At 53.1% G+C, this 57,279-nt stretch carries 56 protein-coding genes and 1 pseudogene (2 of these 57 cut by a window edge); 19 read left to right on the top strand and 38 right to left on the bottom strand.

What is annotated here, in order from left to right; genetic code table 11:
- From cysK to JL719_RS06970, 4 genes are all read left to right on the top strand, one after another.
- A protein-coding gene (cysK, locus tag JL719_RS06955; protein ID WP_033157887.1) for a cysteine synthase A crosses the window boundary here: on the top strand, positions 1 to 446 show its final stretch. Its footprint begins 505 nt before the window's first position; the window shows 446 of its 951 coding nt (coding positions 506-951); its start codon lies off the left edge, out of view; its stop codon occupies positions 444 to 446.
- A 140-nt stretch (positions 447 to 586) separates the two neighbouring features.
- On the top strand, positions 587 to 1,003 hold the full coding sequence (locus tag JL719_RS06960; RefSeq protein WP_033157886.1) for a YeeE/YedE family protein: 417 nt from the start codon (positions 587 to 589) through the stop codon (positions 1,001 to 1,003).
- A 14-nt stretch (positions 1,004 to 1,017) separates the two neighbouring features.
- Positions 1,018 to 1,434, top strand: coding sequence for a DUF6691 family protein (locus tag JL719_RS06965; protein ID WP_033157885.1), 417 nt, complete (start codon positions 1,018 to 1,020; stop codon positions 1,432 to 1,434).
- A 113-nt stretch (positions 1,435 to 1,547) separates the two neighbouring features.
- On the top strand, positions 1,548 to 1,883 hold the full coding sequence (locus JL719_RS06970) for a hypothetical protein (RefSeq protein ID WP_129871364.1): 336 nt from the start codon (positions 1,548 to 1,550) through the stop codon (positions 1,881 to 1,883).
- Between the two features lie 34 nt (positions 1,884 to 1,917).
- Here the strand turns inward: JL719_RS06970 and JL719_RS06975 are convergent, their stop codons facing one another.
- From JL719_RS06975 to JL719_RS07005, 7 genes are all read right to left on the bottom strand, one after another.
- Positions 1,918 to 3,276 (bottom strand): DASH family cryptochrome, encoded by a 1,359-nt coding sequence (locus tag JL719_RS06975; RefSeq protein ID WP_051670191.1) that lies wholly within the window; start codon positions 3,274 to 3,276, stop codon positions 1,918 to 1,920.
- Positions 3,277 to 3,337: 61 nt separating this feature from the next.
- On the bottom strand, positions 3,338 to 3,880 hold the full coding sequence (locus tag JL719_RS06980) for a glutathione peroxidase (RefSeq protein WP_033157883.1): 543 nt from the start codon (positions 3,878 to 3,880) through the stop codon (positions 3,338 to 3,340).
- A 74-nt stretch (positions 3,881 to 3,954) separates the two neighbouring features.
- Positions 3,955 to 4,572 (bottom strand): urease accessory protein UreG, encoded by a 618-nt coding sequence (gene ureG, locus JL719_RS06985; protein ID WP_033157882.1) that lies wholly within the window; start codon positions 4,570 to 4,572, stop codon positions 3,955 to 3,957.
- 238 nt (positions 4,573 to 4,810) lie between these two features.
- Positions 4,811 to 5,848, bottom strand: coding sequence for an IS110 family RNA-guided transposase (locus JL719_RS06990; RefSeq protein WP_129871317.1), 1,038 nt, complete (start codon positions 5,846 to 5,848; stop codon positions 4,811 to 4,813).
- Positions 5,849 to 6,138: 290 nt separating this feature from the next.
- The gene (locus JL719_RS06995) at positions 6,139 to 6,813 is read right to left on the bottom strand and encodes an urease accessory protein UreF (RefSeq protein ID WP_033158904.1); all 675 of its coding nucleotides are present in this window, start codon (positions 6,811 to 6,813) and stop codon (positions 6,139 to 6,141) included.
- On the bottom strand, positions 6,803 to 7,234 hold the full coding sequence (gene ureE / locus JL719_RS07000; RefSeq protein ID WP_033158905.1) for an urease accessory protein UreE: 432 nt from the start codon (positions 7,232 to 7,234) through the stop codon (positions 6,803 to 6,805). Before ureE ends, JL719_RS06995 begins: the two co-directional genes overlap by 11 nt.
- Before the next feature lie 408 nt (positions 7,235 to 7,642).
- Positions 7,643 to 9,310 (bottom strand): hypothetical protein, encoded by a 1,668-nt coding sequence (locus JL719_RS07005; RefSeq protein WP_033158907.1) that lies wholly within the window; start codon positions 9,308 to 9,310, stop codon positions 7,643 to 7,645.
- A gap of 575 nt (positions 9,311 to 9,885) precedes the next feature.
- On the opposite strand from JL719_RS07005, the gene JL719_RS07010 reads away from it, so the two are divergent.
- Complete coding sequence (locus JL719_RS07010) at positions 9,886 to 10,242, top strand: hypothetical protein (protein WP_129871365.1); 357 nt, start codon at positions 9,886 to 9,888, stop codon at positions 10,240 to 10,242.
- Between the two features lie 85 nt (positions 10,243 to 10,327).
- The gene (locus JL719_RS07015) at positions 10,328 to 10,897 is read left to right on the top strand and encodes a hypothetical protein (protein ID WP_033158909.1); all 570 of its coding nucleotides are present in this window, start codon (positions 10,328 to 10,330) and stop codon (positions 10,895 to 10,897) included.
- A 94-nt stretch (positions 10,898 to 10,991) separates the two neighbouring features.
- Here the strand turns inward: JL719_RS07015 and ureC are convergent, their stop codons facing one another.
- The 4 genes from ureC to JL719_RS07035 all read right to left on the bottom strand — a co-directional run bounded on the left by ureC (position 10,992) and on the right by JL719_RS07035 (position 14,264).
- Entirely contained in the window at positions 10,992 to 12,695 is a 1,704-nt protein-coding gene (ureC, locus tag JL719_RS07020) for an urease subunit alpha (protein WP_033158910.1), read from the bottom strand.
- Entirely contained in the window at positions 12,692 to 13,009 is a 318-nt protein-coding gene (locus JL719_RS07025) for an urease subunit beta (RefSeq protein ID WP_033158911.1), read from the bottom strand. Before JL719_RS07025 ends, ureC begins: the two co-directional genes overlap by 4 nt.
- Before the next feature lie 9 nt (positions 13,010 to 13,018).
- Complete coding sequence (gene ureA, locus JL719_RS07030) at positions 13,019 to 13,321, bottom strand: urease subunit gamma (protein ID WP_033158912.1); 303 nt, start codon at positions 13,319 to 13,321, stop codon at positions 13,019 to 13,021.
- Positions 13,322 to 13,613: 292 nt separating this feature from the next.
- A complete protein-coding gene (locus JL719_RS07035; RefSeq protein ID WP_129871366.1) occupies positions 13,614 to 14,264 on the bottom strand; it encodes a hypothetical protein in 651 nt (216 codons plus the stop codon).
- Between the two features lie 102 nt (positions 14,265 to 14,366).
- Between JL719_RS07035 and JL719_RS07040 the strand changes: the two genes are divergently transcribed.
- On the top strand, positions 14,367 to 14,648 hold the full coding sequence (locus JL719_RS07040; protein ID WP_165385933.1) for a hypothetical protein: 282 nt from the start codon (positions 14,367 to 14,369) through the stop codon (positions 14,646 to 14,648).
- Between the two features lie 89 nt (positions 14,649 to 14,737).
- Here the strand turns inward: JL719_RS07040 and JL719_RS07045 are convergent, their stop codons facing one another.
- The 8 genes from JL719_RS07045 to JL719_RS07080 form a co-directional block, all read right to left on the bottom strand.
- Entirely contained in the window at positions 14,738 to 15,589 is an 852-nt protein-coding gene (locus JL719_RS07045; protein ID WP_033158914.1) for an urease accessory protein UreD, read from the bottom strand.
- Between the two features lie 12 nt (positions 15,590 to 15,601).
- The gene (locus JL719_RS07050; protein ID WP_033158915.1) at positions 15,602 to 15,907 is read right to left on the bottom strand and encodes a hypothetical protein; all 306 of its coding nucleotides are present in this window, start codon (positions 15,905 to 15,907) and stop codon (positions 15,602 to 15,604) included.
- Positions 15,908 to 16,001: 94 nt separating this feature from the next.
- On the bottom strand, positions 16,002 to 16,775 hold the full coding sequence (locus JL719_RS07055; RefSeq protein ID WP_033158972.1) for an ABC transporter ATP-binding protein: 774 nt from the start codon (positions 16,773 to 16,775) through the stop codon (positions 16,002 to 16,004).
- Complete coding sequence (gene urtD / locus JL719_RS07060; RefSeq protein WP_051670426.1) at positions 16,775 to 17,584, bottom strand: urea ABC transporter ATP-binding protein UrtD; 810 nt, start codon at positions 17,582 to 17,584, stop codon at positions 16,775 to 16,777. The genes JL719_RS07055 and urtD overlap by 1 nt, the downstream gene beginning before the upstream one ends.
- A complete protein-coding gene (gene urtC, locus JL719_RS07065; protein ID WP_051670428.1) occupies positions 17,581 to 18,705 on the bottom strand; it encodes an urea ABC transporter permease subunit UrtC in 1,125 nt (374 codons plus the stop codon). The genes urtD and urtC overlap by 4 nt, the downstream gene beginning before the upstream one ends.
- 1,150 nt (positions 18,706 to 19,855) lie before the next feature.
- Positions 19,856 to 21,607 carry an urea ABC transporter permease subunit UrtB gene (urtB, locus tag JL719_RS07070; RefSeq protein WP_505187730.1) on the bottom strand — a complete coding sequence of 584 codons (1,752 nt, stop codon included), beginning with the start codon at positions 21,605 to 21,607 and terminating at the stop codon, positions 19,856 to 19,858.
- 68 nt (positions 21,608 to 21,675) lie between these two features.
- Positions 21,676 to 22,977 (bottom strand): urea ABC transporter substrate-binding protein, encoded by a 1,302-nt coding sequence (gene urtA / locus JL719_RS07075; protein WP_033158917.1) that lies wholly within the window; start codon positions 22,975 to 22,977, stop codon positions 21,676 to 21,678.
- A gap of 161 nt (positions 22,978 to 23,138) precedes the next feature.
- On the bottom strand, positions 23,139 to 24,389 hold the full coding sequence (locus JL719_RS07080) for a putative porin (RefSeq protein ID WP_033158976.1): 1,251 nt from the start codon (positions 24,387 to 24,389) through the stop codon (positions 23,139 to 23,141).
- A gap of 183 nt (positions 24,390 to 24,572) precedes the next feature.
- On the opposite strand from JL719_RS07080, the gene JL719_RS07085 reads away from it, so the two are divergent.
- From JL719_RS07085 to JL719_RS07105, 5 genes and pseudogenes are all read left to right on the top strand, one after another.
- Complete coding sequence (locus JL719_RS07085) at positions 24,573 to 25,316, top strand: hypothetical protein (protein WP_174843447.1); 744 nt, start codon at positions 24,573 to 24,575, stop codon at positions 25,314 to 25,316.
- A gap of 531 nt (positions 25,317 to 25,847) precedes the next feature.
- Entirely contained in the window at positions 25,848 to 26,369 is a 522-nt protein-coding gene (locus JL719_RS07090; protein WP_033158918.1) for a hypothetical protein, read from the top strand.
- Between the two features lie 83 nt (positions 26,370 to 26,452).
- Positions 26,453 to 26,993 (top strand): annotated as a pseudogene (locus JL719_RS24480) (REP-associated tyrosine transposase).
- Positions 26,994 to 27,445: 452 nt separating this feature from the next.
- Entirely contained in the window at positions 27,446 to 30,823 is a 3,378-nt protein-coding gene (locus tag JL719_RS07100) for a hybrid sensor histidine kinase/response regulator (protein ID WP_033158920.1), read from the top strand.
- Positions 30,820 to 31,755 (top strand): response regulator transcription factor, encoded by a 936-nt coding sequence (locus JL719_RS07105; RefSeq protein ID WP_033158921.1) that lies wholly within the window; start codon positions 30,820 to 30,822, stop codon positions 31,753 to 31,755. The genes JL719_RS07100 and JL719_RS07105 overlap by 4 nt, the downstream gene beginning before the upstream one ends.
- A gap of 71 nt (positions 31,756 to 31,826) precedes the next feature.
- Here JL719_RS07105 and fabG read toward each other — a convergent pair whose 3' ends face one another.
- The 6 genes from fabG to JL719_RS07135 form a co-directional block, all read right to left on the bottom strand.
- Positions 31,827 to 32,555, bottom strand: a complete 729-nt coding sequence (gene fabG, locus JL719_RS07110; RefSeq protein WP_033158922.1) for a 3-oxoacyl-ACP reductase FabG — start codon at positions 32,553 to 32,555, stop codon at positions 31,827 to 31,829.
- Complete coding sequence (gene fabD / locus JL719_RS07115) at positions 32,548 to 33,504, bottom strand: ACP S-malonyltransferase (protein ID WP_033158923.1); 957 nt, start codon at positions 33,502 to 33,504, stop codon at positions 32,548 to 32,550. The genes fabG and fabD overlap by 8 nt, the downstream gene beginning before the upstream one ends.
- Before the next feature lie 2 nt (positions 33,505 to 33,506).
- Complete coding sequence (locus JL719_RS07120) at positions 33,507 to 34,475, bottom strand: beta-ketoacyl-ACP synthase III (protein WP_033158924.1); 969 nt, start codon at positions 34,473 to 34,475, stop codon at positions 33,507 to 33,509.
- Positions 34,472 to 35,500, bottom strand: a complete 1,029-nt coding sequence (plsX, locus tag JL719_RS07125; protein WP_084153468.1) for a phosphate acyltransferase PlsX — start codon at positions 35,498 to 35,500, stop codon at positions 34,472 to 34,474. The genes JL719_RS07120 and plsX overlap by 4 nt, the downstream gene beginning before the upstream one ends.
- A gap of 210 nt (positions 35,501 to 35,710) precedes the next feature.
- The gene (gene rpmF, locus JL719_RS07130; RefSeq protein WP_033158926.1) at positions 35,711 to 35,893 is read right to left on the bottom strand and encodes a 50S ribosomal protein L32; all 183 of its coding nucleotides are present in this window, start codon (positions 35,891 to 35,893) and stop codon (positions 35,711 to 35,713) included.
- Position 35,894: 1 nt separating this feature from the next.
- Positions 35,895 to 36,413 carry a YceD family protein gene (locus JL719_RS07135; protein WP_033158927.1) on the bottom strand — a complete coding sequence of 173 codons (519 nt, stop codon included), beginning with the start codon at positions 36,411 to 36,413 and terminating at the stop codon, positions 35,895 to 35,897.
- A gap of 69 nt (positions 36,414 to 36,482) precedes the next feature.
- Here JL719_RS07135 and JL719_RS07140 point away from each other — a divergent pair, with 69 nt between their 5' ends.
- Positions 36,483 to 37,061: a Maf family protein gene (locus JL719_RS07140; RefSeq protein WP_033158928.1), complete on the top strand. Its 579-nt coding sequence runs from the start codon at positions 36,483 to 36,485 to the stop codon at positions 37,059 to 37,061.
- 43 nt (positions 37,062 to 37,104) lie between these two features.
- On the opposite strand, the gene JL719_RS07145 is transcribed toward JL719_RS07140, so the two are convergent.
- From JL719_RS07145 to JL719_RS07185, 9 genes are all read right to left on the bottom strand, one after another.
- On the bottom strand, positions 37,105 to 37,968 hold the full coding sequence (locus JL719_RS07145) for an HDOD domain-containing protein (RefSeq protein ID WP_033158929.1): 864 nt from the start codon (positions 37,966 to 37,968) through the stop codon (positions 37,105 to 37,107).
- Positions 37,969 to 38,544: a lytic transglycosylase domain-containing protein gene (locus JL719_RS07150; protein WP_033158930.1), complete on the bottom strand. Its 576-nt coding sequence runs from the start codon at positions 38,542 to 38,544 to the stop codon at positions 37,969 to 37,971.
- Between the two features lie 24 nt (positions 38,545 to 38,568).
- Positions 38,569 to 39,765 carry a formate-dependent phosphoribosylglycinamide formyltransferase gene (purT, locus tag JL719_RS07155; RefSeq protein ID WP_033158931.1) on the bottom strand — a complete coding sequence of 399 codons (1,197 nt, stop codon included), beginning with the start codon at positions 39,763 to 39,765 and terminating at the stop codon, positions 38,569 to 38,571.
- Positions 39,762 to 41,354 carry a MutS-related protein gene (locus JL719_RS07160; protein WP_033158932.1) on the bottom strand — a complete coding sequence of 531 codons (1,593 nt, stop codon included), beginning with the start codon at positions 41,352 to 41,354 and terminating at the stop codon, positions 39,762 to 39,764. Before JL719_RS07160 ends, purT begins: the two co-directional genes overlap by 4 nt.
- A gap of 33 nt (positions 41,355 to 41,387) precedes the next feature.
- Positions 41,388 to 42,371: a ferrochelatase gene (gene hemH / locus JL719_RS07165; protein WP_033158933.1), complete on the bottom strand. Its 984-nt coding sequence runs from the start codon at positions 42,369 to 42,371 to the stop codon at positions 41,388 to 41,390.
- Positions 42,372 to 42,373: 2 nt separating this feature from the next.
- Positions 42,374 to 42,919: a GTP cyclohydrolase I FolE gene (gene folE / locus JL719_RS07170; protein ID WP_033158934.1), complete on the bottom strand. Its 546-nt coding sequence runs from the start codon at positions 42,917 to 42,919 to the stop codon at positions 42,374 to 42,376.
- Between the two features lie 39 nt (positions 42,920 to 42,958).
- Positions 42,959 to 43,963 carry a tRNA dihydrouridine(20/20a) synthase DusA gene (gene dusA, locus JL719_RS07175; RefSeq protein WP_033158935.1) on the bottom strand — a complete coding sequence of 335 codons (1,005 nt, stop codon included), beginning with the start codon at positions 43,961 to 43,963 and terminating at the stop codon, positions 42,959 to 42,961.
- 484 nt (positions 43,964 to 44,447) lie between these two features.
- Complete coding sequence (locus JL719_RS07180) at positions 44,448 to 44,756, bottom strand: hypothetical protein (RefSeq protein WP_033158936.1); 309 nt, start codon at positions 44,754 to 44,756, stop codon at positions 44,448 to 44,450.
- Between the two features lie 204 nt (positions 44,757 to 44,960).
- Entirely contained in the window at positions 44,961 to 45,149 is a 189-nt protein-coding gene (locus JL719_RS07185; protein WP_129871367.1) for a hypothetical protein, read from the bottom strand.
- Positions 45,150 to 45,846: 697 nt separating this feature from the next.
- Here JL719_RS07185 and JL719_RS07190 point away from each other — a divergent pair.
- Genes JL719_RS07190 through JL719_RS07205 form a run of 4 tightly spaced genes read left to right on the top strand, consistent with a single transcriptional unit; the run spans position 45,847 to position 51,796 of the window.
- Positions 45,847 to 46,866, top strand: coding sequence for a hypothetical protein (locus JL719_RS07190; protein WP_101051673.1), 1,020 nt, complete (start codon positions 45,847 to 45,849; stop codon positions 46,864 to 46,866).
- A complete protein-coding gene (locus JL719_RS07195) occupies positions 46,863 to 47,321 on the top strand; it encodes a hypothetical protein (RefSeq protein ID WP_033158938.1) in 459 nt (152 codons plus the stop codon). Before JL719_RS07190 ends, JL719_RS07195 begins: the two co-directional genes overlap by 4 nt.
- A complete protein-coding gene (locus tag JL719_RS07200; RefSeq protein ID WP_051670430.1) occupies positions 47,318 to 49,966 on the top strand; it encodes a response regulator in 2,649 nt (882 codons plus the stop codon). The genes JL719_RS07195 and JL719_RS07200 overlap by 4 nt, the downstream gene beginning before the upstream one ends.
- 42 nt (positions 49,967 to 50,008) lie before the next feature.
- Positions 50,009 to 51,796, top strand: coding sequence for a sigma-54-dependent Fis family transcriptional regulator (locus JL719_RS07205; protein ID WP_033158939.1), 1,788 nt, complete (start codon positions 50,009 to 50,011; stop codon positions 51,794 to 51,796).
- Positions 51,797 to 51,802: 6 nt separating this feature from the next.
- On the opposite strand, the gene lolA is transcribed toward JL719_RS07205, so the two are convergent.
- Together lolA and mrcB are read right to left on the bottom strand one after the other, a co-directional pair.
- Positions 51,803 to 52,429, bottom strand: coding sequence for an outer membrane lipoprotein periplasmic chaperone LolA (gene lolA / locus JL719_RS07210; RefSeq protein ID WP_051670432.1), 627 nt, complete (start codon positions 52,427 to 52,429; stop codon positions 51,803 to 51,805).
- 2 nt (positions 52,430 to 52,431) lie between these two features.
- Positions 52,432 to 54,759: a penicillin-binding protein 1B gene (mrcB, locus tag JL719_RS07215; protein WP_084153472.1), complete on the bottom strand. Its 2,328-nt coding sequence runs from the start codon at positions 54,757 to 54,759 to the stop codon at positions 52,432 to 52,434.
- A 159-nt stretch (positions 54,760 to 54,918) separates the two neighbouring features.
- Here mrcB and JL719_RS07220 point away from each other — a divergent pair, with 159 nt between their 5' ends.
- Together JL719_RS07220 and JL719_RS07225 are read left to right on the top strand one after the other, a co-directional pair.
- Positions 54,919 to 56,160, top strand: a complete 1,242-nt coding sequence (locus JL719_RS07220; RefSeq protein ID WP_033158940.1) for a glutaredoxin family protein — start codon at positions 54,919 to 54,921, stop codon at positions 56,158 to 56,160.
- Positions 56,161 to 56,246: 86 nt separating this feature from the next.
- Positions 56,247 to 56,516: a PilZ domain-containing protein gene (locus JL719_RS07225; RefSeq protein ID WP_020482610.1), complete on the top strand. Its 270-nt coding sequence runs from the start codon at positions 56,247 to 56,249 to the stop codon at positions 56,514 to 56,516.
- Here JL719_RS07225 and JL719_RS07230 read toward each other — a convergent pair whose 3' ends face one another.
- Both JL719_RS07230 and queG read right to left on the bottom strand, forming a co-directional pair.
- The gene (locus JL719_RS07230) at positions 56,517 to 57,038 is read right to left on the bottom strand and encodes a putative metalloprotease CJM1_0395 family protein (RefSeq protein WP_033158941.1); all 522 of its coding nucleotides are present in this window, start codon (positions 57,036 to 57,038) and stop codon (positions 56,517 to 56,519) included.
- Positions 57,039 to 57,251: 213 nt separating this feature from the next.
- On the bottom strand, positions 57,252 to 57,279 hold the 3' portion of the coding sequence (gene queG, locus JL719_RS07235; RefSeq protein ID WP_033158942.1) for a tRNA epoxyqueuosine(34) reductase QueG. Its footprint extends 1,073 nt past the window's final position; only the last 28 of its 1,101 coding nucleotides appear in the window; its start codon lies off the right edge, out of view; the stop codon is at positions 57,252 to 57,254.

The following is a 57,279-nucleotide window of genomic DNA, read 5'->3' on the forward strand; positions in this document are numbered from 1 at the left end:
GCGGTCAGGTCGATATTTTCGTAGCCGGCGTCGGCACCGGCGGCACGATTACCGGTGTGTCGCGTTATCTCAAAAAGCATTGTGGCAGACCGGTACTCAGTGTCGCAGTCGAGCCGGCTGGCAGCCCTGTATTAAGCCAGACTCGCGCCGGGCTGCCTTTGCAAGCCGCGCCGCATGGTATTCAAGGCATAGGTGCCGGCTTTGTGCCGCAGAATTTGGATTTGTCGTTGATTGACTTGATCGAGCCGGTAGAAGACGCTGAAGCCATCGCCTATACGCGGCGCCTCGCCAAGGAGGAAGGGATTATGGCCGGTATTTCGAGCGGTGCGGCGCTTGCGGTTGCTGTGCGGCTGGCCAAGCGTTCGGAACACGCAGGTAAAATCATCGTCGCCGTGTTGCCGGATTCCGGTGAGCGCTATTTGAGCTCGCCGTTGTTTGGTGAATAACGAGAGCCCGCTGTCTATGCGAATAAGAGGGGCGCTAAGAGTGGCCAGATTGGCCAACTTAAATCGGGCGTTAAAGCTAGTAAATCTGGTTTGGTGTTGCGGTTTCTGCTTCAATAGCCCATTTTTGGCAAGAATGACGCATGAACTATTTGACGATTTTATCCGCGCTGGCCGGGGGAGCCATGATTGGGCTGGCCGCCGCTTTGCTGTTGTTTACCCATAAGCATACCGCCGGGATTTCCGGCATCGCGGCGGGCATGCTACCGCCTTGGAACGAGAGCAGTGTCTGGCGTGGCTGGTTTCTGGCCGGACTGCTGGCGAGTGGGCCTCTTTATCGCTTAAGCGGTGCAGACATTACGTTGGATTTGGCAGCCTCGCCTGGTTTGCTGGCAATTGCCGGCCTGCTGGTGGGTTACGGCACCCGGCTAGGTGGCGGCTGCACTAGTGGGCACGGCGTTTGCGGTATCGCCCGCTTGTCCGTGCGATCCATCGTCGCGACGCTAACCTTCATGCTGACTGCCGGGATTACGGTGTTTATTGTTCGGCACCTGTTCTAAACCGGAAACTCTCGATGAAAAATACTGTTTATTTATTTGCCTACGGGCTGTTGTTTGGGCTGGGCTTGATCGTGGCTGGTATGAGCAACCCAGCCAAAGTATTGGCGTTTCTGGATGTGGCCGGGGCGTGGGACCCGAGCTTGGCCCTGGTCATGGCAAGTGCCTTATTGACGCTGGGGCTGGCGCGTTATTTGATGCATCGCAATAACGACGCTGCGGATCGCGAGCAAGAACCTTCGGCTATTGTGCCGGCCGGGATTGATGCCAAACTGATTGCCGGAGCGGCGATATTTGGTGTCGGTTGGGGCTTATCCGGCTTTTGTCCGGGGCCGGCTTTATTGGGATTGAGTGCGGGCGTGTTGGGTAATTATGCGTTTGTTGTGGCGATGTTTGCCGGGTTTTGGTTGTTTCGCTTGTTGCATCAACGCTAGGTAAGTGGCGGTCTGATGGGGGTATAAAGCGCTAGCGGAAGGGTAAAGTGGTAAATTTGATGCGCTCGGTTTTGGCAAACAAAATACACTCCGCTTTTTGGTTTTACGCGGTCATGTTCCCGTTAAATGCTTTTGCGATTGATGGGTTTACGCAGGTGCGGGTGGCGATGGCAGGTTCCGACCTGCCCGGGGCGTTCTGCGAGGACTTTAAGCTTTCCACGCCGCAAGCCAAAAGCGTTTTGCGTAAAGCCAGCTCGATAACATCGGCGGAATATCTGGAAAGCTATCCCTATCTACCTTGTTATGTGCAAGGAACCGCTAAATTTCACGGACGCCCCAGTAAATGGACGATCCTTGCCGGCGGTAATATTTCCGTCACCCAAGACGATGGGGTGGAATTTTATTTGGGGTGCAAATCCTGCGCGAAAAGTTTTGGCACAGGCCGTTAGCACCTTCAGCAAACGGAGGTGTTTAATCGCTAGCCTAAGCCGACAATATGGATGCCAATTTCGCGTTAGCCGGGTCCACGGGCCAATCTGCGGCATCAACAGAATCCAATGGCAAATTGCGGACTTCAGCCTGCCACTTGCGGATAAACTGGCCGTCCGGATCGTAAAGCCGGGTTTGTTTTTCCAGGTCAAAATGCCGCTGGCCGCGCGGATCAGCGCCCACCCCGGCTAGATATTGCCAATTTCCCCAATTGCTGGCCACATCGTAATCCAGCAACTGTTGTTCAAAATAAGCTGCGCCGAAACGCCAATCCACCGCCAATTCATTGACCAAACAACTGGCGACGATTTGCCGGCCGCGATTGGACATATAACCTGTCGCGTTCAGTTGTTTCATGCAAGCGTTTACTAATGGATAAGGCGTGTAACCGTGACACCATTTTTGAAAACGTTCCGGATAAAAGCAGGTTAAAGGTTTGCGTGGTTTAATGCCGCGAAACGCAAACAGCCGCTTGCCGTGCTGGAGGGCGTACCATTGAAAATACTCTCGCCAGAGCAATTCAAAATACAGCCAATAGGTGGATTCATTGGCGCCATTCTCCTCTTCGTAACGGCGCAAACTGGAATAGATTTTTCGTACCGACAGATTGCCATGGGCCAGCCAAGGCGAAAACTTGCTGGAGTTTTCCCAGCCGTCCAGTTCGTTACGCAAGTCTTTGTAACGGCTGGGGTAGCTGCTGCGAAAATACGCTTTAAGCTGTTTTTTACCGGCGGTCTCGCCGCCATGAAACGCCAACTCCGCATCGAGCGCTGAGATGGCCGGCAAATACACGGGAAAATTCAATAACCAATCCGATTTGGATTCAGGGCTGGGAGGCAGCGCATCGGGCGGCAGCAAAGGGTGATCGACCCGCAAATGTTCGACGCTATCCTTGAATGGCGTGAAAGACTTCGGCAATTGGGTAAAAGGCAATTCGCGCAGATTGAACAAGGTTTGCGTATCCGATTCGACAAAACGTAAGCCCGGCAAATGTTTTTGCAGTGCCAGCCATTGTTGCCGCTCCTGAAAACCAGCATGGCGGCTGCGATAAATCACCGATACGCCATGTTTGGCGACTAGCTCGCCGATGGCCGCAAGCGGTGTTTCGTAACAAACCAGCAGATGTTGTCCAACTTGCTGAAGATTTCTATCCAGATCCTGTAAGGCTTCTTTCAAAAATCGCCAACGCTGCTCCGACAAATTAGCCATCCCGTATGGGTTGGGCGCCAACCAGGCAGGGTCCAGACAATACACGCAAAGCAACTGATCTACTACTGCGCTGGCTTGTTGCAGGTTGGCGTTATCATGCACCCGCAAATCATTACCAAACCAGTAAAGTCCAATTCTGCGCATTGCCGTCTCGTCCTGATAAAAAATGCCGGCATGCCGCCGGCGAGAGCTGAGGTTTACAACCCTATTTAGCTGATAACAAGGCGCTGATCTTAGAATCCAGCTGTTCCGGCGTCACAGCGCTGGGGAAGGCCGCCACGCTGTTGCCGCTGCGATCAATCAAATATTTGTGAAAATTCCAGGCCGGCGCCTGACCTGTGGCTTTAATCAGTTTTTGGAAGAAACTGTTCGCTGCCGCGCCTTTCACCTGACTTTTTTCCAGCATGGGGAACGTGACGCCGTAATTGATGTAACAGACGTTGGCAGTTTTTTCCGCTTCGCTGAACTCCTGATTAAAATCATTGGAAGGAAAACCAACTACCACCAAGCCCTGATCCTTATACTTTTGGTACAAGGCTTCCAGACCCTTGAATTGCGGAGTGTAGCCGCAGTTGCTGGCGGTATTGACGGCCAGGATCACCTTGCCTTGAAACGCCTGGCAAAAATCGATTTGCTCGCTGGAACGAAGCTTGGTCATCTTGTAATTCAGCAATTCCGGGCAAGGCTCGGCGTCGGCTACCGACACGGAGCACGCCCAGAGGCTGGCGACTAAAAACGCGGTTTTCATCATGGTTCCTCCTGATTCGTTATTCTTGAGCATACCAGTACTGGTTAAAAGTCAACCTTGGCTGACTATCGCCATTAATGCGTTTGCAGCATGCCTTGCTTGACAATAAAGTCAGCGACCGCTTCCAAGCCATTGCCGGTTTTGATGTTGGTAAACACAAAAGGCCGCTCGCCGCGCATTTTTTTGGCATCCCGGTCCATCACTTCCAGAGACGCGCCGACATAAGGCGCCAGATCGATTTTATTGATGACCAATAAATCCGAACGGGTGATGCCGGGGCCGCCTTTACGCGGTATCTTGTCGCCGGCAGAGACATCGATCACGTAAATCGTCAGGTCAGCCAATTCCGGGCTGAAGGTCGCGCTGAGATTATCCCCGCCGCTTTCCACCATCACAAAATCCAGCTCCGGCCAGCGTTCGCACAACTCGTCCACCGCCGCCAGATTCATTGAGGCATCCTCGCGGATGGCGGTATGCGGACAGCCGCCGGTTTCCACGCCCAGGATGCGCTCTTCCGGCAGAGCCTGGCTGCGAATCAAAAACTGCTGGTCCTCGCGGGTGTAAATATCGTTGGTGACCACCCCGATTTCGTAATCGTCGCGCATCTTCTTGCACAAGGCATCCACCAGCGCAGTCTTGCCGGAGCCGACCGGGCCGCCGATGCCTACTCTTAAAATTTGTTTGTCGTTCATATTGTCTCCAGTTGCCCCGACACTATCCGGGATTTAAAAATGCCAAACCTCGATTCCACTGCGCGGCGTTGAGGCAGCGTTTATCGGTTGGTGCGAATTATTCCAGCCTTTAAAAACCGTTCGCCCTTAACCTGTCGAAGGGCCTGCCACCTAGGGCTTTGACAAGCTCAGCCCGAACGGAATATCTGCGATAAAGAGCGTAGATACTCTGTTCAAAAGCAACAAATTTCATCATCTTTTACTCGGCGATGATGGATTCAGGGATGGCATAAAACCGCGTGTTATCGAACGGCTGATCGTGCTTCAACATGCCATGGATCGCATGCAGTAATTTACGCATGACGGCGCAGACGGCTTGCAAAGGTTTCTTGCCGTTGTCGATCAAATGCTGGAAATACGCTCGCACATGCGGATCGTGCTGTTTGGCACTCAAGGCCGGCATATACAACGCCGAACGAATATGCCGGTTACCGGCCTTGGATAACCGCATTTTCTTGTGTACGCTTTTGCCCGACTCAAAGGCCTTGGGATCGAGTCCGGCAAACTTGACCCATTCGCGATGCGACAGGTTGGGCGGCAATAGCAGTAGTTCGCCCATCAAGGCAATGGCGCTGGTTTGGGCAATGCCTTTGATGCCGGTCAACAGGTCGAATATTCGTTGCAGTTCCGGATGCTGGTCGATCAACGCCAGCGCCTCGCCAGCCAACGTATCGATGCGTTTTTCCAGCTGACTAATCGCCAATTTGGCATCGCGTAGTAGGGCCTTCGGCGTTTCCTCGGTCGCACTCAGCGCATGTAGATGATTTTTCGCGGCGGCCTTCTGACCGGTTAGCGCGTCGATACGGCGAGCATAGCCGCGCAAAGCCAGCGCTTGATTCGAAGGACGAGTCCAGGCGACGAAATCCATGCGCTCGACATATTCGGCCAAGGTGTTGGCATCGACGGCGTCGGTTTTACTGTTTTTCATCAATACCTTAGCGAAGTGATGCGAAGCCTTGGGATTGACCACCATCACAGGTACACCGACGTCGTGTAGCGCAATAGCAAGATCGAAATGGTAAATACCGGTGGCTTCCAGACAGACCTTGATGCCGGGTAATTTGATCAACTTATTCACCAGACGCGCACGGTCGCTACGAGTATTAGCATATTTTTGCGGATCGAACGGCTTGCCGTTCTTGCGGATCACCAGCACCAATTCATCGGCGCCCACATCCACGCCGGCAAACAGGCGAGGGATAGATTCAGCGGTGGTGTTGAGCGGGTGGTTCGTCATAATCGTTTTTGAATACAGTTAAAGGGAAGTACACTATTCACCGGTTCCCGACCCTGCACATGCACCTACCTTCCTTGTGTATGCAGGCTCTAAGCCTCGGATACTCCACGGTATGGGTGAATAGGGCGGGGGCCAATCTACACGACAGGCTCTGGTAAACCACCAGTCCTCAGGGTGGGACGGCCTCCCAATGAACAATCACAGCTTAATCGGTTTTTCTGGGCTATCGGTTGTTAAAATTCATCATACAAGGGTGGGTACGATAAGTGCCCACGCGAAACCTCATGGCATCACGACCGAAACAGCCGTGAATACTGGATTTCGTGCCGGCTGCTGGCCAAGGCCAAACCAAAACAACTGCCGCCGATCTCATCGTCTTTCAATTGCGATGCGCTCTCGACCAAGCCCGGCAACTCGGCGGCCAGACCTTGTAACAACTGCTGCCCGGCCACCTGGCCCAGTGGTACCAATTTAATCGCGCCCAACACCTGATTTTCCAGCCAGCCCCATAAATAACCGGCTATCGCATCGGCTTTATCGATTTGCCAGCGTGTCGCCGCCAACGCAAACAAGGTCGCCAACGTAGCATCGGGCCGTTTTTGCCAAATCTGCGCTTCCGGCATCTCTAACTTGACCAACAAGCGCGCCAGGGCCTGCCCGGTTTGCCTGTCTTCGGCGCGCAATTCGGCAGTTTCGCGGTAAGCGGTTAGGGTTTGACCCCAATGCGTGACAGCCTCGATGTCATTAGTCTGCCAAGCGTCGTACAGCCGCGCCAACAACGGTGCGTCGACCTTGCCTAAACCGTTGTGCAATAAACCACGCAGCCAATCGCCGGTTTGCTCGGCATTGGTTACCCAGCCGTCGTGCACCGCAGTCTCCAGACCCTGTGAATAGCTGTACATCCCAATCGGCAAACTGGGGCTGACCAGTTGCAGCAGCCGCAGCAGGCTTAAATTAGTGACCATGACTATGGTAAGCGCCGGCTTCCGGCTCGAACGGCAGGGTGTCGTGCTCGACGGCTAAACCCAATCCGATCAGCATTTGATCCAGTACATAGTCGGTCAAAAACCGCAATTCGCCGGGCAGGATTTGCAAGGCTACGTGACGATTGCCCAAGTGATAACAAGCGCGGGCAAACAGCAACGGATCGGCGCATTTCACTACCGACAGTGGTTCCGGCGCGGCGTTGATTCGTACCTTGAAACCCTGGCCGTTGGTGAGGATTGCGCCGTGTCTCAGGTTTTGGCCCCTTGGCAGGAACACGCCGACTTGAATACCACCTTGGGTGGTGGCGGGTTGCCGGGATTTCTGCCGGGCCTCGAAGGGGAGGGTGAGGGTGTCGTCTGGGGTTTCTTCGGTTTGGGTGGTTTCGGTGAGTTTTAGCATTGTTTGGTTTGGTTAGATTTTGCTTGTCACGCTGGTTCCCAAGCTCGAGCTTGGGAACGATGTCTCGAAAGCTTTAGCTTTCTTTGAATAATGTGTGTCGCTGTCGCGACGGGTGTTTGGGCGTCGGGTCTCGGCCCGACAGCCGAGTAACTTTTCTTTGCTTGGCCAAAGAAAAGTCACCAAAAGAAAGGCCATCCGGAATTCCGCCTTTATCCTGCGCTTCTCGCTTTTGCCGAGGGTTTTCGGAAGGGCCATCCCTGGCCCTCCGAAAACGAGCGGCATCCCTGCCGCTCCCCTGCGGGCTATTCTCGCCAAAAGCTGCGATGCTCGGGGCGGAATAACGGGACCAAAACCATCCCAAATTCATAAGTAGATCGTAAAAACGTAGAGGCCGGAACTCGCATCGACTTAACTATAATCGACCGAGTCATCCAACAGAACTAAAACCGTAGTTAAAATACCGGTTAACATAAAAGCTGATTTTTCAGTTCGTATCAATTCCTTGTCTAAATAGGTATGGTGAGCAAAATAGTTTCTTGCTAAAAGACAGGATAAGAATGCTTTCAACAAACAATTGCTCCTTTCATCGGCGCATTCAATGTTCATGATTTCACCGATAGGGTCGTTCGATTTTTTTGGTTGAGTATATTGGCCGGCTTTTGTATATTTTCGCCGGTTATCATTTATTTTCTGCTCGAAATAATCAACGACGCTATCAGATATATTTCTTTGTCTAGCAAGTTCTCTTATGTAATCAGTCAACCCTTTTTTATCATTCTCTTCCGAAATATTTTCCTCTCGGTCATAACCCAGCGCGTAACGAAGACAACTTTCGGCTCGTATCGCCAGTAACGAGTAATAATCAAGTGGACGTAATGTTCTAAATTCCAAATTACTTTTTTGTTTTGGGTTACGTTCTAAGTTTTCGTGAAGCTGACGAAATGCATTTAAAAAACTACCAAAAAGATAATTAGCCGATTGCAACCTATCTACCAAATTCTTGAGTATTTGATCTGTTGGAAGTACATATTCATAATGTTTTTTATAAAAAGGCAAATAACGTAAAAAATATCGTTTATCTTCAAAAAACTCATAGGGTAAAACTCTACTTAACTCTGCCCATTCTCGTTCACCAAAAGACGAATAGGCCCATTTATCCAAATAGAAGGCGAGGTCATTATCGTTCAGAATGTAAAGCCATTCCAAAGCAAGCCTAATGTCTTTCTGAAGATAAGGCCAAGCTTGGAGAGTCCATTTACTGTGCTTTTCGTTAGCCCACAACCAACGTTGTGCCAACCTAAGTAATTTTGTTTCGATAGCTTCTTCAAGTATTTCTGCATTGATACCTAAATGCTCAGCTAATTGTTTCGCACCTTTTATTTGTAGATTTTGATCGTCATTGCCACACAAAGCGTCGCGAAACGCGCGGTAATGAGAGAGCCATGTCATCGGCTCAGCCAATCCACCCCAGTGATTAGACTCACTGAGTACATCAGTAGGCTTTATATCGTTTTGCTTAAGTTGTGTAGCGTACCGTATAACGGATTCGGCACGTTCTTCAATATCTGGTGTATTGAGAATAGGCTGAAAATAATCGGCTCTACATACAACGTCAATCAGTGCATAGGCTTGCCAATGAAAAAAATAGTCAGCATAGGGAGTTATTGAGATCGAACGATAGGGATGAACAAATGCGTCTGGTATTGGTGTGGTTCGGTAATTATTTTTACGAAGCAAATCATAACTCGAAGCGGTAGCTTGGAAAAAAGGATGCAAAAACCAAAGCGGGCTTTGATCTTTTTCAACGCACCATTCCGAAGCCCACAAGCAATCTTCAGTATCAAATGCAGGTTTCGTAGAATCTATTTCAGCAGGACATAAAGGGAAATTTTGCCAAGCTAAAAAATACCCAACTGGAAAAACAACTCGGTGTTGGGGTACAAGCCATCCCCACTCTTCTAGCTTTGACAATGGATGGTTTTTCAGAAAATCTTTAAGACCTAGGTCTTCTAACCAGGATACAAACGTACCTTTCGAGCCTTGCTGAATAGTAAGAAGTGGTGGTTTAGCAAACATTTAAATCCTACAAATTATTCAATAACCATTCATACAACGATGGGTTTACTCCCGTTATTCCGCCCCGAGCATCGCAGCTCTTGTGCCCCGTGGGTATTTGGTGAGATTAGCCCGTAGGGGAGCGGCAGGGATGCCGCTCGTTTTCGGAGGGGCTGGGAAGCCCCTTCCGAAAACCCTCGCCGAAAGCAAGACGCGCAGGATTAAGGCGGAATGTCGGGTGGCCTTTTCTTTGGATACTTTCTTTTGGCCACGCAAAAGAAAGTATCGCGGTTGTCGGTCCGCGAACCGACATATAAAACATCCGTCGCGACAGCGACACAAAACCCCAGCAAAGCTATATCCTCATAAAACTGTGAAAAACCTCACACTTCTTCAGCCAGAAAGTTAACAGAGAAAACCCTTCAGTTTCCCTAAATTATCACCGTCCCCGCTAATTACGCCGCCAGTAAAACCACAGCGTAAATGCCTAAGGACACGCTGCCCTTGAATTTTCAGGTAGGCCAATTTTTTACCCGAGAAGCAAGTACAGCGTTAACTCATCCACTCTCGTGTTTAATTTACAAAAGGTGAAGGTCATGAAAACTATCAAAAATCTGTTTCTAATGCTGTCTGTCATTACTGCTTCCATGTTTGGTGCCAGTGCGGCCAATGCGGCGACTTGTTCCGCCGGTTGGGTGAATGTCACCGGTGTTTACGAATATAACGTTAACGGTACGACATACGGTTATATCTACACCGTGCCGGAACACAACGTACTGCCAGCCTATACCAACTATTTCGTCACCTATAACAAAGAGGCTTTGATTCAGGCCAAAATGGCGCTGCAAAACCATCAAACTTACTATTTGTATGGTGACTCAGGCACTGCTGCCTGCCCAACCTCCGGCTCTTATCGCTACTTGGGTACTTTATCCTATCTGTACGAGTACTAATCGCGGCATCCGATCATGCGGAATCTTTGGTCTGGCCCATCCGACCGAGATTCCGCTCTGAGTAACATCAACCTAGGTCAAGATCATGAACAAACTTGTCTCAATACTGGGTGTGGCTAGCGTTTTTGCGAGCGGATATTTTGCCGGTCAGCAATTCCCCGGTCGCGGCGACAGCCATTCAGCGGCGCTGCCGGAGAATACCGCTTCAGTTTCCGCGCCAGTTATCGCGGTCGGCGCTAACAGAAAGCTGGATATGTCGCGGACAAACGTCCCGGTCTCTAAGGAAATTCGGTTGCCCCCTCACGAACAGCAACGGCAGGCGCTCGCTAATGGCTTGTCTCCCGAAGATGAGGTTGCGCGTAGCGAAGCCAATGCCGACTTGATTGCGTCGATGCGAGCCAACCACTTACCGGAAGAGCAGGTCGCTCAATTGGAGCAGACTCTGAAAGATCAAGAGTCCGCCACGCCCGTTCAGCCTGAAGAGCCGGTATCCGAACGAACCAACGCGGAATTGAGCGCCGAGCTACGCGAAAGCCTAAAGCAATCCGGTGCTCCGCCGGAAATCATCAATGCCATGGCTCAGCCACTCGAAGCCGGCGCAACCACCACGGACGAACCGGTTCTACCGCACAAAAACCATATCCCAGGTTCCTAGTTTTAACGGATGGCAAACACTGCCATCGCTTCAGTTGCATACAGTTTGTTTTCGGCAGGGCCACGGATGGCTCTACCGAAAACCCTGACCCTTCTCAAAACAGGAAATACCGCTGCGCCATCGGCAACACCACCGCCGGTTCGCAAGTCAACAACACCCCATCCGCCTTGACCTGATAAGTCTGCGGGCACACCTCCATCACCGGCTTGTAGTCGTTCAATTTCATATCCGCCTTACCGATGTTGCGAGTATTGCGCACCGTGCCGACCCGTTTCTGCAAGCCCAATTGCCCGGCAACACCCGCCGATACCGCCGCTTGCGGCAAAAAGATCATCGAGGTGTTGGCGGCGGTGCGGCCGAAGCTGCCGAACATCGGCCGGTAATGCACTGGCTGAGGGGTGGGGATGGAGGCGTTGGCGTCGCCCATCGGCGCGGCGGCGATCAGGCCGCCTTTGATCACCAGGCTGGGTTTGACGCCGAAGAAGGCCGGTTGCCACAACACCAGGTCAGCCAGTTTGCCGGCTTCGATGGAGCCCACTTCGTGGCTGATGCCGTGGCTGATGGCCGGATTGATGGTGTATTTGGCAATGTAGCGTTTGATGCGCAGGTTGTCGCTGCTGGCCGGGTCGCCGGTCAGTGCGCCGCGTTGTGCCTTCATTTTGTGCGCGGTCTGCCAGGTGCGGATCACCACTTCGCCGACTCGACCCATGGCTTGCGAGTCCGAGGAAATCATCGAAAACGCGCCCAGGTCGTGCAGGATGTCTTCGGCAGCAATGGTTTCGCGGCGGATGCGCGATTCGGCGAAAGCCACGTCTTCCGGGATGCTCGGATCAAGATGATGGCAGACCATCAACATATCCAGATGTTCGTCGACGGTGTTGACCGTGTACGGCCGAGTCGGGTTGGTGGACGACGGCAGCACATTGCCCAAGCCGCAAGCCTTGATGATGTCCGGGGCATGGCCGCCGCCGGCACCTTCGGTGTGGTAGGTATGGATAGTGCGGCCCTTGAAGGCGGCGAAAGTGTCTTCGACAAAGCCCGATTCGTTCAAGGTGTCGGTATGGATCGCGACCTGCACGTCGTAATCCTCGGCCACGCCCAGGCAGCAATCAATCGATGCCGGCGTGGTGCCCCAGTCTTCGTGCAGTTTCAGGCCCATGGCCCCTGCTTTGATTTGTTCTGCCAAAGCGCTAGGCAGGCTGGCGTTGCCCTTGCCGAGCAAGCCAAAGTTCATCGGCAAACCGTCCAGCGCTTTCAGCATTTGCTGGATATGCCACGGCCCCGGCGTGCAGGTGGTGGCGTTGGTGCCGGTGGCGGGGCCGGTGCCGCCGCCGATCATGGTGGTAACGCCGGAACACAGCGCTTCCTCGATCTGCTGCGGACAAATGAAATGGATGTGGGCGTCGATGCCACCGGCAGTCAGAATCTGGCCTTCGCCGGCGATGACTTCGGTGCCGGGGCCGACGATGATGTCCACGCCGGGCTGCACATCCGGGTTGCCGGCCTTGCCGATTTTGAAGATGCGGCCGTCCTTGACGCCGACGTCGGCCTTGACGATGCCCCAATAATCGATGATCAATGCGTTGGTAATCACCAAATCCACCGCGTGGTCGTTGCCGAACTGGCTTTGGCCCATGCCGTCGCGGATCACCTTGCCGCCGCCGAATTTCACCTCGTCGCCGTAGATGGTGTAATCGGCTTCCACCTCTAAAATCAAATCGGTATCGGCCAACCGTAAGCGGTCGCCAGTGGTGGGGCCGAACATGTCGGCGTAAGCGGATCTGCTGATTTTGCTCATGCGTTTGTCTCCAATGCGCCCATCACCTCGCCGCGAAAGCCGTAGACCTCGCGCTTGCCGGCAAACTCGACCAATTGCACCTCGCGCTGCTGGCCCGGCTCGAACCGCACCGCCGTGCCGGCCGGGATGTCCAACCTAAAGCCGCGCGCCGCTTCTCGGTCGAAATGCAAGGCCGGGTTGGTTTCGTAAAAATGATAGTGCGATCCAACTTGTATTGGCCGATCGCCGCTGTTGGCGACAAGGACTTTGACGGTGGCGCGGCCGGCGTTGAGTTCGATGTCGCCGTCGGCAGGGAAGATTTCTCCAGGAATCATGCTTTGCTCCTATACGATGGGGTCGTGTACGGTGACTAATTTGGTGCCATCCGGGAAGGTCGCCTCCACCTGCACCTCGGTCAAAATCTCGGCGATGCCGTCCATCACATCGTCGATGCTTAATAACGTTCGACCATAAGCCATCAACTCGGCCACGGTCTGGCCGTCGCGGGCGCCTTCCATAATGGCGGCAGAGATATAGGCCACGGCTTCCGGGTAGTTAAGTTTCAAACCTCTGGCTTTGCGGCGCTCGGCGAGGAGGGCGGCAGTGAAGAGGAGGAGTTTGTCTTTTTCTCTTGGAGTTAATTGCATGGCGTTTGTCTTGTTTTGTGTCGCTGCCGCGACGGTTGTTTTTAATGTCGGGTCTCGGCCCGACAGCCGAGGTACTTTTCTTTGGACGGCCAAAGAAAAGTACCCAAAAGAAAGGCCGCCCCATGCCGCTTTTATCCCGCGCTCCGAAGGGTTTGAACGGGGTTTTCGGAAGGGCTATCCCTAGCCCTCCGAAAACGAGCGGCATCCCTGCCGCTCCCCTGCGGGCAAATCCGCTCAAACCCTCCGGTGCTCGGCGCGGCATTAGGGGAGAAAACCGTCCGTGAAATACAAATCACGGGTTATAAAATGAGTCATCAGGCCAGTAATATGCGGTTTTTCCACAAGGATTTACAATTCGACCATTAATTACTGGTAATTGATGTAAATCTCTTGTCCATTTACCTGAAATTCCATTTAGCAATGCGTATGCGGAAATAACAGCATCCCATTCATGATCGTTATTTGTTTTAATAGGTATGCCAATTTCTTTTGACAAGAATAAATCCATGTTTAAATAATTGGATTTATAATCATATTTTATTTTGGTTAAAGCGTAATAAAGAACTTTTGGATGGGTTTCCGATAAGATTAAGTTCCTTTTGTTTTTCAAAACTTCAATAAGGACCGACATACCATTTCTACCCATTGATCCAGATAGAGTGTTTGGCGACATTACACTATTTCTTACCTCGGGATATTTTTTACGAAGCCAGATATCTGCTGGCCTCCACCCGCTATCGCCGGTACACCAGCAGGACAATGTATCTACTCCAAGGCCAATAACGTCCTCATTGGAAATTTGGGACAAAATAGATTCGGCCGTATCTAATGTTTTTATTTCGATCTCTGTTGCGACATTGTCTTGTATTCTTAATAAAGCAAAACCATTCGAATTATTTCCGCCTGGGTCATAACCAATAATCGTTCCATTAATTTTTGACATAACTATTGTTTCATCTAGGTCCTTAGGATGTAATCAACGAAGCGAAACGTATCGTTCGCGACAGATGCGCCTCCTATCGTCGGCAGCATCCTACAATAGAGCATGAAACTCAAACTACAAAATCATCCAAAAACCTTTGTTCGCGCCACGGGTTTAACACCGTATGCCGCGCCGAGCACCGAAGGGTTTGGACGGATCAGCCCGCAGGGGAGCGGCAGGGATGCCGCTCGTTTTCGGAGGGCTATGGATAGCCCTTCCGAAAACCCCGTTCAAACCCTTCGGAGCGCAGGATACAAGCGGCATGGGGTGGCCTTTTCTTTGGATATTTTCTTTTGGCCAAGCAAAAGAAAGTATCGCGGCTGTCGGGCCGAGACCCGACTTTAAAACAACCGTCGCGTTAGCGACACTAAGCCCCTCACCCCAACCCTCTCCCGGAGGGCGAGGGAGTTAAGCCCCCGAGCAAAATCAAAATCTCATGTCGCCCAAATCCTCGGCGCACAAACCTCCTTCCCAACAACATCCCCTCTCACCAACCCCCAAACCCTCTCAAAAAACCCCTTCAACAAATCCGCCCTACGATCCAAGCCTCGACAAATCAACAAACCCTCAATCAAAGTGACCCCGCGATTCGGCTTCTCGCCAATCAATGCTTGTACCGCCTCCAAATGCAAAGGTGTTGCCGGATACACAAACATCGTCCCGCACGCCGAATGCCCGGCCAGACCCCAACGAGCTTGAAAGGCTTGCGCGTCCAGATGCTGGCGTTCCAGGTAGAACAAGCGGCCGTCGCGTTGGATGCGCCAGTTCAGTTCGGCGTGGCCGTCACTGAAGCCTTCGCCGGCGGCGGGGCGGCCGAGGGCGGTGATTTCCCAGCCGACGAAGCGAGACTGTTCGGCTAGCTCGATATGCATATTGGCACTTAGGCGGGCTCCGTCGTAGACGATGGTTTCCTGCGGCAGCCATTCCAGGCTGGCGCCGTTAGCGACGGTTAAATTCACCGTTTGCCGGCCTTCGCCGCCGCCGCTGCGGTAAAACTTACCGGCGGCGGGCGTGGTGATCAGGGCCTGGGCGGCGGTGTTGGCATTGGTGTTGATCGTCAAACGGTCGCCGGCCACCACGCCGCCGGGCGGGTGCAGCAGGTAGACATGGCAGATTTCGCCTTCCGGATAAAACGGTCGCTGCACGGTCAACGGGCCGCGATGGCTGCGGTTGACCAGGGCGGTTTTGTCGCCGCGTTGGCTAAAGCCCAGCGTTAATTCGGCTTCCCACGCCGTGGTATCGGTTGAGGCAGCGGGATGGGCTGAAGCAGCGCAATTGGCGGGCATGGTGCTCTTGGGTTACAAGTGTTTGGTCTTAGGCGCGATGGCAGATTTCTCCGACAAAGGCGGATGCTGCGCTTTGTTAGCGTGCCGCTGCCGGGCGATGTGCAATATAACCGGGCCGAACACGAATCCCAAAATTAAAACGCTGATCAGTAGGGTCGGTAGATCCGGTACTTCAAACAAAGGATGCAAGGCGGCGCGGGTCAATTGCGGCAGGTTGCCGCCGTCCAGCATGGCTTCGTAACTGCTATGTGCCTCGCTGCGCACTGACCACACCAATAATAAAGCACCCGCGGCCAGTAAAAGTTGTTCGGATTTCATCTTCGATTCTCCCTGATCCTGCGTTGAATTAACTTGATGGGCTGCGCCCGCTTTGAAAATCCCCCTGACCCCCTTTTTAAAAGGGGGAATTGGGTTACACCGTCAAATATCGTTTCACCATATCGTCCGCCAATTCCTCCATTGCCCCCACCGCCACATGCCTACCCCGGTCCATGATGCAAAACTGATTGGCCACCTTGCGAGCAAACGGCAGTTTTTGTTCGACCAGCAACACCGTCACGCCCAGTTCTTTATGGATACGGTCGATGGCTTGGTGAATCTCGCCGGTTTCCGGTTTGGGGCTTGGCGTGGGCACGCCGCGCGACTTGTTCAGGCGAATAATCACGTCGCCGATTTCGCTGACGATGTTGGGCTGGATGCCTTCGGTGGGTTCGTCCAGAATCAATAGCCGTGGATTCAATACCAAGGCCCGGCCGATGGCCAATTGTTGTTGCTGGCCGCCGGACAAGTCGCCGCCGCGGCGTTTCAGCATTTGTTTCAGTACCGGGAAGATTTCGAAAATGCTGTCCGGGACTTTTTTGATGCCGTGTTTGTGGGCGGCGCGCAGGCCGGTTTTCAGGTTTTCTTCCACGGTCAGCAGCGGAAAGATTTCCCGGCCCTGCGGCACGTAGCCGATGCCCAGTTCGGCGCGGGATTCGGCCTTGGCTTTGGCCAGTTCCACGCCGTCGAATTGAATGCTGCCGTCGGCCACCGGCAGCAGGCCCATGATGGCTTTCAGCAGCGTGGTTTTGCCGACACCGTTGCGGCCCATCAGGCAGACGCAGGCGCCGGCCGGTACGCGCAAATCCAGGTCCCACAGAGTGTGGCTGGCGCCGTAGTATTGTTGCAATGCGCTGATATTTAACATCATCCCCCCAGGTAAACTTGTATGACGCGCGGATCGTTTTGCACTTCGTCCATCGTGCCTTCAGTGAGCACCGAGCCCTCGTGCAGCACCGTGACTTTACGGGCAATACTGCGGACAAATTCCATGTCATGTTCGACAACAACGATGGAGTGTTTGCCTTGCAACGACAACAGCAGCTCGGCGGTGCGCTCGACTTCCTGATGAGTCATGCCGGCGATGGGTTCGTCGACGAGCATCACTTTTGGGTCCTGCATCAGCAGCATGCCGATCTCCAACCACTGCTTCTGACCGTGCGATAAGGCGCCGGCCAGTTGCCGTTGCTGAGCGGGCAGGGCGATGGTTTGCAGCACATCATGAATGCGGTCGCGTTGCTCGCTGTTGAGTTTATGAAATAGAGTCGACCAGGTGCGTTTATCGGTTTTTAAGGCCAGTTCCAGGTTTTCGAACACGGTCAAGGCGTCAAACACGCTGGGCTTTTGAAACTTGCGGCAGATGCCGGCCTGGGCGATGGCCGGTTCGTCCAATTCCAGCAAATCGATGGTCTGCCCGAAGAATACCGAGCCGCTGTCGGGCTTGGTTTTGCCGGTGATGACGTCCATCAGCGTGGTTTTGCCGGCGCCGTTGGGCCCGATCAGGCAGCGCAATTCGCCGTCGTCGATGTACAGCGATAGGTGGTTCAGCGCCCGGAATCCGTCGAAGCTGACGCTGACGTCTTCCATGTATAGAATCGGGCCGTGGCGGGCGTCGACTTCGCCGTCCAGCGGCAGGCTGGCGCCGCCTTCAGTGGTAGTTGCAGCCGAGATCATCATGCCGGTTGTCCTCCGGTAGTGTTAAGGGTGGATTCGGGTTTAGGTTTGGCGCGGCGGCGCAGCAGGCCGACGATGCCGTCGGGCATTAACAAGGTCACCAGAATAAAGGCGCCGCCCAGGCAAAACAGCCAGGCGTCCGGCATCAGCCCGGTCAATACGGTTTTGGCATAGTTGACCAGCACCGCGCCGATTATGGGGCCGTACAGGGTGCCGCGACCGCCGACCGCGACCCAGATGACGATTTCCAACGAATTGAGCGGCGAGAATTCGCTAGGGTTGATGATGCCGACCTGCGGCACGTACAGGGCGCCCGCCAGTCCAGCGAGCATGGCCGCGAACACGAATACCCATAGTTTGAACAATTCCACCCGGTAACCGAGAAAACGCACCCGCGATTCTTGGTCGCGAACCGCCGTGACCACCCGGCCCAACTTGCTATTCACGATCCAGCGGCACAGCAACAGAGCGCCGATCAGGCTGAGGCCGGTCATTAATAATAAGACGGAGCGGACCGCTTCGGATTGGATGTTGAAGCCGAGAATATCCTTGAAATCGGTGAGGCCGTTGTTGCCGCCGAAGCCCATTTCGTTGCGGAAGAAGGCCAACAACAAAGCGTAGGTCAGGGCTTGGGTAATGATGGACAAATACACACCAGTGACTCGCGAACGAAACGCTAGCCAGCCGAATACGAAGGCCAGCAAGCCCGGCGCCAGCAGCACCATCAACATCGCGAAACCGAAATTCTCGAAGCCGTACCAATACCAGGGCAGCTCGGTCCAGTTCAGGAACACCATGAAGTCCGGCAGCTCGGCGTTGCCGTACACGCCGCGCGTGCCGATCTGCCGCATCAGATACATACCCATCGCATAGCCGCCCAAGGCGAAGAATGCGCCTTGGCCGAGGACCAGAATCCCGGCGTAGCCCCAGACCATGTCCAGCGACAGGCCGAGCAGGGCAAAGGTCAGGTATTTGCCGATTAGGGAGACTGAGTAGGCGGAGAAGTGCAGGGCAGAGTCTTCGGGGAAGATTAGATTACACAGGGGGATTAAGAGGGTTACCGAGGCTAACGTGGTTAGGACGGTGGTGTAGGTTTTGTCTTGGCTTAGGTTGATTAGTTTCATACCGTCTTCCGTTTTAGTGTGTCGCTATCGCGACGGTTTTTTTAATGCCGGTTCGCGGACCGGCGACCGCGATACTTTTCTTTGCTTGTCCAAAGAAAAGTATCCAAAAGAAACGACACCCGGATGCCGCTTATATCCTGCGCGCCGAAGTTTTTATCGAGGGTCGGCAGAAGGGGCTTCCCAGCCCCTCCGCCGACGTGCGGCATCCATGCCGCACCCCTTCGGGCAATTCTCGATAAAAACTCCGGTGCTCGGCGCGGCATACGGGGTTGAAACCATCAGCCTCCAGAAATAGCGTAGGGTGGGCAACTTTGCCCACCGTTGGCGGTTGGTTCCGCGTGGGCACTCAATCGTGCCCACCCTACGACTACCGAAAAGATAAAACGTAAAAAAGTCAAGGGTGGAAACATTTCCAGCCTGTTTTGTATTAGTCACTGCCTTCATAATTTTTACAAATTCAATGCGAAGCTCTTCACATACGCTGTCGTGATAATTAAAAGCATTCTTTGTATCGGTATTAAACGGCTTTAATCCCGCATGAGAGGTCGCTGAGATAAATTGCTTGTTAACGCCTAGCCTCGCAAACTGCCAACGGATTCTTTGAAAAATTGTAGGAATTTGATCATGTCAAAAAACTTCATACTTAAATTGTTAATAGTGGCTCCACCAGTTATTCATGCAATTACTGAATTGTTGAAAGCTATCCATACATTTATGGGTTAAACAAAATGACAATCTTTATTTTCAGTAAGTTTACAAACCTGCCATTTCCGTCAGACGGTAACGGTGGGACGTTTTTGTCCCCCTCTGCCGCGCCGAGCACCGGAGGGTTTGAACGGAATAGCCCGATAGGGGCGTCGCATGGATGCGGCGCGTTGCATGCAGGGGCTGGGAAGCCCCTTCAGGCAACCCCGTTCAAACCCGAGGAGCGCAGGAAGCAAGCGGCGGCGGGGTGGCCTTTTCTTTGGATACTTTCTTTTGGCCAAGCAAAAGAAAGTATCTCGGCTGTCGGGCCGAGACCCGACTTCAAAAACCACCGTCGCGTTAGCGACACCAACCAAATCCAAGCCCCAATCGCCGCAGCGCGGCAGGTTTGGGTTCCCACGCAGCGCATGGGAACCAGCAAACCCGGTCGGCAGTGACACAAAAATCAAGATTCCGCTGCCCTTCCTTTCTGCGGAAACAACCCCCTCGGTTTCTTCTGAATAAACAAAATAATAAACACCAACACCAAAATCTTCGCCAACACCGCCCCGGCATAAGGTTCTAACACCTTATTGGCAATCCCCAACGAGAACCCGGCGACCAACGTTCCGAACAAATTACCGACCCCGCCGAACACCACCACCATGAACGAATCCACAATATAGGCCTGGCCCAAGTTAGGCCCAACATTGGTGATCTGGCTCAAGGCCACGCCGGCTACGCCAGCAATGCCGGAACCCAAGCCAAACGTCATCGCATCGACTCTAGCAGTAGGAATACCCATTGCCCTGGCCATACCGCGATTTTGGGCGACGGCACGAACTTCCAAACCCAGTTTGGTACGTTTCAAAATTTGCAGCAGCGCGGTAAACACCAGCAGGCAGAAGATCAGGATGTAAAAGCGGTTCCAGGTCAGCGATAAAAAGTCGTTGATTTGCCAGGAGCCGCTCATCCAGTCCGGCGTGGCGACGCTGCGGTTCAGCGGCGAGAAGATCGAACGCACGGCTTGTTGCAGGAATAAACTCACACCAAAAGTCGCCAACAAAGTCTCCAGCGGCCGTCCGTACAGGAAGCGGATGATGCCTCGTTCGATGGCGATGCCGACCAAGGCGGCGACCAAGAAGGCCATCGGTATCGACAGAATCAACGCGGTGCCCAGGTTGTTGGGCATGATTTGTTGCATCACGTAAGTGGTATACGCCCCCAGCATCATCAGTTCGCCATGGGCCATGTTGATGACACCCATCACGCCAAACGTAATCGCCAAACCAATCGCAGACAACACCAGCACCGCGCCCAAGCTCAAGCCAAAGAACACGGTTTCGGCGGCAGCGTAGGCTTGCATGCGTTCGCGGATTTTAATCAGGGCCGCTTCGGCCAGGTTGCGCACGTCGCTGTCGGTTTCCAGGAAATTGCCGTCGGCATCCTTATCGATAATGGCTTGCAACTTGTTGACGACATCCTGGCTGTCCAAATCTTTTAACGCGCCGATAGCGGCGATGCGTTGGTCTTTTTCCGGGCTGTTAATGTCTTGCAATAACAGCATTTTGTTGATGGCGGTTTTGATCTCGGCGTCGGTTTCGGTTGCCAGATGATCGCGCAGCAAAATTACCGCTTTGTCGTCTATATCATTGGCCAATGCTTGTACCGCGATCAGGCGCAGCACCGGGTCGGTATCGTTTAATTGCAATTGGGCGATGGTTTTGCGCAGCACGCCGCGCAGTTTGTTATTTAAATTGATTTTGCCTATCGCGCCGCGCTCAACTTCTGCTAATACCGAGCCGCTGAGCGGATCACTGAGTTGGTAACCGGCCGGGCTTTCCTGCGCAAACACCAATTTGCCTTCGGCTTTGAAGTCGAACAGTTTGCCGTCTTGCAGGGCTTGCAGTAGTTTCAGGTTATTGCTGTCGCTGCCCAGAGTTGCGATGGCTTGTTCGCGTTCGGTCATGCTGCCGGTGCGCAGTTGCTCCAAGGCGCTGCCGGCGTCTTGGGCCAGGGCGGGTTGTGCGGCGAGGAATATCATCGCCAACAAGCAGCCGGCAAGTTTTGGAAGCCGTTTAAAAACGCCGCCGGTTGTCAATCCGGCCTGAGTAGAATGTTTAGTCATCATGCTCATTAAGCTGTCCTTGGGGGAACGGTTGGCCGGGCGCGAGCCGGGCGGCGTTTTTAAACGGGTTCTGAAACGGGGTGCGTGCATCGTCTGTCCTCTTTTGGGGGGCGAGGCCCACGGCATCCTGCCGTGAACCTCGCGGGTAACATCCGCTGTTAATAGTTCTGTCCTGAACACTTTTTGGTTTTAGTGTTGTAGTTGCCGCAGCTGATAGGCGCGGTCCAGTCGGCGATGATCGGTTTGCTGTCCGGCAGGAAGTCCGACCAGGCGTCGCCATCGACCAGTTTGTTGGTTTGCCAGACGGTGACGAATTGGCCGTCGTCTTGAATTTCGCCGATCAACACCGGTTTGCTGATGTGATGGTTAGGCAGCATTTTCGACATACCGCCGGTCAGGTTGGGGTACTCGACGCCAATCAGCGCTTTTTGTACCGCGTCGGAATCCGTGGTGCCGGCTTTCTCGACTGCTTTCACCCACATGTTGAAACCGATGTAGTGCGCTTCCATCGGGTCGTTGGTCACCCGTTTTGGATTCTTGATGTAGTCCTTCCACTGTTGGATAAAGGCCGCATTTTTGGTGGTATCAACGCTCATGAAGTAGTTCCAGGCCGCCAAATGACCGACCAGCGGTTTGGTGTCCATGCCGGAGAGTTCTTCCTCGCCCACCGAGAAGGCGATGACCGGGATTTTTTCGGCGGAAATGCCTTGGTTGCCCAGTTCTTTATAGAACGGGATGTTGGCGTCGCCGTTGATGGTGGAAACGACAGCGGTTTTCTTGCCGGCCGAGCCGAATTTCTTGATGTCGGCGACGATGCTTTGCCAATCGGAATGGCCGAATGGGGTGTAGTTGATCATGATGTCCGCCGGTTTAACGCCTTTGGATTTCAGATACGCTTCCAGGATTTTGTTGGTGGTGCGCGGATAGACGTAATCGGTACCGGCCAACACCCAACGTTGTACTTTCAGGTCGTTCATTAGGTAGTCGACCGCTGGGATCGCTTGCTGGTTAGGCGCGGCGCCGGTGTAAAACACGTTTTTGGAAGACTCTTCGCCTTCGTATTGCACTGGGTAAAACAGGATGCTGTTCAACTCTTCAATGACCGGTAACACCGATTTTCTGGAAACGGACGTCCAGCAACCGAAGATGGACGCGACTTTGTCCTTGGTGATCAGCTCGCGGGCTTTTTCCGCAAACAGCGGCCAGTTAGAGGCCGGGTCAACCACCACCGCTTCCAGCTTTTTGCCCAGCAAACCGCCTTTTTTGTTTTGCTCGTCGATCAGCATCAGCATGGTGTCTTTCAGCGTGGTTTCGCTGATGGCCATCGTGCCGGACAGGGAGTGCAGCACGCCGACTTTAATGGTGTCTTCGGCGCGGGCAGAGGTGGCGGCGCCGAATAGCGCGGCGGACAAGGCCGTGACAGTCGCCAGTTTACGGAAGGAATTGCTCAGTAGTTTCATCGTTATAATCCTATGTCGAGAATAAATCGTGGGTGAATCAACAGCCCGTTTTTCGTAGGGAGGGCATGCAATGCCCACGCTTGAAGGCTCCGCGTGGGCACCTATTCGGTGCCCACCCTACGGTTTGTCACGTTGGCGTAAATTTGCGTACCCAACCGTCGTTAAATTTGCCATTGAAAGCCGACCATGACCTGGCTGGCGTTCTCGCCGCTGGCGGTGGATTTGTAGTTCAAGCCTTTGGTCAACAAATCGCCGTATTGGTAGCTGGCGAAAATCTTGGCGTTGTGGCCGTCGATGATGTAATTGACGCCGCCTTCGTAAACCTCGCGGTTGGGGCTGTTATCCGGCGACACGTTGACGTAACGCAAATACGGTTGGAATTGGCCGATGCCGATTTTTTGCGGGAATAGATACATGCCGCTGACATCATAGGCGTTGCCTTCGAACATCGAGAATTGAGCCGGCGCGCCGACACTGCCTTCCGCGTCGCGGATAGTTTGGCTATACGGGCCGGTGATGCCGTAGTTTTTGTACTCGCCGTTGAGGGTAACCACGCCGCCGCCCGGCAATACTTTTTCCATCAACACGTCGGCGGTGGTGCCGCGGAAGCTGCCGGGCGAACCCAGCGCACCGGCGCCGTCTTCCTGGTATTGGTTGGCTACGCCGACAGTCAGAATGTCGCCGCCCTTGCCGTAGTAAGTGCCGGAGGTGTAGTAGCCGGGGTTCTTCTCGACGTCCCAGAAGTTGTAGGCAAAGCGTTGCGCATACAGAATGTTGTCGTCGACGTTGGCGCCGCCACGCAGGCCGCGGAAGAAACCGGCTGCATATTGGAAGCGGCCGTCGAATACCGCGCCCCAGAAGGTGGCACCGTCGTCGCGGCCAAAAGAGCCGGCGGATGTGCCGTCGGATTTGATGACCAAGTTATAGTCGGACGGCTCGAACGGCGTGCCGGCGGAGAAGATGTTATACACCGCGCTGTAGAATGGACCGTTCATCTCGCGGCGTTCCGCAGGGACCAGCATCCGGCCTACCCATAAATTGGCGTAGGGCGTGACTTCGAATTTGCCGATGGCGTCCAGCACCCGCACTTCGCCGCCGTTGCCGCAGGTTTGGCAGTCGGTGTTGAACTCGACTTTCAGATATTTATGAATCTGGCCGTTGATGTATAAACGGATGTTGTCCAGATTGAAATCGTTGCTCCATTTGTCGGCGTTCGCGCCGACCGAGCCTTCTTGGGCGCGAAAGCTGGTTCTTAAACCGGCACCGACGCTGACCCATTTGGTGTCGTCGATTTTAAACGTCGCGCCTGCCTGCGCTTCGGGCGCCTGTCCCAGGGCGATGGCGCCCAGGGCTGCCCCGCTTAGCAAGCCGATGGCCCGGCCGCTTAGTTTTTGTGGGTTAAAACCAGTCATTTGCATTCCCCTCTATCTGGATTAAACAAGCCATTGCCGCTGGCCATGGCGATTGAAAACGTCGGGGAGATTGTTGAATTTTGCCGGCAGCGCCACAATCGGGTAAATGACTCATCAGTCATTTGACGTATGGCTGGCAAATAAGGGTTTCCGTAGAGTGCAGCTTAACTTGGGAGATTGACGATGATGAAAATAACATCCGCTAGAGGTCTTTTTTTGCTGCTGGGTCTATTGGGTTTCGTGCCATGCCAGCCGACGCTGGCAGCGCCGACGGCCGACGCCGTTAAACCGCTGCAGGCTATTGAGTTTGGATTGGCGCCAGACAATTTGCAGCAGTTCGCCACGCCGATTGACGTTGCGGCAATCGCCGAACGTGTCCGCGCCAATTTAACCGAGTGGGAATTTCCACTCGCCGGCAAAGGCCCTTACAGCCATAGTTTGCAGGCCAAGCTCGGCAAGATAGCCCGCCGGGAAACGCCGGTGGGTTTTTCGTTTTCGTCTGGCAATTCCGACCCGCGCGCGACCGATTTCCAAAAAGCCGACGTGTTGCCGATTACCTGCACATTGCGCGATGCCGGCAATCAAGCGGTGTTGGTGGAACGCGAGTCGACGTTTAGCGCGCATGCTTTGGATAAGGATGTTCTGCCGGCGCGCATCGTCGATAAACTGGTCGATCAGATTGGTACGGCTTGTTTGGATGTGTTGGAACATGCACCGCAGCCGAAGCAAGCTGGTCGAGTGAAAACCGAGTTATTCAAACCGAAGTGGATGCCGGATGTGCGGGTGGAGGTTAGGGAGGTGCCGGGTGCTGTTGATGCGAACGGCGTGGCGCAGCCTGCCGCTGTCGGTGACGAGCCGAAGAAGGAGATTATTATTCATAACCAGGGGACGCCGGTGATATTTCAGTTTGGGTATGAGAGGAAGTGATGGATTGTCATGCTCGCAGGGATGCGGGCATCCAGGAGCCAGGGATGGTGGATGGGGCATTTGTGTTAAAGGAGTTGCTAAGCGATATTCGGGGTAGGTTCCTTCTCCTTCAGTACCTACAGGGCATAAAGGAGAAGGTTAGGATTGGGGGGTGAGAGGGTGTCGCTGGCGCGACGGCTGATTTGAAGTCGGGTCTCGGCCCGACAGCCGAGATACTTTCTTTTGCTTGGCCAAAAGAAAGTATCCAAAGAAAAGGCCACCCGGAATTCCGCCTTAATCCTGCGCGTCTCGCTTTTGGCGAGGGTTTTCGGAAGGGCCATCCCTGGCCCTCCGAAAACGAGCGGCATCCTTGCCGCTCCCCTGCGGGCTATTCTCGCCAAAAGCTGCGATGCTCGGGGCGGAATAACGGGAGAAAACCCGGAACGGGATTGGGAGTGATTGGATGATTTTGTATGTTTGATAGTGTGTAGTGATGTAGGATGGTGGAAAAAAATTACTTAATCTTTACGTTTTCATCAATCGCGACTGAATATGCAAGATAGACTCTTAAAGTACTCATTTTTAATTGTATTTTTAATTTTCTTAATGTATCTGGCTGTTTTAATTTTATTGACATGGCCCATATCTGAGTTGTCAATTGGTAAGTCTGGAGTTTTTGGAGATAGCTTTGGTGCTCTTACCGCTCTTTTTACTGGATTGGCTTTCGCGGGTACTTTAAGAACGATTCAAATGCAAAATGAAGAGTTAAGGCTTCAGAGACAAGAAATTCAACAAAATAGATATGAATTTGAAAGAACCGCATCTGCTCAAGAAAAAACAGTTCGCCTGACGGCAATTACAATACTGATTGCTGAATATGATTCAAAACATGATTTTAATAAAGAAAAAATAATGAGGCTAAATCAGCAGTTATTGTCAGGAATAACTACAGAGGCTATAAGAATGACTTATTCAAATGAGTTAAATCATTTGGAACAAGAAAATGAATCAATATCCAATAAAAAACTAATTTTAGTTAAAGAGCTAGAAACTATCGTTTTAGGAACGCAGTAACGTAGGGTGGGCACACGCTTTTCGTGCCCACGCGAGAACACCACAAACCCGAATTAAACGCCAAAAATTAACGCCTCAAATTAATGTCCCGTTACCGCAGCCCGCAAAATCCCGGTGCAACGTATTTTTTCACGGTGGTGGCGTATCGGCGGCAAGCGATTTTGTGCGATGAACCGGTGCGGGAGGCTTTGCGCAAGGCGATTTCAATCACCCGCGCCAAACGGCCGTTTACCATAGACGCCTGGGTGTTGTTGCCGGACCATTTGCACTGCATTTGGACATTGCCCGGTTGAAGATGGGGATTATGCAACCCGTTGGAGCGTGATCAAACGGCAGGTGAGCATGGCTTGTGGCGAAGCGTATCGGCGGGCCGAATGGATCAATGTGTCGAAACAAAAGCATCTGGAATCGACATTGTGGCAACGCCGGTATTGGGAGCATCAAATACGCGATGAAATCGATTTTGCCCGGCATATGGATTACGTCCATTTCAACCCGGTGAAACACGGATATTGCCGGCAAGTCAGCGAGTGGCCTTATTCGACGTTTCATCGTTACGTTAAGGAGGGTGTTTATTCGAGGGATTGGGGTGATGGCGTTGATATTACGGTTGCGGGGGAATGAAAGGTTTGTCCGCGTGGGCACATAAACCGTGCCCACCCTACGAAATCCGCACATTTAGCCATTTCAGCCATGTAGGCCGGAATAAGCGTTAGCGTTTCCGGCAAACGTTGAACGCCAGAAACGCCTAGCGGCTATTCTGGCCTACGAATTGGTTTCCTTGATTGGACCCAATCCGTTTTGATAGTGCGATGGTTTTGTCCCGTATGCCGCGCCGAGCACCGGAGCTTTTGAACGGACCAGCCCGTAGGGGCGATGCAGGGATGCATCGCGTTGCCGAAGGGGCAGGAAGCCCCTTTCGGCAACCCCGTTCAAAAGCGAGGAGCGCAGGGTATCAGCGGCATCCGGGTGGCTTTTCTTTTGGTGACTTTTCTTTGGCCAAACAAAGAAAAGTCACTCGGCCGTCGGGCCGAGACCCGACTTCAAATAAACCCCGTCGCGGCAGCGACACAACTATGAAGCCAATTCACCAAAACATCACCAAAATCCGCCGCGACTACAACGCCCTGGTTGCCAACGAAACCCTGGAAGACTACGCACTTCGCTACGCGCCGCGCAGCTTCCGGAAATGGAGCGAGTTTCAGGTCGCCAACACCGCCTTTGGTTCGACCTCGTTTCTGGTGCTGGAAGCCATCGGCGGCTTTTTGTCTATCAACTACGGCTTTACCAACGCCTGCTGGGCGATTTTGATCGTCGGCATCGTAATTTTTATCACCAGTCTGCCGATCAGTTATTACGCCGCCCGCTACCATATCGACATCGATTTACTGACCCGAGCCGCCGGTTTCGGTTATATCGGCTCCACCGTTACCTCACTGATTTATGCCTCGTTTACCTTCACGTTATTTGCGCTGGAGGCCTCGATCATGTCGCTGGCGATTGAATTATATTTTGAGATTCCGCTGGCGCTGGCGCATGTGGTTAGCGCAGTTATCGTGGTGCCGCTGGTGACCTTTGGGATTACCACCATCAGCCGAATGCAGTTATGGACGCAGCCGGTGTGGTTGGCGCTATTGATTGCGCCTTATATCGCCGTGGCCCATGCCGAGCCGGAAGCGCTAATGACTTTGCAGGCGTATTTCTGGATCGCCGGCAGTGGGGAAGGCTTCGATTGGCTGTTGTTCGGCACCGCGACTACCGTGGCATTTTCGATGGTGGCGCAAATCGGCGAGCAGGTGGATTTTCTACGTTTCATGCCGGATAAAACCAAGGCTAACCGATTTAAGTGGTGGGCAGCGATGCTGGCGGCTGGGCCGGGCTGGGTCGTGTTTGGGGTGATTAGGCAAATAGCGGGTGCTTTGTTGGCGCATTTGGCAATACGTCACGGCATCAGTCCCCAGCATGCCCACGAACCGACGCAAATGTATCTGGTGGCTTATAACGAGCTGTTTGAGAATCCGCAATGGGCCTTGGCGACCACGACCTTGTTCGTGGTGCTCAGCCAGATCAAGATCAACGTTACCAATGCTTATGCCGGCTCGCTGGCCTGGTCGAACTTTTTTTCACGCTTGACGCATAGCCATCCGGGCCGGGTGGTGTGGTTGCTGTTTAATGTACTGATCGCGTTGTTGTTGATGGAGTTTGGGGTATTCGGTGCACTGGAAAAGGTGTTGGGCTTGTTCTCGAATATGTCGATTGCCTGGATCAGCGGGGTGGCGGCGGAGTTGATGATTAATAAACCTTTGGGGCTCAGCCCGAAGGAAATTGAATTCAAGCGCGCGTATTTGTCCGACCTGAATCCGGTAGGGATGATTGCGACCTTTGTGGCGTCGGTGGTATCGATTCTAGCTTATGTGGGTTTGTTCGGCGAATGGCCCAAGGCTTTTTCGGCGTTTATCGCGCTGAGTCTGGCATTTTTTTTGGTGCCGGTGCTTGCCTATTGCTGCGGCGGTAAACATTACCTGGCCCGCGACCGAAAAAAACACAATCGTAAAGCCCACGATAAATGCTCGATTTGCGAGAACGAATTCGAGCACGACGACATGGCGTATTGTCCCGCCTACGCCGGCAGTATTTGTTCGCTGTGCTGCACACTGGACGCCCGTTGCCTGGATGCCTGCAAGCCGGGATTTCGCTTCGACGATTATCTGGAAAGCCTGGCCAAGCGCCTGATGCCGGATTTTATTGGGATTACCGCGCGTTTGCGGTTGTTGCGCTTTGGTTTGTTGTTTGGGTTTCTGACCATCCTGACCGGGATTTTTATCAGCATTATTTATTATCAGGATTTAATCAGTGTTCAGCACAATCAGCCGGCTTTTGGTTTGTTGATCAACAATTTTCTGAAGATTTACGCCTCGTTGTTGGTGTTTATTGGATTGTGTACCTGGTGGCTGATTTTGAATGCCGAGAGCCGGCGGGTGGCGCATGAGGAAACCGCCAAGCAGACCCAGTTGCTGTTGCAGGAAATCGAACAACACAAACAAACCGATCTGAAGTTGCAGCAGGCCCGGCGTATGGCGGATGCCGCCAATCAGGCCAAGAGTCGGTTTTTGAGCAATATGAGCCACGAGATTAGATCGCCGCTAAACAGCATAGTCGGCTATGCCCACATTTTGCACCAGGACCCCAATATCCCCGAAAACCGCAGGCAGGCGGTGGATACCTTGAAGCGCAGCGGCGAGCATTTGAGTGCGTTGATCGAAGATATTTTAGACATCGCCCGTATCGAGGCGCGCAAATTCGATTTTAAGTACCAACCCATCGATTTCCCCGGGTTTATCGAGCATTTGGTACATGTTTTCAAAGCGCAAGCAGAAGACAAGGGCTTGAGTTTTAATTGCCAATTGACCACAGTGCTGCCGCAGCGCATACGCGGCGACGAAAAGCGGGTAGGGCAGATTTTGATGAATCTGCTTGGCAATGCCATCAAATTTACCAGCCAGGGCGGTGTGGTGTTTCGGATCGGTTATAGCAGCGGTGTAGCCAGCTTTCAGGTGTCCGATACCGGCAGCGGTATTGATGAACAGCAATTGCAAAACATCTTTCAACCCTTCACCCGGCTGGATACCCCGACAGCCAATGCGGTGTCGGGTAGCGGCCTGGGATTGACGATCTGCAAAATTCTCACGGAGGTGATGGGCGGCGAGTTGACGGTGCAAAGCAAGGTTGGCGAGGGCTCGACGTTTAGTGTGCGGTTGTTGTTGCCGAGCTTGGGCGTAGAAAATGAAGCCGAACCTCTGGCACCTATCATCGGCTATCAAGGCGCGCGCCGGCGGATCATGGTGGTGGACGACCAGCGCGAACATCGCGAACTGCTATTGTCTTTGCTGGAGCCGCTGGGGTTTTATCTGGAGGAGGTCGATTCCGGCGAGGCTTGTTTGGACAAAGTGGCGGCACAGCAGCCGGACCTAATTCTGCTGGATATTTCGATGAGCGGTATCGATGGTATCGAAACGGCGATGCGTTTACGCGAACGTGGTTTGCAGATGCCGATTCTAGTGCTGAGCGCCAATGCTTACCCAGGCGATCGGCTGGCAGTGTTGAATGCCGGCTGTAACGATTTTCTATCCAAGCCGATTCAGGTAACGCAGTTGATGAGCAAGCTGAAGCTATATTTGTCGCTGCACTGGATCTATCGGGACGACCCAGGGCAAACGGTTCCCGAAAAAGCGGCCGAGCCTATGCTGATGCCGCCGCCGGAATTATTGCAAGCCTGTGTGGAATGCGTGCGGATCGGCGACTTGTTGGGACTGAAGAAAGTGTTGGAACAGCTCAGGCAAGCCGAGCCGCGTTACAACGCTTTTTTTGCCAAGCTGACGGCCTTGGCTAATCAATTTAGGGTGGGTGAAATCCGAAAACTATTGCAGATGCACAAACAGGAGGTGTCCCGATGATGGAAGTATCCGCCAGCAATGGCACGGTGTTGATAGTCGACGATACGCCCGGCAATCTGGCCCTGCTATCCGATACGCTTTCCGAGGCCAATTATCGGGTGTTGGTGGCGACCGACGGTTGTTCGGCCATCGAGCAGATTCAATATGTCAAACCCGACATCATTTTGCTGGACGTGATGATGCCGGGCATAGATGGTTTCGAGACCTGTAGCCGTTTGAAAGCCGATCCGGCCACCGCGCCGATTCCAGTGTTGTTCATGACCGGCCTCAGCGAACTGGACGATTTGCTGCGCGGCTTCGGCGAGGGGGCGTTGGATTACATCGTCAAGCCGATTCGGCCGGCCGAGGTGCTGGCGCGGATCGAAGTACATCTGACCCAATCCCGTAATTTGCGCCGGGCCGAGAGTTTACTGGATCATCACGATTTCGCCGCCGTGGCTGTGGATGCGGCGGGGGGCATTGTCTGGCTGACGCCGGCGGCTCGCGAATGGTTGGACGATTTTGCCGAATTACAAGAAGGAGGGGCGCAGCATACTGCGGATAAGCTGTTGCCGGAAAGCATGCGTGGCTGGTTTCAACGCTGGTTGCGGCAAAGCGGGCGCAGCGAGGTGGCAGCCGAAACGGAAGCGCATCGTCTGGCGCCAGGCTTTGCGTTGCGGGTCGGCGCCTGCCAGAATCCGGATGAATATCTGCTGTTATTACAGCGCGAAGACGCGCAATGGACGCCGGAAACCCTGCGCGACAAGCTGAAGCTGACCTTTCGTGAGGCCGAGATTTTAATGTGGATTGCCCGCGGCAAGACTAATAAGGAAATCGGCATCATCCTCACCACCAGTCCCAGGACCGTGAATAAGCATCTGGAGCATATCTTTGAAAAGCTCGGCGTTTCCACGCGGGCGGCGGCGGTGGCGATGGTGTTGCAGCGGGGGTGATTAGGCAATAAAAAAGGCCGGCAACTAACTGTTTGCCGGCCTTTTATTTGGTCTGGAGAAACTTTTAGCCTTTAAGGCATGTACATGCCGCCGTTCACATGCAAGGTTTCACCGGTGATGTACGAGGCTTGCTCGGAGGCCAGGAAGGATACCGCGTGGGCAATTTCTTCAGGCTGGCCGAGGCGACCCAGCGCTATTGAGCCAAGTAGGGCGTTTTTGATGTCATCCGACAGTTCCTTGGTCATATCGGTGTCGATAAAACCGGGCGATACCGTATTGACGGTGATGCCGCGCGAACCGACTTCTTTGGCCATGGATTTGGCGAAGCCGATCATGCCGGCCTTGGCTGCCGCGTAGTTGGCTTGGCCCGCGTTGCCAGTGGAGCCGACCACCGAGGAAATATTGATGATGCGGCCGTAACGGACTTTCATCATGCCGCGCAATACGGCTTTACTCATTCTAAAAATCGAGGTCAGGTTGGTGTTGATGATGTCGTCCCATTCCTCGTCCTTCATGCGCATCAACAGGTTGTCGCGGGTGATGCCGGCGTTATTGACCAGGACAGCCGGGGTACCGTAAGCGTCGCCGGTGGTTTTGATAAAGCTGTCGATGTCGGCGGAATCGGCAACGTTTAATTTGTAGCCTTTGCCGTTGTCGCCCAGATAAGCGGAGATCGCGTCGGCGCCGCTATCGGAGGTGGCAGTGCCGACCACAAAAAAGCCGTCGGCGACTAATTTTTCGGCAATGGCCCGGCCTATGCCGCGGCTGGCGCCGGTAACAATGGCGAGTTTTTTATCCACGGAGTTGCTCCACAACGTTGTCAATGGTTTCGGGGTCGTAAATGGTGTAATGCGTTGCGTCAGGCGCTATGCGTTTGTTTAAACCGACTAATACTTTGCCGGGCCCGCATTCAACAAAAGCGGTGACGCCTTGTTCGTGCATGAATTTGACGCTTTCCACCCACCGCACCGGTTTGAACAATTGTTCTTTCAATGCATAGCGAATCACTTCCGGCGAGCCGTGCGATTTGACGTCGGCGTTGTGGATCAGCGTGCTATTGGGCATCTCGACGTTAAGGCTTTGCAATATTTCGTTTAATTTGTCGGAGGCCGCTTCCATCAATGCGCAGTGGGACGGCACGCTAACCGGTAGTTTTAATGCACGTTTGGCGCCCAGCGCTTTTAAGGCTTCCATCGCTCTTTCCACTGCGGCGGTTTCGCCCGCAATCACCACTTGGCCTGGGGCATTGAAATTGGCGGCCGCAACGATTTCGCCATTGGCGACTGCGGCACAGGTGTTAACGACTTGATGATCTTCCAGGCCCAGAATAGCCGCCATCGCGCCTTTTCCGGCTGGTACCGCTTCCTGCATCAGGCGGCCGCGCTCGGCGACCAGGCGAATGGCGTCTTCATAACCCAGCGCACCGGAACAGACCAGGGCGGTGTATTCACCCAAGCTATGGCCGGCCATCCAGGCGGGTTTGATGTCGGTTTTTTCGCACCAGGCCCGCCACACCGCAACGCCGGCCGCCAGCATCGCTGGTTGGGTGTTGTGGGTTTGGTTCAAATCCGTGTCCGGGCCGTTGGCGACCATATTCCACAAATCGAAACCCAGCACGTCGGAAGCTTGTTCGAAAGTTTGCTTGACCAGGGGATTGGCGGCGGCCAGCGTGCCTAACATGCCGACGGCTTGCGAGCCTTGTCCGGGAAATACGAATGCCAGATTGTAACTTTGTTCTATTGTCGTCATGTTTAGTACCTGATTAATGCGGAACCCCAGGTAAAACCGGCTCCAAAAGCTTCCATTAATACGGTTTGTCCGCGTTGAATGCGGCCGTCGCGCACACCTTCGTTAAACGCCAATAACACGGATGCGGAGGAGGTGTTGCCTTGGTTTTCCAGGGTCAGAATCACTTGATCCATGGACATGCCCAGCTTTTTGGCGGTGGCGGCGATGATGCGCATATTGGCCTGATGCGGCACCAGCCAATCGATGTCGCTTTGTTGTAAGCCGTTGGCTTCAAGGGTTTCATCGACAATCCGGCCCAAGGTGTTGACCGCGACCTTGAACACTTCGTTGCCACGCATGCTGATGTATGCGGGCTCGTTTTGTTTGGCGATTGCCGCTACCTGCGGGTTGGGGCAATATAATAAATCTTCGTAGCCGCCATCGGAGTGGATATGGGTGGACAAGATACCCGGCTTATCGCTGGAGGTCAGCAAAATCGCGCCGGCACCGTCGCCGAACAGGATGCAGGTGCCGCGGTCGGTCCAATCGACGATACGTGAGCAAATTTCAGTGCCTACCACCAAAACATTTTTGGCAAAACCGGTTTTCAGGTATTGATCGGCGATGCTGAGTCCGTAAACCGAACCTGAGCAGGCGGCTTGAATATCGAAACCGACGCATTGCTTTATGCCCAGACGTTCCTGCAAAAGGCAGGCGGTACTGGGATAGACGCGATCCGGCGTGCCGGTGGCGACGATGATCATGTCGATCTCGTCAGCTGCAATTCCGGCTGCCTCAATGGCTTGTCTGGCGGCTATTTCCGCCATGCTGGAAGCGGTTTCGTCGGCTCCGGCTATGCGGCGGCTTTTGATGCCGGTTCTTTCGTAGATCCAGCTGTCGGATGTGTCCACCGTGGCGGATATATCGTCATTGGTGCGTATGGTTTCGGGCAGATAGCCGCCCGTACCGATAACATGAGTCCAGCGTGTCATTCATCAACCTTTTGGGCCAGCGCGAGTTCTAGTTTTTCGCTGATTTTACGAATAACGCCCTGTGCGACTTCGACTTCCGCCAGATGAATGGCGGTTTCGAAAGCCAGAGCGTCTGCGCCGCCGTGGCTTTTGATCACCAAGCCGCGCAGGCCGATGAAACTGGCGCCGTTATACAGGCGCGGGTCTATACTGTCTTTGAAGCGTTTCAGAACAGGATAAGCGATCAATCCGGCTAATTTGGTCAGCCAGTTTTGCGAAAAACTGTCTTTCAGTTTGCTGCCTATCATTTTCGCCGCGCCTTCGATAGATTTTAGGGCGATGTTACCGACGAAACCGTCCGATACGATTAAATCGACTTTGACGCTGCCGGCGTTGATCGAATTGCCTTCCACGTAACCGATGTAATTCAGTCCGGAATTTTCCAGCAATTTAGCGGCGGCTTTGACTTGTTCGTTGCCTTTCATGTCTTCTTCGCCGATGTTTAACAAGCCGATACGCGGACGCTCGATTTTTTCCACGGCCTTGACCACTTCTTCGCCCATCACGGCAAATTGGTAGAGTTGTTCGGCGCTGGAATCGACATTGGCGCCTAAATCGAGCATGTGGGTGTGGCCGAAAGTAGACGGCAATGTGGAAATAATCGCCGGGCGTTCGATGCCGGGAATCATTTTCAGCACGAAACGGGCTGTCGCCATCAGCGCTCCGGTGTTACCGGCGCTGACGCAGGCGTCGGCCTTGCCTTCCTGGACCAGATTAATCGCCACGCGCATGGAAGAATCTTTTTTGTTCTTCAAGGCTTTTTGCGGCGCTTCGTCCATTTCGACCACTTGCGAGGCGTGTTGAATACTGATCCGACCTTTGAACTCGACCAGCGCTTGGGATAGCAGGTTACCAAGAACCGCTTCATCGCCCACCATGATCAGATTTAAGTCCGGATTTTTTCGTAAACAGGCCAGTGAAGCAGGTACGGTAACTTGAGGACCGAAATCCCCGCCCATGGCATCAATTGAGAGAGTTGAGCTCACGCTTAGGACTAACTCCAGAAGTTGAAAGGAGCCAACAGCTGTCCAGCGACGTGTTGGCTTACTCAGAGACTATCAATAAATCAAATATTACTGCCCGTCATGCTGACGATTGCGCGGTAAAACGCGATGTTTGCGGCCCGTCTTGGACTAAGGGCTGCTCGACTCGATTTGCGAATAAATTACGAGTCGGCCTATGGCAGTTTAAAACGATTAATCTTCGTCGTTGCCGGCAATGATTTGACGGCCTTTGAAGAAACCGTCCGGCGTCATGTGGTGACGCAGATGGGTTTCGCCGGTCAACGGATCCTGAGACAGGGTTTTACCGACTAATGCATCGTGTGAACGACGTTGACCGCGTCTGGAACGCGATACTTTGCTCTTTTGTACTGCCATTTCAATCTCCAGTTTTTTTAAGTTTTGCTAAAACAGAAAAAGGGTTGTTAGCCTTAGTCTGACTATCTGTTGCGCTGTAATCGGCATCTTCCGAACGGTTGTGGGCGAGACAATTGTGTTCATGCCGAGGGTAGTCGGGCAAAGCCAGCAGGATTTCGTCTTCGATCACCGTGTTCAACGATACGGTGTCGCCGTCCAGCAATAGCGGTTCGCAATCGTCCAGTTGCTTTGCTTCCTGTAGCGAAGCAACAACAGCCAATTTAAAATCGATATCCAACGGCCAAGCCAGTGCTTGTAAACAAGACTGACACGCCAATTCCACAACACCCTCGATATGGCCGGCAACGACAATGCGTTTACCTTCCTTACCAAATTCGACCTTGGCGCTAACACTGCCACCATGATCGATCACGCTACCAGACAAGCGCTCGAGCGCAGCGATTTTTATATCCCCGGAAAACGCGCCGCGTCTTTCGGCGAATAATAAGGGATCGATAAGGTCGGGAAACTTGTCTGACATAACTGTACAATGATACAGATAACTAACTGTTGCGTCAAACGCACACCGACTCAAATCACTACCTAACCGATGACCGCCATAGTCCTTGCTTCGAGTTCGAAATACCGTTGCCAGTTGTTGGAAAAACTGGGTCTTGCTTTTTTAAGTTGCAGCAGTGACGTCGATGAGAGCCCGCAAGCCGGCGAATCGCCCTATGCTTTGGTGCGCAGATTATCGCTGGCGAAGGCTGAAGAAGTCGGCAAAATATACCCTAATCATTTAATCATCGGTTCCGATCAGGTTGCCGTGCTGGACCAAGAGATATTGGGAAAACCCGGCGGGCGCGACGCGGCAATTCAACAACTTGCCAAGCAATCCGGCCGGACCGTGCAATTTTATACTGGAGTCTGCGTTTTTAATAGCGTATCGGGCCGGCACCTGAGCGATATGGATGTTTGTAGTGTGCAATTCAAAACGCTGACCTCGTCGCAGATTGAAAAATACATTGATTTGGATCGGCCCTTCGACTGTGCCGGCAGCTTCAAATCCGAGGGTTTGGGGATCGCGCTATTTAGTAAAATTGTCGGCGAGGACCCCAATGCATTAGTAGGATTGCCCTTGATAAAATTGGTGGCTTTACTCGACAAGTTTGGGGTCAATATTCTCTGATTTACCGCGACTTACGGTAGCAGAAAATGCTTGCCAGTACCGTTTAGTGAAATTTTTTGTTCGGTCCGAGTAATTCAAACATCTGCAAAAACTCCTCTTCCACCTGCTCCATTATCGAAATGGTTTGCTCTCGTGTCAGACGCACCAGCGTTAACGATTGGTTAGAAAATTCAGCTACGGCTATTTCCAAGCCATCGGCTTGTTGGCCGCTATCGACCAAGCACGCCGCCATATGCAGTAAATGAGCGTCCAGTTTGTGTATTTGGGCATCGGCAGGATTCAGATAACAGCCTATGGTTTCGTAGAGGGATTCCGGTAAGCCCCAGATTTTTAGTAATTCCCCGCCGACCTCAGCATGAGTGAAACCAATCAGTTCTTGTTCGAAACCGGCCAACAAAGCGCGGTTGTGGTCTGCGGCAAGCAATACGCTTAGATATTGCTCGGGCATTTTTTGACTGAGTATCAGTGAGCCTATGTCGTGTAAAAGGCCGGCCAGAAAAAGTCTTTCGGTATGCAGCACGGCGCTGGCTTTTGCCAGCAGTCGGGCTATCACCGCGCAATGAATGCTGCGCATCCAAAACGAGGTCATGTCGATCAGTTCGCCGGGGATTTTTCCGAAGCGATCAACGACCGTGGTTGCCAATACCAGGTTACTCAAGTCGTCGATGCCTATTACGGTAACGGCGCGGGAAATGGTGTCGATTTTGGCTTGAAAACCGTAGAAAGGACTATTTACTACCCGTAACAAACGCGCACTGAGTGCAGGGTCCTTGGCAATGACCTTGCCGATGTCAGCCAGAGAATAACGCGAATCCCGAATCATTTCGCTGAGTTGAAAATAAATATCGGGCAGGGAAAACAGTTCGGTCGAGCCGGCAATCAATTGCTTGAGGGCAGCAGCTTTCAATTAACTCTTCCGATACAGCGCCATCACGTGCTGCACATAATTGCGGGTTTCGGGATAGGGCGGCACGCTATTATTGTATTTCATCACCGCGCCTTCGCCGGCATTATAACCGGCTACCGCCAAGGTCAGATTGGAGTTGAACATCGCCAGTAAATCTTTCAAGTAGCGGGTGCCGCCATCGACATTCTGTTCGGCATCGCGCCGGTCGGTCACGCCATAGCGGCGCGCGGTATCCGGCATCAGTTGCATCAAGCCCACCGCGCCGGCCGAGGACACCGCATTGGGGTTATAGGCCGATTCGGCTTGAATCACCGCATGCAGCAGTTTTGGGTCCATTTGATGTTTGGCCGCGGCCTTGGCGACTAAGTCGTTGAACTTGAGCTTGTTGCCCGACATGAACTTTAGGTCGTGTTTATAAGTACGCGGTCGGGTGCGAATGATCAAGCGGTAATCAAAGCCCTTTTTCGGTTCGTCGGTGTAATACACCCGACCGCTAGGATCGGTGTATTTAAAAATGTCGGCCCCCGCATCGGTGATGAGCGCTATCGATAGTGTGGCAATCAACAGGGGTTTCATCGCGTCACCTTTTACCGATTGGACTCATTCAGTCACACGAATTAGGCTGGCGGCCTGTAACGCTTTAGCGCGAGCATCATTGACGTTGTCGGCCGTGGCGAGCGCCACACCCATGCGCCTTGACACGAAAGCCTCCGGTTTGCCGAACAGGCGAATGTCGGTGTCTGCGACCGCCAATGCTTGTGCCAAGCCTGCATAGCTCACGGTTTTGGCGTCTATGCCGCCTAAAATCACCGCGCTGGCGGCGGTTTTATCTAGCGCCGTGTTGACCGGCAGGCCAAGAATGGCGCGGGTATGCAAATCAAATTCGCTCTGCCGCTGGCTGGCCATCGTCACCATGCCGGTGTCGTGCGGTCTGGGGCTGACTTCGCTAAACCAGACTTGATCGCCGGCGATGAATAATTCCACACCAAACAAACCCAAGCCGCCTAATGCGGTAGTCACTTTGTCGGCGATTTGCTGAGATAACTCAACGGCCTTGCTGCTCATCGCCTGTGGTTGCCAGCTTTCCCGGTAGTCGCCGTTCTCCTGGCGGTGGCCGATGGGTTCGCAGAAATAGGTTTGCACTTGGCCGTTGCTATCCAACGCCCGGACAGTGAGTAGCGTAATTTCAAAATCAAAGTCGATTTTCGCTTCGACAATCACTTTGCCGGTGTCGGCACGACCGCCGGCTTTGGCGTAGTCCCAGGCGGCTTTTAGCTGATCGGCGCTTTTCACCATGGACTGGCCTTTGCCGGACGACGACATCGTTGGCTTGATAAAGCAGGGGTAGCCTATGCCGCTATCAATTGCGCTCCTCAATTGCTCGAAGGTGTCGGCAAAAGCGTATTTCGATGTCGGTAGACCTAGTTCAGCGGCTGCCAGCTCGCGGATGCCTTCACGATTCATAGTCAATTGAATCGCCCTAGCATTAGGGACAATAGTGGTTTCACCTTGAGCTTCAATCTCCGCTAAGGCCTCGGTGGCAATCGCTTCGATTTCGGGGATGATGTAATGCGGCTGTTCGCGGGCAATCAGGGTTTTTACTGCTGTCGCGTCGGTCATATCAATCACGTGGCTGTGATGCGCCACCTGCATAGCCGGGGCACCGGCATAGCGGTCAACCGCAATCACTTCCACGCCATAGCGTTGCAGCGAAATGGCGATTTCTTTGCCTAATTCGCCGCTGCCCAGCAATAAAGCTTTGGTGGCGCTGCCGCTGTCAGGGGTGCCGATTTTCATGATTTTGCTAAATAGTTATCGATGTCTTGTTTGGAGAAACCAATTTTCTTCGCGACCCGGTCGGCGTGGCTGACTCTGGAAATGCCGGCGATCAATTTAAAAGTCGGCAAGTCGTCGGCAAATTCCACTTGTTTAGGCACGGCGATTTTTCGTTTCACGAACTCATCCACCAATTGATGGTTGTGGGTAATCAAAATAGTACTGTTACCTTTGCGGTAAAAACCGTCCAGCACGTCGATAGACGACTGCATCTTCTCTTCAAAAGTAGTGCCTTCCGCCATTTCGTCAAGCACCACCAAGCTTTTTGCGCTGCTGGCCAAGAAAATATCGCGGGTACGTTTCAATTCCGTACCGAAACGGCCTTCGCCGTCATCGAGATGGCTGATCTCCGGGCATTGATAGAAAATGCGGTCCGCCACGCTTAAATTGGCAGCCTGAGCCGGCACGAAACAACCGATCTGCGCCAACAATTGAATTTGCGTGATGGTTTTGCAAAATGCGGTTTTGCCGCCGCTGTTCGGACCGGTCACGCACACCAGACGTTCGTCGTCCATGCTGAAATCGTTGCCGACATAGGCGGGATTTTTCTGGCCCAGTACCGGGTTTTTCGCGGCGACTAATTTGATATTGTGACGTTCGCTGGCATTCAGTTCAGGTAGTACCATCTCGCTGCCGAAGTCTTCAGCGTATTTAATAAAAGCCAATAACTCATCCAACTGACCCAGACCGTCCAGCATGTCGCCGAGCGCCTGCGAATTTTTATAAATGTTACGCAGGGGTATGATGCAGTTGTCTCTATCGTAGCCGCCAATGACCGGAATATAAGCCAAGGCTAAGGGCAGGAAAAACACCGAAGCTACCGACAAGCCGTCGCGGGTGACCTGGAACATATCGGTCGGGAAAATCTGCATCAAGCCCCAGATGGCGGCGATCAGTAGAGCGATCAACATCGGTTTGAACAGGGTGGGGCGGAAGATTGTCGCCGGCGAGAAGGAGTTTTTGCGCTCTTCTTTGCTTTGCAGGCCTTTTTCGCTGTTGTAAACCGGGCCGACCATCAGCGAGTATTCGTTGCTATGCGAAAAATTGCCGATTTTCTCGAACACGCTTTGCAGGTAAGGGCTTTGCGGTTTGCCGGAGTTGTAGATGGCACCGACCAAATTCAAAACCACGCGGACGCCGCGCACATACTGTTTGTAGCCGTAACCCTCGATTTGGTTATCCTCGCGAGCGGTGCCGAAACCGCCGAGAAACTCGCCGAACAATAACAAGTAGAGCCGGTGTTCCGATGCAGCGGCATTGGCGATAATGTTTTCCACATTGGCGCGGACATCGGGATTGTCTTGAATTTCCCGCACTGCGGCTTGTTTGGCGGCTATCGCCTCCAGATTATCCAAGGGTTGGCTTAGCGAACGATACAGCACCGATTTACCGGCGGTGGTGCTGGCGTAGTTGACGTAATCGAACAATTCGTCCACTTCTATGGTGTTAAACGCGCCTTGGTCGATGACGCCTTCACCGGTGGGCAAGGGTTGGCTCGAGCGCACTGTCGGCCATTCGTCGTTCCAGCTTTGTAAGATGTTTTGTTGCATATTACCCCCGGTTTTTTAGTGGCCGCGCTTTATTTAGTGCACGGTTTTAATTAAATCAAGCATCACCTCGACATGAGCGTCGCTGTCGTTTAAACACGGAATATAGCGATACGTCTCGCCGCCGGCTTCCAAGAAGATTTCCTGGTTGGCGATGGCAATCTCTTCCAGTGTTTCCAGACAGTCTACCGAGAATCCCGGACAAATCACGTCCACGTTCTTGATGCCTTGTTGTGGCAATTCCTGTAACACTTCCACGCAATAGGGCTTCAACCACTCGGCTTTGCCGAAGCGCGATTGAAATACCAATTTCCATTGTTCGTCCTTGAGGCCTAATTGCTCGGCGAGCAGGCGGCCGGTGGTTTGGCATTGATAGAAATACGGGTCGCCCCATTCGGTCAGTTTGGCCGGTAAGCCGTGAAATGACAGCAACAGCAATTCCGCTTGGCCGTTGGCTTGCCAATGCTGGCGCACGGATTGGGCCAGGGCTTCGATGTAACTGGGGTGTTCATGAAAGTCGCTGATGAAGTGCAGGCCGGGCATGTGCCGCCAACTGACAAATTCCTCGGCCACCACGTCGAAAATCGAGGCGGTCGTGGTGGAGGAATATTGTGGATAGAGCGGCAGAATGACGATTTCGTGGACGCCTTGTTTTTGAAAATTTTGCAATTTTTCCCGCAACGCCGGCTTACCGTAGCGCATCGCGCAATCGATGATTAAATCGGCGCCGTCTATACCGGTAAAACCTTGCAATTTGGCGGTCAGCTTTTCGGTGAATACGATCAAGGGCGAGCCTTGCTCGGTCCAGATCGATTGATAGGCATGCGCCGATTTTTTAGGGCGAAACGGCAGCACGAACAAATTCAGGATCAGCCACCACAAGGGTCTGGGCAGATTGACCACCCGCGGGTCGCCGAGAAATTCGCGCAGGAAGCGGCGTACGTCGCCGGTTTTTGGGGAGGCGGGCGAGCCCAGGTTGACCAGTAACACCCCGATCTTTTTTTGGCCGGTTTCAGTCATGGTTACTTGCGATTGATCAGGTTCAGGAATTCGGAACGGGTGCTTATTTCTTCTCTGAAGATACCCAGCATGACCGATGTGGTCATCACCGAGTTTTGTTTTTCCACGCCGCGCATCATCATGCACAAGTGCTTGGCTTCGATGACTACCGCTACGCCGCGGGCGTCGATGGCGGTTTCCACCGCTTTGGCGATTTGCCGAGTCAATTGTTCTTGAATTTGCAGCCGCCGACCGTACATATCAACGATACGGGCCAGTTTGGACAAGCCCAAGACTTTGCCTTTAGGCAAATAACCGATGTGGCATTTGCCAATAAAGGGCAATAAATGATGCTCGCACAAAGAGTAAAGCTCGATGTCTTTTACAATTACCATGTCTTCGGTATCGGCTTCAAATATCGCGCCGTTCAATACTTCTTCCAGGGTTTTTTCGTAACCGTTATTCAGGAATTTGAAGGCTTTAGCGGCACGTTTCGGCGTGTCCCGCAAACCTTCCCGATTCACATCTTCGCCTATTGCTTGAATGATTTTGGAGAAATATTCTTCCATTGCCGCCCTCGAGTAAAAAAATGTCGTGAGTATACAGCATCAAACTGTAAATTCTAAGGCGTCCAAAACCACCTGGCTACCGGCGCCAAAACGGGTGGCGTTTTCGCTGAGATGGCGGCGCCAGGCCCGCGCACCATCGACCCCATGAAACAGACCCAGCATATGCCGGGTCATACAATGCAGTCTCACGCCTTGTTGTAATTGCTGCTCTATATAAGGCAACAGGGCTAATACCGTTTCTTGCCGCGACGGGATGGAATGCTCGTCGTTAAACAAGCGCCGGTCTACTTCTGCTAGTAGATAGGGATTGTGATACACCTCCCGGCCTAGCATGACGCCGTCAAGTTGCTCTAATAAATCGAGCGAGCTATCCAAGGATTCGATGCCGCCGTTGATAACAATATTCAGCATCGGAAAATCTTGCTTCAATTGCAACACCACGTCATAACGTAGCGGCGGTACGTCGCGATTTTGCTTGGGTGAAAGCCCGGATAGCCAGGCTTTGCGGGCGTGCACGATAAAGGTCTCGCAACCTGCCGCCGCTACAGTGTTTATGAAGTGTGTCAGTTCTGCGTAAGAATCGCGATCATCGATACCAATCCGCGATTTCACCGTCACCGGCATCGATACTGCCTGGCGCATGGCTGCCACGCATTCGGCTACCAGTTCGGGTTCTGCCATTAAGCAGGCGCCAAAGCGGCCATTTTGCACGCGATCACTGGGACAGCCGACGTTTAAATTGATCTCGTCGTAACCATAGTCGGCGGCAATTTTGGCGCATTCCGCTAAATCCGCTGGATTGCTGCCGCCTAGCTGTAAAGCCAGTGGGTGTTCCTCTGGGCTGAACTGTAAATGCCGGTCACGGTTGCCATGCAATATGGCGCCAGTGGTGACCATTTCCGTGTATAGCAAGGCATGACGGGATAAGGTGCGGTGGAAATACCGACAGTGTCGGTCAGTCCAATCCAGCATGGGGGCCACTGAGAATCGGTAGGCCAGGTGTTTGTCAGCTTGGGGGGCGGTATGGTCGCGGTCAGCGGTCATGGGTGGTTCTGGTGGTTGGGAATCAGGATTCAAATTGGTGAGTTTATTATACTTTGCCGGGCTGAATAAAAACCGCAGTAGGAAATCAGCCCGTGCTGAAGGCTGAAGCAGGAAGGCGATAGGAGAATATCAGTGTGCTTTATCGGCGTAGACTTTGTTGGTCAGTTCTTTAAACCAACGCGGCCTGAAAATCACTAGGTATAAACCGATGCTGCTGGTAATCGGAATGGGGCTGACACTAAACAGCATGAACACGATAAAGACAATCGCACAGTTGATTCTGCTCAGGCTTGTCGGATGCGTATTGGCCCGCTGCTATTAGATGAAGCTAAAAGTTAACACCTTACATCTAAATGTTGCAGATAGATCAAAAAAAGCCTTGGTGCCGTGTTGACGCCGCCTTGACGAGTGATTTGGGATTCGGGATGGCTATCTGGCTTGTCCGCGCGGACGATTCAAAATTATACGGATTGCCGAAAAACACTCATTTGTATTGTTTGCTAGCTTTGTTTTCGGTCAGGCTACTAACGCATTTACTGTAAGTTTGTTTGGTATGAAACTGATGGAGCGAATTGCTAACCGGCTGGACCAAAGCACGAGTGCCGGGTTTTAGAGGGCGAGAGGCAAGTGCGTTAATCGTTTCCATGCTGCCTATGCATTGCTTGGGTTTTGGCATGGTTGCGGCGGGGGCGTTTTGGGTGGCCAGAAATACGCCGATTATGATCAGTACGAAGCTTATGCCGCAGCGCTTTAGTTCGCGTATACAAGTTTTCAGGATGTCTTCGGAATTCATAGTTTGTCTCCTTATGTTGGGGTTATAAAAACTTAGCGAGCTGATGCGCATGTTTCAGGTATTCGCGCCAATCGGTTCGCTGTGGGCAGCTGAGGCGCTGAATAACGACGCCATTTCGCGATCCGGTTGAACGTGGCCTCAAGCCTACGATGGTTATCGGCAAACTTTCATTGTGGCGCGGCCAGCCTTATAACAAGGCCATGCTTAAACCAATTTGAAGTGAATTTTTGCCACGCGGTTTTTTGCCTGTATTTCTTGGTGAATTTCCAGTGCTTCACTACGCATCTGGGCGCAAAATGCACAGAGGCCTTCGTGGGCGGTATGTGACTTTTCATGGGCTGACAATAAGTCGCCGCACCTTTTGCAACGAGTAATCCGCTGGAGTGTTTTCATGGTGATCACCTCGTAATCCGAATGTCTGAAAATAATGCGCTATGGGTTTGTTGGTTATCCCGCTCTTCGTCATCGCAGAGCTACGCTATACAGGGCAAAACCAATGCCACTACAAAACCGTGTGCACCTTAATTATTCTAAGTAATTGTTTATGCATTATTTTATGAGCTGGCAATGTTGGAAAACAGTGAAAAAATGCACAAGAAATTGTTGATTTCAGCACTAAATATCGTATCGCTTACGAAATGTCGTACAAGGTGTCAGCGCCAGTCGATGATGCAGGGGCGTTAGACGCTTTTGCAGGTTTAAAGTTGGTATGAATTTTTAGGTTAATGGCTGTCGCTACAGGGGTATCTCCAGCGCTGGCTCGAAGATTTGTAATCGGCGGGCTAATAAGCGGGTTTAATCAAATCTACCTCTGTCTTGAATGATGCTGCTCAGGTGCTTGATCTGCACTTAAGTTTTGACGAAATATCGTCAACCATTCAAAAATATGTGATACATTTCGCTTCAAACGTATCGGGAGAATATTCCCAATTAACTAGGTAGTATGAGTGTGCTACCGATGAAATGCTTGAGAGTCCGCATGCGGCAACGATACTATCCGGCCATATTTAAAACGCTAAACGCTGCTATCGTTTCCTATGTCTGCGCACTCGCAGTCCTAGTGCCTGCCTCTGTAGTTGCCGGGGGCCATATGGGACATATGCCCAGCCATGGCACCACCGGGCTGCCGGGTGATTTGTTATTGTTTCCGGCTGTGACCGGCATCGAACGTTTCGATCAAGAACCGCAGAAAAAACTCAGTACAGGTGACGTTATCCCCGAGATTAACGTGTTTTACACCACCGACTATCAGCGCTTCCGCTTTCTCGGCGAATGGCTGGTCAGCACCAAAACCCATAATCTGGAACGCTTTCAATTAGGCATGCATGTTGGCGACGAAGCCACGCTGTGGTTGGGGCGCTTTCATAACCCGATCGGCTATTGGAACATGCAGTTCCACCACGGCGCGTTTCTGCAAACCACGATCAGCAGGCCCGGTATTATGGCTTTCGAAACGGCGGGAGGCGTGATTCCCAATCATTTGACCGGGTTTTTATGGGAAGGTGTCCACGATCTGGGTGAGGGCGGCTTGTATTACACGGTTGGCGCTGGTGCGGGCCCGCAAATTAATAAAGGTTTGGAAGCGTTCAATCTGGTGGAGCCGGGAGGTTCCCGCCGGCCTGGTGTGTCGTTTCGGTTGGGCTACCAACCTATCAGCTATGGGGTCGACGAATTCGGCATTTCCGGGGCCTACAATCAAATTCATTCCGACGAACTGGCCGTTAAAAACGTTAATCAGTTCGTCGCCAGTGCCTATGCCGCTAAGCAAATCCAATCGCTAAGATTATTAAGCGAAATTGTCTATGTGAACAATACCTTGGAAAGTCCGTTGGGCGGCAAAACTTACGACGATTTTCTCAGCGCTTACGGGCAAGTGGAATGGGACCTCAATCCGGCCTGGACTGTGGTCGGGCGCGTAGAAGGCACTTTTGGCGGCAGGGACGATCCCTACCTGGCGATGTTTCCTAAATATGTCGAGGACAGGTTTCTCGGCGGCATACGCTATAAGCTCAACCACACGAATGCCCTAAAGCTAGAAGCCTCCCGCGATCATTTGCGCGACGATCATTTCGGGCAAGTGATGTTTCAATGGAGCGCGGTGTTCCCATGAAACTGCTGCGCGGTCTTTGCATCATTGTTTTGCTGTTGCTGCTTGGAGCGCAGAGCCTATGGGCTATCACTCGCCATTCTCTGGTATTGGCCACCAGCGCCAACTCGTCGATGCCGGCTCTAACCGTGCAAGAAGCCAGAAAATTGTTCTTGGGCGTACCTTTGGAGAAGGGCGGCGAACACCCCGTGCCCTTATTAAATATCAGCGATCCGTTAATTTTCGAAGTATTTCTGCAAAAAGTGGCCTTCATGTCGGCTAATGCCTATGAAAGTCAAACCATATCGGTGGTTTTCCGCCTCGGCGGTAAGCGTCCGGAGAGTTTTAACGATCTGAAGAGCTTGGTCGATACGCTGCAACAAAATCCGGGTACGGTGACCTATTTGTGGGAAGATCAAGTCCGGGCCAATCAAGGCCTTAAAGCGGTTAACGTGTTATGGCAGGGAGCCCTGGAATGAGTCGGTTTTTTCATAGTTTTAACGGCCGAATGATTCTGGCGGTTGTCGGCATTCATTTACTGCTGGTGCCGGTGTTGTTGTTCGGCATTTATCGGGTAATCAAACCCAGTTTGGAAGCGCAGTTTGTCAATTACGTCCGCTCCGATGCCTTGCTGTTCAGTAATCTGGTGACACCGCGCCTGCAGCACAGTAAGGCCGGCGAATTGCAAGGCTTGTTAGGGGAGTTTCTGTTGAATGGCCGTTTGGCGTTTGCGGAAATCGCCACCGAGCGCGGCAATATTCGCGCCGACATCGAACTGAATGCGCAGCAGCAATTTCAGGAAGATTTTTTCTTCGGCGAGCACGACGACGATATTTATTTTCTAGCGGTGCCAATTTTGAATCCTGAAGACGGCTCGTTGGCGATGCTAAGGCTGGGTTACGACGAGCGGCAGATTCAACGCGACATTGCCACGATCTATCAGCGTAGCGCCTATTTTGTCGCGGTTTACATGGGCTTGACGCTGCTGGTGGTGGGATTGTTCGGGCGCAAACTGGTTATGCCGCTGGAACGTTTACGCGACGAAGCCGAACAAATCGCCGCCGGCAATCACACCGGGCAATTTAATTCCGGCACCAAAATTACCGAAGTAGCGGCGTTGGCCGAGCATCTGGAAAAAATGCGCCAAGCCTTGCTGTCCGCCCGCGACGCGGCGTTGCAGGCCGCCGGGGCGAAGAGCGAGTTTCTGGCTAATATGAGCCATGAAATCCGCACGCCGATGAATGGCATCATCGGCATGATAGGTTTGGCCCTGCGTACAGATCTTACGCCGCAGCAACGCGAATTTCTGGGGATGGCGAACAGCTCGGCGGATGCTTTGCTGCGCATCGTCAATGACATTCTGGATTTCTCCAAGATTGAGGCGCGTAAGCTCGAACTCGATCATGCACCGTTCAAAGTCCGCGAAAGCCTCGGCGACACCTTAAAGCTGCTGGCCGGCCATGCCCATGAAAAAGATCTGGAGTTGATGTTGCGCATCGACCCGGAAACCCCGGACGATTTGCTGGGCGACGTCGGCCGTTTGAATCAAGTCATCATTAATCTGGTCGGCAATGCCATCAAATTTACCCAGCATGGCGAAATCGTGGTGCAAGTCAAACCGGAATCGGTCGATGAAAACAAGGTTTGTTTGCAGATTGCGGTCAGCGACACCGGTATCGGTATTTCCCCCGATAAACAACAGCTTATTTTCGAAGCCTTCGCGCAGATAGACGCTTCGTCCACCCGAAAATTCGGCGGCACCGGCCTGGGTTTGTCGATTTCTTCGCGCTTGGTCGAGTTGATGGGCGGGCATTTGTCATTGGAAAGCGAAGAACATAAAGGCAGCACTTTTTTCTTTACCGCCGTGTTTGACCGGCACACTAAAAGCGAGGCCGACGCGCCATTTCAGCCACTGATAGACGTGAAAAATCTACCGGTGTTGATCGTGGACGACAATGCCATCAATTTACGGGTGTTCTCGGAAATCTTGAACCATTGGGGCATGCGGCCCACCACGGTGGATAGCGGCGAGGCGGCCATCACCGCATTGAAGAGTATGGCGGAAACCGGCGAAGCCTACGCTTTGATTTTACTCGATGCGATGATGCCGATCATGGACGGCTTTATGGTGGCGCAAGCCATCAGAGAGGATCAACGCTTCGAGCCGGTAACCATCATGATGTTGTCGTCTGCCGACCGGCCGGACGATTGCGAACGCTGTCACGATTTGGGCATCAATTTGTATGTGCGTAAACCGGTCAAACATTCGGAATTGTGGAATGCCATTCAATCGGCGTTGGGTAAATCCGCCAAAGCCGCAGAAGCCGCGCTGACAGTATTGGCCGAGCCGCCGCGTAAGTTAAGAATTTTGTTGGCGGAAGATAATCCGGTTAACCAATACATGGCGGTGGTGTTGCTGGAAGAGCGCGGCCATACCGTGAAGGTGGCCAACAACGGCCAGGAGGTACTGGATATATTGGCTACCGATATTTTGTTCGATCTGATCTTAATGGACGTGCAGATGCCGGTAATGGACGGTTTTCAGGCTACCGAAGCGATTCGGGCCAGCGAGCGCGAGACCGGTAAACATATGCGGATTATCGCGATGACCGCGCACGCCCTGAAAGGTGATAGGGAACGCTGTTTAGCCGTTGGTATGGACGATTACATCGCCAAACCCGTGCAGGAGCAGGATTTGTTGGCAATGGTGGAGTGTTGGAATATGGCGGGAACAGAGCAAGCGGATAAGCACAGCATGGCGTCGGCGCTGTTGGCTGAGCCGGCGCTGGATTGGCAACAAGCCTTAAGCCGGGTGCGCGGTAGACAGCAGATGTTGTGCAAAATGATGACTTTATTTCAGGAACAGTCAGCGCCGCTGCTGAATGACATGGCCGATGCGATACAGCGTCAGGATGCCGAATTGTTACGGCTATCCGCACATACCCTGAAAAGCTCGGCCAACAGCATCGGCGCCTTCCCGTTCGGCAAGATAGCCCAGCAGCTGGAGACGATGGGCCACGAGGCTGCCTTTACTGATGCGGCCGCCAGTTACGAGTTACTGCAACAAGCCAGCATTCGGCTGGAGCCGGCTATTCAGGAATATTTGCACGAGTTTCAGGAATGATGCTGCCGCCGGTGGTTGGGATAGGTTAAGAAGGAGATAGGCATGACTCATAAGCGCCAGCGCGATAAACCGTTAATCTTGATGCTGGACGACAATCCGGTTAACTTGGAAGAGTTGGCAGGCTTGGTCGATGAAGCCGGCTTTGACGTATTGCGTGCGGAAACGGGCGAAATTGCCTTGGTCCAAGCCGTGGCCCAATTGCCAGACCTGATTCTGTTGGACGTGCTGATGCCGGGCATGGACGGTTTTACCGTCTGCCAGACCTTGAAAACCATTCCGACGACGCGCGATATTCCGGTGTTATTCATGACGGCCTTGGCGGATACCGCCGATAAATTAAAAGGTTTTCAAGTCGGGGCGGTGGATTACATCACCAAGCCGTTTCAATACGAAGAAGTACTTGCCCGCGTGCAAACCCATCTGACGCTGCAAAAGTTGAAGCTGGAGTTGCAAGAAAAAGAGCAGCGCCTGTCGCGGATTTTCGAGAACGCGATGGATGCGATTCTGACGCTGGATGACATCGGGCGGATTACCTTATTCAACGCGGCGGCCGAACAGATGTTTCGCTGCAAAGCCGCCGACAGCATTGGCCGGGCGGTGGATAGATTTTTGTCGCCCGAGCTTTACAAAACGCTAACCAATTTTCGCAACGGCGTGCCGGCCGAGCAGGCCATTTGGGTGTCGGAAGGCATGAGTGCGGTACGCGCGGATGAGAGCACTTTCCCCATCGAAGCCACCATTTCCCGCGTGGAAGCCATTGGGCAGAAACTGTATATCCTGATTTTGCGTGACATCAACGAACGTAAAGCCCGGCAACAGGCCGAAGCGGAATGCAATACCTTGCGCGGCATCAATCTATATCTACAAGAAGAAGTCTTGGCCAGCCGCGATGGCGAGGAATTGATCGGCAATTCTCCGGCATTGCATCAAGCGATGGATCTGGTCAGGCAGGTAGCCAACACCGACGCAACGGTGTTAATCACCGGTGAAACCGGTACCGGCAAGGAATTGATTGCTCGGGCGATTCACAATCTCAGCGCTCGCAAAGACAAAACCTTGGTGAAATTGAATTGCGCGACGATCCCGGAAAATCTCGCCGAAAGCGAGCTGTTCGGTCACGAAAAGGGCTCGTTTACCGGGGCGATTGCTCGCAAATTGGGACGTTTTGAACTGGCTAACGGCGGTACCTTGTTTCTGGATGAAATCGGCGAATTGCCGTTGGAGATGCAGGCCAAATTATTGCGGGTGCTACAGGAAGGCGAATTCGAACGGGTGGGCGGCACGCAAACCCTGACCTGCGATGTGCGGGTCATCGCCGCCACCCATCGGGATTTGGCGCAGTTTTCGCAACAAGGTAAATTCCGGGCCGACTTGTATTACCGTTTAAATGTGTTTCCCATTAATTTGCCGCCGCTACGCGAGCGTAAGGAAGACGTGCCGTTTTTGGTGAAGCATTTCATCGATAAGTACGCGGCAAAATTCGGCAAGAAAATTCAGTCTATTCCGGAACGGATGATGGCTGATCTGCAAAGTTATTTCTGGCCCGGCAATATTCGCGAGCTGCAACATATCATCGAACGTGCGGTGATTTTAACCAAGGGCAGTCAACTGGCCGCCGTGGATTGCGTGAATGTGATGGGGGCCGGCGGCGCGCCCAACGCGGCACCGATTGTCACGCTGGACGAAGCCGAGCGCGCGCATATTTTGAAAGCGCTGGAAGCCACGTCCTGGCGAATCGCCGGTAATCAGGGAGCGGCGAAGATTTTGGGGGTGCCATCCACGACTTTGCGGTCGCGGATGGAAAAGCTGGGGATTAGTAAACCGGCCTGACGGGGGCTAGTTTTCAAACACATCTACGCCTTTCGGCGCTTTGAAATTAAACAAGGCGTCGTCCAGCTTGGGATTGAGCTGGATGTTGGAAAAATAAATACGGGTTAATTGGCCGAAATTGTCGCTCAGTTCCATACCGCCCAATTGGTTGCCGTTCAGGCCGATCAAAATATACTTGAACCCGCTTTCTTCATTCTTGGGTGATAGTTTCACCCAGTTCATGCCGTCGTCTTCCTTGCCTTGTTCCTGCAGGATGAATTTTTCCTCTATATCCACTTCGCCGGTCAATAACAATGCCGGTGTGGAACCCAGCGAATCGTCCAACTGTTTGACCGTCACCTGTTCCAGGTCGGCATCGTAAAACCAGACTTTGCCGGTATTGGACACAATCTCTTGCACAAAGGGTTTTTGGTAGTTCCAACGAAATTTGCCGGGTCGGCTCAGATAAAATTTACCGGTGCTGTTTTGCGCGGGGCGGCCGCTTTTATCGAAACTGGTTTGCTTGAAATCCGCCGTCAAGGAACTGCTGCTGGCTAAAAAGCTTTTCAATCGGGCAATCGGTGTTTCGTCTGCCCAGGCTGACGAGGTGGTGGCGATCAGGAAAATCAGAGCAAAAATGTGTTTAAGCAACATAGTTAAAAAGGGTTCAGGTTATTAAGCCAGCTTTCGCCGGATTCCGGACTTGCTCCGCAGTCGGCAAATTGGCTGGGTCCGGAGCCATCCACGAACGGCATCAATTTAGCGCCGGGGCAGCCTTCATTGCTGAGCAAGCCGCTGGCAGTATCTATCCAGGTCATCTGTACATTATCGGGCGGTACCAGGCTGACCGGCTTCTTCGACACTTGCCGCATCAGCTCGGACCAGATTTGCAAGGCGCCGGTTCCGCCGGTCAAGCCGGTCGGTTTGTTGTCGTCGCGGCCAACCCATACCACCGATAGAAAATCGCCGCTAAAACCGGCAAACCAGCTGTCGCGTAATTGATTGGTGGTGCCGGTTTTGCCGACTAAGGCCATGTTCTGCGGCAAATAGTTATACGCGGAATGGCCGGTGCCGGCATACATCACTTCTTGCAAAATGGTGTTGGTAATAAAGGTGGCGGCTGGGTCGACCGCTTGACGCACGGTAAAAGGATAACTTTGCAGGGCTTTGCCGTCGGCGGCGTTTACCGCGCGGATCGAGCGCAGCGGCGTGGCAAAACCGTCGCCGGCCAGGGTTTGGTAAAGCTGCGTGACTTCCAACGGCGTCAAAGGTTGCGCGCCCAACAGGAAGGACGGAAACAAATCCACCGGCCGGCTGACCCCCATGCTTTTTAAGGTGTTGGCGACTTTGGCCAAACCAATGTCCATGCCAATCCGCACAGTCGCCATATTGTAGGAGTGGGTGAGGGCGCTATGCAGCGGCACGATGCCGTGTTCCTGATTATCATAGTTGTCCGGCGACCAGGTTTTGCCTCTTTCGGCTGGAATTTCCAGGCGGGTATCGCTGATCGGCGTGGCGATGGTGTAGCGGTCCGGATATTCCAGTGCGGTCAAATAGACCACCGGTTTGATCAGCGAACCTATCGGCCGCACCGCGTCCAAAGCGCGATTGAAACCGGTGTCTTCGGCGTCGCGGCCGCCGGCGAGGGCGACAATCTCGCCGCTGTCGCGGCGGGTAACGATGGCGGCGGTTTCCAAATCGTTACTTTTCGGACTTTTCTCCAGATTTTTCAGCTTGCTGGCGATGGACTTTTCCAGCGTGTCCTGGATACGGGTGTCCAACGTCGTGACGATGCGCAAGCCTTCGGAGGTCAGATCGTCTTCTTTATATTCCTGTTTCAGTTGGCGTTTGACCAGATCGATAAAACCCGGATAGCGATTGGCGGAGCGATGAATCACCGTCGCGACGCCTATCGGTTGTTTTTTGGCTTCGCTCAGTTGCTGTGCGTCGATAAAACCTTCCGTATGCATCGCATCCAGCACGATGTTGCGGCGTTCCAGCGTGTGTTCAGGATTGCGGCGTGGATCATACTCGGACGGCCCGCGTACCAATGCCACCAATGTAGCAACTTGATGCAAATTCAGGGTTTTTAATGATTGCCCAAAATAAAATTCGCTGGCCAAACCAAAGCCATGCACAGCGCTGGCGCCGTCTTGGCCCAGGAATATTTCGTTCAAATAAGCTTCCAGAATTTCGTCCTTGCTGTAGCGATATTCCAGAATAAACGACATCAAGGCTTCTTTCAGCTTGCGGCGTAGCGTGCGTTTGGGATTCAGGAAAAAGTTTTTCACCAACTGCTGGGTGATGGTGCTGCCGCCTTGCACCATGCCGCCGGCTTTCACGTTGGACCACATGGCGCGGACGATGCCTTTGGGCGAGATGCCGAAATGGTTGTAAAAGTCCTTGTCTTCGGTGGACAGCAGGCCTTGCACCAGGGTTGGCGGCGCTTCGTCCAGTTTGATCAGAATTCGGTCTTCCTTGCGGGTGGGATAAAAGCTGCCGATTTGCACCGGGTCCATGCGGACGATGGCCAAACTCTCGCCGGTGGCGGCGTCGGTAATACCGGCGATGCCGCCGCTCGTGAAACTCACGCTGATATTGCGGCTTTCCTGAGGCGTATTGCCGAAATTAAAGGCGCGGGTGCGGATGTTGATCTGGCCACCCTTAATGGAATAGGAGCCTTCGCCGGCCAGTTGGTTGTCCTGGCGGTAATGCAATTCCAGCAATAAGTCTTCCAGATTTTTGCTGGAAATTTCGTAACCGGCGTAAAGCTCGACGGGGCTGGCATAGACGCGGGCCGGAATCGACCAGCGCTTGCCCTCGAATTGCTGGCGTACCGTGTAATCTAGGTAGCTAACATACACCGCCAATACGAAAGCCCCGATCAGCACTAGCGAAACCAGCGCGCGTTTCAGCCACGATGCTTGGGGTTGCGATTTTCTGCGTCTAACGGTCGATTTGCTGCTTCTGGGTCGTCTAGGCATTAAGTCGGTATCTGATCTCGCCGACGGCAGTTAGCGGCGGCTGTGTGAATGGGGCGAAGATGGCACCTGCTGGTTCGGCGCAGTTCATTTAGCTTACTATTATCTAATAAAATGCCCACTTCCGCACAGATTGCTGGCGTTATTGAGGAGAATAGGCGAGTGTTGATACTGAAACTGTTTCCAAAATGCTTGGCCCAGCTACCGTCGACACTGATGCGTTTTGGTTTGGTGCTGGTGCTTGCGCTGGCAATCATGCCGAGTGTCGGAGCGGTTGAAAACCGGATCGATATCGAAGCTTTTGTACGTAACGGTTGTCCGCATTGCCAACAAGCCGAACAATTTTTGGCGGTGCTGCAAGGCGAGCAACCCGGTTTACGGATAGTTATTCGCAATATCTCTGCTGAGCCAACCGCCTTGGAGCGATTGCAGCAGATTACCGAATCCCGGCAAGCCGGGCCAATCAGGTTGCCGACATTTCTGGTGCATGGCGAATACATCGTCGGTTATTCCGAAGAAGCCGGTAGTAGCGGTTTGATTAGGAATGCCTTGCGTGCCGGTGCGCTGCCGAGTGAAGTGTCCGGCGCAGAAGCCGGTAGCTGTGAAGTGCAAGTCAGCGAGTCCTGCGATGTGCCGGTTAGCCAGCCACCCGCACCCGCAACGGAGGTGTTTGCCGTGAATTGGTTTGGCAGGCGCATCGGTCTTGATGAGGTTGGTTTGCCGGCTTTTACACTAGCCATGGGCTTGCTGGATGGCTTCAATCCCTGTTCGATGTGGGTGTTGATTTTGATGATTTCGATGCTGGCACCTATGAATAATCGGCCCCGGATGTTGGCGGTGGCCGGCACGTTTGTTGTCGTCGAAGGGATGGCTTACTTCGTGTTTATGGCCGCCTGGTTGAATCTGTTTTTACTGATAGGCTTATCGCGAGCTTCGGAATTGGCTATCGCCGGCATTGCCGTGTTGGCCGGCGCGATCAACCTGAAAGATTTTTGGGCGTTTGGCAGGGGTATCTCGCTGTCGATTCCGGTTGCCGCCAAACCCGGTATCTACAACCGGATTCGGCGCATCCTGCAAGCCGAGAATTTGGCGGGCGCCATGTTGGGGGCCGTGGTACTGGCTTTGCTGGTCCAGATCGTCGAATTGTTGTGTACCTCCGGATTCCCGGCCCTTTACACACGCATACTCACCTTGCGGGAATTAAGCGGCTGGGACTATTACGGTTATTTAATGTTGTACAATCTGGCCTATATGCTGGATGACGTCGTTGTGCTGGGTGTGGGAGTCGTGACCCTGAGTCAGCATCGTTTGCAGGAAAAAGAAGGTCGTTGGCTGAAATTGCTTAGCGGCTTGGCGATGGTAAGTTTAGGGTTGTATTTAATATTGCGCGGTTTAGGCGAGTAGATGGCCGGTTGGCGTGGGGCGCTGATTAACAGCACTTTTCTTTATCACTACACGTGCGATAGAACCGAAACGAGATAGGAGAATTCGTGATTGATAACAAGCGCAGGCACCCGCGCCTAAAGCACCGTGCCAAAATCAGGATGACGGTGCCGGCATCGGCTGAAGCGGTCGTGGTGGATATGCGGGACTTTTCCGAGACTGGATTGTTTTTACTGTGTGCCAACGAATTAATCCCGCCGATTGGCGCGCTAGTGGAAGTGCAAACCACCGAATTCGACGATGCGCCGATACAAACTGCGATTGTGGTGCGGGTAGAGCCGGACGTGGGGTTTGGTCTGGAGTTTGCGCCGCGTTGATCAGGCGGTCAGGTCGAGGAGCTCGCCGTTACGGCTGGGTTGCTTTTGCGAATTCAACAATTCTCCGCGAGCTTTATTAGCCATCGCCGCTGCCTTGGCGGCGATGCTTTGATCCGGGCCTGAGGGACTGGCCGGCGCTAATGCCGCGCGGCGGATAGTCTCGGCTTTGCGCAGAGTCGCTTCCGGGTCGCCGGCAACCTCTGAGACATCAATATTCACTTCACCGCCGGTGGCGTAACGTTGGCCATCCGGCCCCGTCACAAAAGTAAAACGCGCACCACTGACAGCGATACCGCCGGCGGCACTTAAATGAGCTTGCTCGTGCGCCCGAACTTCCTGGTCGCGGGCTTTAAGCTCGGCAATTTGGCTTAGCTGTTCCGGACTGTATTGGCCGGATTGGGCGTTTGCGCTTTTCGCAGTTTGGGCGATAGGTTCGACAGGCGCCTGTTCGCCGCTCGCGGCTAGATTGCGACCGGTCAGCCGATATAGCGAAGTTTGATGGGAAGAGGCGGTGACCAGCATGTTGGGCCTCGAACGGATTGTGTTAACTGGCTCTAAGAATACACCTTGACTTCATGCTGGTTCAAGTCATCAAAGCATATTTAGCCTGAGTTTTCACGGTAGGGGCGATTATCGCAGTCTGGCTGATTAAATCCCTTTTACTCGCGATTCCAGCAACTACCAATCCCGTTTGTTAATCGCACTCGGCTCCGGCTTGCGCTGGGAAAGACGCTTCTAAATTGTCGGAAGTTCCGGTTCAATG

It is taken from the genome of Methylomonas sp. LW13, assembly GCF_016865255.1.
Taxonomy (GTDB): Bacteria; Pseudomonadota; Gammaproteobacteria; order Methylococcales; family Methylomonadaceae; genus Methylomonas.

Coding starts and splice junctions, on each gene's coding strand:
- JL719_RS06960 (WP_033157886.1), top strand. CDS start 587: ATGAACTATTTGACGATTTTATCCGCGCTGGCCGGGGGAGCCATGATT.
- JL719_RS06965 (WP_033157885.1), top strand. CDS start 1,018: ATGAAAAATACTGTTTATTTATTTGCCTACGGGCTGTTGTTTGGGCTG.
- JL719_RS06970 (WP_129871364.1), top strand. CDS start 1,548: ATGTTCCCGTTAAATGCTTTTGCGATTGATGGGTTTACGCAGGTGCGG.
- JL719_RS06975 (WP_051670191.1), bottom strand. CDS start 3,276: ATGCGCAGAATTGGACTTTACTGGTTTGGTAATGATTTGCGGGTGCAT.
- JL719_RS06980 (WP_033157883.1), bottom strand. CDS start 3,880: ATGAAAACCGCGTTTTTAGTCGCCAGCCTCTGGGCGTGCTCCGTGTCG.
- ureG (WP_033157882.1), bottom strand. CDS start 4,572: ATGAACGACAAACAAATTTTAAGAGTAGGCATCGGCGGCCCGGTCGGC.
- JL719_RS06990 (WP_129871317.1), bottom strand. CDS start 5,848: ATGACGAACCACCCGCTCAACACCACCGCTGAATCTATCCCTCGCCTG.
- JL719_RS06995 (WP_033158904.1), bottom strand. CDS start 6,813: ATGGTCACTAATTTAAGCCTGCTGCGGCTGCTGCAACTGGTCAGCCCC.
- ureE (WP_033158905.1), bottom strand. CDS start 7,234: ATGCTAAAACTCACCGAAACCACCCAAACCGAAGAAACCCCAGACGAC.
- JL719_RS07005 (WP_033158907.1), bottom strand. CDS start 9,310: ATGTTTGCTAAACCACCACTTCTTACTATTCAGCAAGGCTCGAAAGGT.
- JL719_RS07010 (WP_129871365.1), top strand. CDS start 9,886: ATGAAAACTATCAAAAATCTGTTTCTAATGCTGTCTGTCATTACTGCT.
- JL719_RS07015 (WP_033158909.1), top strand. CDS start 10,328: ATGAACAAACTTGTCTCAATACTGGGTGTGGCTAGCGTTTTTGCGAGC.
- ureC (WP_033158910.1), bottom strand. CDS start 12,695: ATGAGCAAAATCAGCAGATCCGCTTACGCCGACATGTTCGGCCCCACC.
- JL719_RS07025 (WP_033158911.1), bottom strand. CDS start 13,009: ATGATTCCTGGAGAAATCTTCCCTGCCGACGGCGACATCGAACTCAAC.
- ureA (WP_033158912.1), bottom strand. CDS start 13,321: ATGCAATTAACTCCAAGAGAAAAAGACAAACTCCTCCTCTTCACTGCC.
- JL719_RS07035 (WP_129871366.1), bottom strand. CDS start 14,264: ATGTCAAAAATTAATGGAACGATTATTGGTTATGACCCAGGCGGAAAT.
- JL719_RS07040 (WP_165385933.1), top strand. CDS start 14,367: ATGAAACTCAAACTACAAAATCATCCAAAAACCTTTGTTCGCGCCACG.
- JL719_RS07045 (WP_033158914.1), bottom strand. CDS start 15,589: ATGCCCGCCAATTGCGCTGCTTCAGCCCATCCCGCTGCCTCAACCGAT.
- JL719_RS07050 (WP_033158915.1), bottom strand. CDS start 15,907: ATGAAATCCGAACAACTTTTACTGGCCGCGGGTGCTTTATTATTGGTG.
- JL719_RS07055 (WP_033158972.1), bottom strand. CDS start 16,775: ATGTTAAATATCAGCGCATTGCAACAATACTACGGCGCCAGCCACACT.
- urtD (WP_051670426.1), bottom strand. CDS start 17,584: ATGATGATCTCGGCTGCAACTACCACTGAAGGCGGCGCCAGCCTGCCG.
- urtC (WP_051670428.1), bottom strand. CDS start 18,705: ATGAAACTAATCAACCTAAGCCAAGACAAAACCTACACCACCGTCCTA.
- urtB (WP_505187730.1), bottom strand. CDS start 21,607: ATGCACGCACCCCGTTTCAGAACCCGTTTAAAAACGCCGCCCGGCTCG.
- urtA (WP_033158917.1), bottom strand. CDS start 22,977: ATGAAACTACTGAGCAATTCCTTCCGTAAACTGGCGACTGTCACGGCC.
- JL719_RS07080 (WP_033158976.1), bottom strand. CDS start 24,389: ATGACTGGTTTTAACCCACAAAAACTAAGCGGCCGGGCCATCGGCTTG.
- JL719_RS07085 (WP_174843447.1), top strand. CDS start 24,573: ATGATGAAAATAACATCCGCTAGAGGTCTTTTTTTGCTGCTGGGTCTA.
- JL719_RS07090 (WP_033158918.1), top strand. CDS start 25,848: ATGCAAGATAGACTCTTAAAGTACTCATTTTTAATTGTATTTTTAATT.
- JL719_RS07100 (WP_033158920.1), top strand. CDS start 27,446: ATGAAGCCAATTCACCAAAACATCACCAAAATCCGCCGCGACTACAAC.
- JL719_RS07105 (WP_033158921.1), top strand. CDS start 30,820: ATGATGGAAGTATCCGCCAGCAATGGCACGGTGTTGATAGTCGACGAT.
- fabD (WP_033158923.1), bottom strand. CDS start 33,504: ATGACGACAATAGAACAAAGTTACAATCTGGCATTCGTATTTCCCGGA.
- JL719_RS07120 (WP_033158924.1), bottom strand. CDS start 34,475: ATGACACGCTGGACTCATGTTATCGGTACGGGCGGCTATCTGCCCGAA.
- rpmF (WP_033158926.1), bottom strand. CDS start 35,893: ATGGCAGTACAAAAGAGCAAAGTATCGCGTTCCAGACGCGGTCAACGT.
- JL719_RS07135 (WP_033158927.1), bottom strand. CDS start 36,413: ATGTCAGACAAGTTTCCCGACCTTATCGATCCCTTATTATTCGCCGAA.
- JL719_RS07140 (WP_033158928.1), top strand. CDS start 36,483: ATGACCGCCATAGTCCTTGCTTCGAGTTCGAAATACCGTTGCCAGTTG.
- JL719_RS07150 (WP_033158930.1), bottom strand. CDS start 38,544: ATGAAACCCCTGTTGATTGCCACACTATCGATAGCGCTCATCACCGAT.
- purT (WP_033158931.1), bottom strand. CDS start 39,765: ATGAAAATCGGCACCCCTGACAGCGGCAGCGCCACCAAAGCTTTATTG.
- JL719_RS07160 (WP_033158932.1), bottom strand. CDS start 41,354: ATGCAACAAAACATCTTACAAAGCTGGAACGACGAATGGCCGACAGTG.
- hemH (WP_033158933.1), bottom strand. CDS start 42,371: ATGACTGAAACCGGCCAAAAAAAGATCGGGGTGTTACTGGTCAACCTG.
- folE (WP_033158934.1), bottom strand. CDS start 42,919: ATGGAAGAATATTTCTCCAAAATCATTCAAGCAATAGGCGAAGATGTG.
- dusA (WP_033158935.1), bottom strand. CDS start 43,963: ATGACCGCTGACCGCGACCATACCGCCCCCCAAGCTGACAAACACCTG.
- JL719_RS07180 (WP_033158936.1), bottom strand. CDS start 44,756: ATGAATTCCGAAGACATCCTGAAAACTTGTATACGCGAACTAAAGCGC.
- JL719_RS07185 (WP_129871367.1), bottom strand. CDS start 45,149: ATGAAAACACTCCAGCGGATTACTCGTTGCAAAAGGTGCGGCGACTTA.
- JL719_RS07190 (WP_101051673.1), top strand. CDS start 45,847: ATGGGACATATGCCCAGCCATGGCACCACCGGGCTGCCGGGTGATTTG.
- JL719_RS07195 (WP_033158938.1), top strand. CDS start 46,863: ATGAAACTGCTGCGCGGTCTTTGCATCATTGTTTTGCTGTTGCTGCTT.
- JL719_RS07200 (WP_051670430.1), top strand. CDS start 47,318: ATGAGTCGGTTTTTTCATAGTTTTAACGGCCGAATGATTCTGGCGGTT.
- JL719_RS07205 (WP_033158939.1), top strand. CDS start 50,009: ATGACTCATAAGCGCCAGCGCGATAAACCGTTAATCTTGATGCTGGAC.
- lolA (WP_051670432.1), bottom strand. CDS start 52,429: ATGTTGCTTAAACACATTTTTGCTCTGATTTTCCTGATCGCCACCACC.
- mrcB (WP_084153472.1), bottom strand. CDS start 54,759: ATGCCTAGACGACCCAGAAGCAGCAAATCGACCGTTAGACGCAGAAAA.
- JL719_RS07230 (WP_033158941.1), bottom strand. CDS start 57,038: ATGCTGGTCACCGCCTCTTCCCATCAAACTTCGCTATATCGGCTGACC.